55 protein-coding genes (1 of these 55 only partly in view) are annotated in these 52,683 nt (G+C 69.8%); 14 read left to right on the top strand and 41 right to left on the bottom strand.

Going from position 1 to position 52,683, the window contains the following annotated elements:
* The 7 genes in view from AC3WQY_RS12840 to AC3WQY_RS12810 are tightly spaced (at most 4 nt apart) and all read right to left on the bottom strand, a layout consistent with a single transcriptional unit that may run on beyond the window.
* Positions 1-1,091, bottom strand: partial view of a cytochrome D1 domain-containing protein gene (locus AC3WQY_RS12840; protein ID WP_492708865.1) — the 5' portion only. 523 nt of this gene lie to the left of the window's left edge; the window shows 1,091 of its 1,614 coding nt (coding positions 1-1,091); it begins with the start codon at positions 1,089-1,091; the stop codon falls past the left edge of the window.
* A gap of 2 nt (positions 1,092-1,093) precedes the next feature.
* On the bottom strand, positions 1,094-2,350 hold the full coding sequence (gene nirJ, locus AC3WQY_RS12835) for a heme d1 biosynthesis radical SAM protein NirJ (protein ID WP_492708864.1): 1,257 nt from the start codon (positions 2,348-2,350) through the stop codon (positions 1,094-1,096).
* Between the two features lie 4 nt (positions 2,351-2,354).
* Positions 2,355-2,843 carry a siroheme decarboxylase subunit beta gene (gene ahbB / locus AC3WQY_RS12830; RefSeq protein ID WP_285231703.1) on the bottom strand — a complete coding sequence of 163 codons (489 nt, stop codon included), beginning with the start codon at positions 2,841-2,843 and terminating at the stop codon, positions 2,355-2,357.
* Positions 2,836-3,342: an Lrp/AsnC family transcriptional regulator gene (locus AC3WQY_RS12825; protein WP_285231702.1), complete on the bottom strand. Its 507-nt coding sequence runs from the start codon at positions 3,340-3,342 to the stop codon at positions 2,836-2,838. Before AC3WQY_RS12825 ends, ahbB (AC3WQY_RS12830) begins: the two co-directional genes overlap by 8 nt.
* Positions 3,335-4,411 carry a siroheme decarboxylase subunit beta gene (gene ahbB, locus AC3WQY_RS12820; RefSeq protein ID WP_492708861.1) on the bottom strand — a complete coding sequence of 359 codons (1,077 nt, stop codon included), beginning with the start codon at positions 4,409-4,411 and terminating at the stop codon, positions 3,335-3,337. The genes AC3WQY_RS12825 and ahbB (AC3WQY_RS12820) overlap by 8 nt, the downstream gene beginning before the upstream one ends.
* Positions 4,408-5,583, bottom strand: a complete 1,176-nt coding sequence (locus AC3WQY_RS12815) for a cytochrome D1 domain-containing protein (RefSeq protein WP_492708860.1) — start codon at positions 5,581-5,583, stop codon at positions 4,408-4,410. Before AC3WQY_RS12815 ends, ahbB (AC3WQY_RS12820) begins: the two co-directional genes overlap by 4 nt.
* Positions 5,580-5,906 (bottom strand): c-type cytochrome, encoded by a 327-nt coding sequence (locus AC3WQY_RS12810; protein WP_492708858.1) that lies wholly within the window; start codon positions 5,904-5,906, stop codon positions 5,580-5,582. Before AC3WQY_RS12810 ends, AC3WQY_RS12815 begins: the two co-directional genes overlap by 4 nt.
* 157 nt (positions 5,907-6,063) lie before the next feature.
* Here AC3WQY_RS12810 and cobA point away from each other — a divergent pair, with 157 nt between their 5' ends.
* The gene (gene cobA, locus AC3WQY_RS12805) at positions 6,064-6,885 is read left to right on the top strand and encodes a uroporphyrinogen-III C-methyltransferase (protein WP_492708856.1); all 822 of its coding nucleotides are present in this window, start codon (positions 6,064-6,066) and stop codon (positions 6,883-6,885) included.
* On the opposite strand, the gene AC3WQY_RS12800 is transcribed toward cobA, so the two are convergent.
* The 3 genes from AC3WQY_RS12800 to legP are packed head-to-tail and all read right to left on the bottom strand — an operon-like array spanning position 6,880 to position 9,546.
* Positions 6,880-7,224: a YbaY family lipoprotein gene (locus AC3WQY_RS12800; RefSeq protein ID WP_492708854.1), complete on the bottom strand. Its 345-nt coding sequence runs from the start codon at positions 7,222-7,224 to the stop codon at positions 6,880-6,882. The genes cobA and AC3WQY_RS12800 overlap by 6 nt on opposite strands.
* On the bottom strand, positions 7,221-8,180 hold the full coding sequence (locus AC3WQY_RS12795; protein WP_492708853.1) for an MvdC/MvdD family ATP grasp protein: 960 nt from the start codon (positions 8,178-8,180) through the stop codon (positions 7,221-7,223). Before AC3WQY_RS12795 ends, AC3WQY_RS12800 begins: the two co-directional genes overlap by 4 nt.
* Before the next feature lie 25 nt (positions 8,181-8,205).
* A complete protein-coding gene (gene legP / locus AC3WQY_RS12790; protein WP_492708851.1) occupies positions 8,206-9,546 on the bottom strand; it encodes a Dot/Icm T4SS effector Zinc-dependent metalloprotease LegP in 1,341 nt (446 codons plus the stop codon).
* A 157-nt stretch (positions 9,547-9,703) separates the two neighbouring features.
* Here legP and AC3WQY_RS12785 point away from each other — a divergent pair, with 157 nt between their 5' ends.
* Positions 9,704-10,222, top strand: coding sequence for a hypothetical protein (locus tag AC3WQY_RS12785; RefSeq protein ID WP_492708849.1), 519 nt, complete (start codon positions 9,704-9,706; stop codon positions 10,220-10,222).
* 29 nt (positions 10,223-10,251) lie between these two features.
* Positions 10,252-11,832, top strand: a complete 1,581-nt coding sequence (locus tag AC3WQY_RS12780) for a S8 family serine peptidase (RefSeq protein WP_285231694.1) — start codon at positions 10,252-10,254, stop codon at positions 11,830-11,832.
* Between the two features lie 11 nt (positions 11,833-11,843).
* On the opposite strand, the gene AC3WQY_RS12775 is transcribed toward AC3WQY_RS12780, so the two are convergent.
* The 7 genes from AC3WQY_RS12775 to AC3WQY_RS12745 all read right to left on the bottom strand — a co-directional run bounded on the left by AC3WQY_RS12775 (position 11,844) and on the right by AC3WQY_RS12745 (position 18,992).
* On the bottom strand, positions 11,844-12,545 hold the full coding sequence (locus AC3WQY_RS12775; RefSeq protein WP_285231693.1) for a Crp/Fnr family transcriptional regulator: 702 nt from the start codon (positions 12,543-12,545) through the stop codon (positions 11,844-11,846).
* Positions 12,546-12,692: 147 nt separating this feature from the next.
* On the bottom strand, positions 12,693-13,397 hold the full coding sequence (locus AC3WQY_RS12770) for a Crp/Fnr family transcriptional regulator (protein ID WP_285231692.1): 705 nt from the start codon (positions 13,395-13,397) through the stop codon (positions 12,693-12,695).
* A 75-nt stretch (positions 13,398-13,472) separates the two neighbouring features.
* Positions 13,473-15,341 carry a nitric oxide reductase activation protein NorD gene (locus tag AC3WQY_RS12765; protein WP_492708846.1) on the bottom strand — a complete coding sequence of 623 codons (1,869 nt, stop codon included), beginning with the start codon at positions 15,339-15,341 and terminating at the stop codon, positions 13,473-13,475.
* 6 nt (positions 15,342-15,347) lie between these two features.
* Positions 15,348-16,313 (bottom strand): 4Fe-4S binding protein, encoded by a 966-nt coding sequence (locus tag AC3WQY_RS12760; RefSeq protein WP_492708844.1) that lies wholly within the window; start codon positions 16,311-16,313, stop codon positions 15,348-15,350.
* Positions 16,306-17,133, bottom strand: a complete 828-nt coding sequence (locus AC3WQY_RS12755; RefSeq protein ID WP_425334618.1) for a CbbQ/NirQ/NorQ/GpvN family protein — start codon at positions 17,131-17,133, stop codon at positions 16,306-16,308. Before AC3WQY_RS12755 ends, AC3WQY_RS12760 begins: the two co-directional genes overlap by 8 nt.
* The gene (locus AC3WQY_RS12750; RefSeq protein WP_285231689.1) at positions 17,130-18,554 is read right to left on the bottom strand and encodes a cbb3-type cytochrome c oxidase subunit I; all 1,425 of its coding nucleotides are present in this window, start codon (positions 18,552-18,554) and stop codon (positions 17,130-17,132) included. The genes AC3WQY_RS12755 and AC3WQY_RS12750 overlap by 4 nt, the downstream gene beginning before the upstream one ends.
* A gap of 12 nt (positions 18,555-18,566) precedes the next feature.
* The gene (locus AC3WQY_RS12745; RefSeq protein WP_285231688.1) at positions 18,567-18,992 is read right to left on the bottom strand and encodes a c-type cytochrome; all 426 of its coding nucleotides are present in this window, start codon (positions 18,990-18,992) and stop codon (positions 18,567-18,569) included.
* Between the two features lie 116 nt (positions 18,993-19,108).
* Between AC3WQY_RS12745 and AC3WQY_RS12740 the strand changes: the two genes are divergently transcribed.
* Complete coding sequence (locus AC3WQY_RS12740) at positions 19,109-19,501, top strand: ribonucleotide reductase subunit alpha (protein WP_492708841.1); 393 nt, start codon at positions 19,109-19,111, stop codon at positions 19,499-19,501.
* 24 nt (positions 19,502-19,525) lie between these two features.
* Here the strand turns inward: AC3WQY_RS12740 and AC3WQY_RS12735 are convergent, their stop codons facing one another.
* From AC3WQY_RS12735 to AC3WQY_RS12655, 17 genes are all read right to left on the bottom strand, one after another.
* The gene (locus AC3WQY_RS12735) at positions 19,526-20,236 is read right to left on the bottom strand and encodes an anaerobic ribonucleoside-triphosphate reductase activating protein (protein WP_492708839.1); all 711 of its coding nucleotides are present in this window, start codon (positions 20,234-20,236) and stop codon (positions 19,526-19,528) included.
* On the bottom strand, positions 20,233-20,415 hold the full coding sequence (gene nrdD, locus AC3WQY_RS12730) for an anaerobic ribonucleoside-triphosphate reductase (RefSeq protein WP_492708838.1): 183 nt from the start codon (positions 20,413-20,415) through the stop codon (positions 20,233-20,235). The genes AC3WQY_RS12735 and nrdD overlap by 4 nt, the downstream gene beginning before the upstream one ends.
* Before the next feature lie 37 nt (positions 20,416-20,452).
* A complete protein-coding gene (locus tag AC3WQY_RS12725) occupies positions 20,453-22,468 on the bottom strand; it encodes a ribonucleoside triphosphate reductase (RefSeq protein WP_492708836.1) in 2,016 nt (671 codons plus the stop codon).
* A 485-nt stretch (positions 22,469-22,953) separates the two neighbouring features.
* On the bottom strand, positions 22,954-24,498 hold the full coding sequence (locus tag AC3WQY_RS12720; protein WP_492708834.1) for a methyl-accepting chemotaxis protein: 1,545 nt from the start codon (positions 24,496-24,498) through the stop codon (positions 22,954-22,956).
* A 133-nt stretch (positions 24,499-24,631) separates the two neighbouring features.
* On the bottom strand, positions 24,632-26,260 hold the full coding sequence (gene ipdC, locus AC3WQY_RS12715; protein ID WP_492708832.1) for an indolepyruvate/phenylpyruvate decarboxylase: 1,629 nt from the start codon (positions 26,258-26,260) through the stop codon (positions 24,632-24,634).
* Positions 26,261-26,264: 4 nt separating this feature from the next.
* Entirely contained in the window at positions 26,265-26,684 is a 420-nt protein-coding gene (gene ubiT / locus AC3WQY_RS12710; RefSeq protein WP_285231680.1) for a ubiquinone anaerobic biosynthesis accessory factor UbiT, read from the bottom strand.
* Complete coding sequence (locus tag AC3WQY_RS12705) at positions 26,677-27,618, bottom strand: U32 family peptidase (RefSeq protein WP_492708830.1); 942 nt, start codon at positions 27,616-27,618, stop codon at positions 26,677-26,679. Before AC3WQY_RS12705 ends, ubiT begins: the two co-directional genes overlap by 8 nt.
* 11 nt (positions 27,619-27,629) lie before the next feature.
* Positions 27,630-28,649 carry a ubiquinone anaerobic biosynthesis protein UbiU gene (ubiU, locus tag AC3WQY_RS12700; protein ID WP_285231678.1) on the bottom strand — a complete coding sequence of 340 codons (1,020 nt, stop codon included), beginning with the start codon at positions 28,647-28,649 and terminating at the stop codon, positions 27,630-27,632.
* 111 nt (positions 28,650-28,760) lie between these two features.
* Positions 28,761-29,462 carry a response regulator gene (locus AC3WQY_RS12695; protein WP_285231677.1) on the bottom strand — a complete coding sequence of 234 codons (702 nt, stop codon included), beginning with the start codon at positions 29,460-29,462 and terminating at the stop codon, positions 28,761-28,763.
* Complete coding sequence (locus tag AC3WQY_RS12690; RefSeq protein ID WP_285231676.1) at positions 29,459-31,369, bottom strand: type IV pili methyl-accepting chemotaxis transducer N-terminal domain-containing protein; 1,911 nt, start codon at positions 31,367-31,369, stop codon at positions 29,459-29,461. Before AC3WQY_RS12690 ends, AC3WQY_RS12695 begins: the two co-directional genes overlap by 4 nt.
* Before the next feature lie 55 nt (positions 31,370-31,424).
* On the bottom strand, positions 31,425-31,622 hold the full coding sequence (locus AC3WQY_RS12685) for a hypothetical protein (protein ID WP_285231675.1): 198 nt from the start codon (positions 31,620-31,622) through the stop codon (positions 31,425-31,427).
* Positions 31,623-31,765: 143 nt separating this feature from the next.
* Positions 31,766-33,451: an MFS transporter gene (locus AC3WQY_RS12680; protein ID WP_492708828.1), complete on the bottom strand. Its 1,686-nt coding sequence runs from the start codon at positions 33,449-33,451 to the stop codon at positions 31,766-31,768.
* A 208-nt stretch (positions 33,452-33,659) separates the two neighbouring features.
* On the bottom strand, positions 33,660-35,285 hold the full coding sequence (locus AC3WQY_RS12675) for a hypothetical protein (RefSeq protein WP_492708826.1): 1,626 nt from the start codon (positions 35,283-35,285) through the stop codon (positions 33,660-33,662).
* Positions 35,282-36,217, bottom strand: a complete 936-nt coding sequence (locus AC3WQY_RS12670) for an ATP-binding cassette domain-containing protein (RefSeq protein WP_492708824.1) — start codon at positions 36,215-36,217, stop codon at positions 35,282-35,284. Before AC3WQY_RS12670 ends, AC3WQY_RS12675 begins: the two co-directional genes overlap by 4 nt.
* Before the next feature lie 108 nt (positions 36,218-36,325).
* Positions 36,326-36,970, bottom strand: a complete 645-nt coding sequence (locus AC3WQY_RS12665; RefSeq protein WP_492708822.1) for a 2-hydroxychromene-2-carboxylate isomerase — start codon at positions 36,968-36,970, stop codon at positions 36,326-36,328.
* Between the two features lie 7 nt (positions 36,971-36,977).
* On the bottom strand, positions 36,978-37,199 hold the full coding sequence (locus tag AC3WQY_RS12660) for a DUF1289 domain-containing protein (RefSeq protein WP_285231665.1): 222 nt from the start codon (positions 37,197-37,199) through the stop codon (positions 36,978-36,980).
* Positions 37,196-37,705 (bottom strand): YbaK/EbsC family protein, encoded by a 510-nt coding sequence (locus AC3WQY_RS12655; protein WP_492708820.1) that lies wholly within the window; start codon positions 37,703-37,705, stop codon positions 37,196-37,198. The genes AC3WQY_RS12660 and AC3WQY_RS12655 overlap by 4 nt, the downstream gene beginning before the upstream one ends.
* A gap of 62 nt (positions 37,706-37,767) precedes the next feature.
* Here AC3WQY_RS12655 and AC3WQY_RS12650 point away from each other — a divergent pair, with 62 nt between their 5' ends.
* On the top strand, positions 37,768-38,094 hold the full coding sequence (locus tag AC3WQY_RS12650) for a DnaJ family domain-containing protein (RefSeq protein ID WP_492708818.1): 327 nt from the start codon (positions 37,768-37,770) through the stop codon (positions 38,092-38,094).
* Here the strand turns inward: AC3WQY_RS12650 and AC3WQY_RS12645 are convergent.
* Positions 38,091-38,762 carry a TetR family transcriptional regulator C-terminal domain-containing protein gene (locus tag AC3WQY_RS12645; protein ID WP_492708816.1) on the bottom strand — a complete coding sequence of 224 codons (672 nt, stop codon included), beginning with the start codon at positions 38,760-38,762 and terminating at the stop codon, positions 38,091-38,093. The genes AC3WQY_RS12650 and AC3WQY_RS12645 overlap by 4 nt on opposite strands.
* Positions 38,763-38,897: 135 nt before the next feature.
* On the opposite strand from AC3WQY_RS12645, the gene AC3WQY_RS12640 reads away from it, so the two are divergent.
* The 5 genes from AC3WQY_RS12640 (at position 38,898) to AC3WQY_RS12620 (ending at position 45,902) form a co-directional block, all read left to right on the top strand.
* The gene (locus AC3WQY_RS12640; RefSeq protein WP_285231659.1) at positions 38,898-40,259 is read left to right on the top strand and encodes an NAD(P)-dependent oxidoreductase; all 1,362 of its coding nucleotides are present in this window, start codon (positions 38,898-38,900) and stop codon (positions 40,257-40,259) included.
* Between the two features lie 3 nt (positions 40,260-40,262).
* A complete protein-coding gene (gene preA, locus AC3WQY_RS12635; RefSeq protein WP_492708814.1) occupies positions 40,263-41,570 on the top strand; it encodes an NAD-dependent dihydropyrimidine dehydrogenase subunit PreA in 1,308 nt (435 codons plus the stop codon).
* Positions 41,571-41,652: 82 nt separating this feature from the next.
* Positions 41,653-43,149: an NCS1 family nucleobase:cation symporter-1 gene (locus tag AC3WQY_RS12630; protein WP_492708812.1), complete on the top strand. Its 1,497-nt coding sequence runs from the start codon at positions 41,653-41,655 to the stop codon at positions 43,147-43,149.
* A gap of 18 nt (positions 43,150-43,167) precedes the next feature.
* Entirely contained in the window at positions 43,168-44,637 is a 1,470-nt protein-coding gene (gene hydA, locus AC3WQY_RS12625; protein WP_492708810.1) for a dihydropyrimidinase, read from the top strand.
* An 11-nt stretch (positions 44,638-44,648) separates the two neighbouring features.
* Positions 44,649-45,902: a Zn-dependent hydrolase gene (locus tag AC3WQY_RS12620; RefSeq protein ID WP_285231655.1), complete on the top strand. Its 1,254-nt coding sequence runs from the start codon at positions 44,649-44,651 to the stop codon at positions 45,900-45,902.
* Positions 45,903-45,910: 8 nt separating this feature from the next.
* Here AC3WQY_RS12620 and AC3WQY_RS12615 read toward each other — a convergent pair whose 3' ends face one another.
* Complete coding sequence (locus tag AC3WQY_RS12615; RefSeq protein ID WP_285231654.1) at positions 45,911-46,300, bottom strand: hypothetical protein; 390 nt, start codon at positions 46,298-46,300, stop codon at positions 45,911-45,913.
* 153 nt (positions 46,301-46,453) lie between these two features.
* Between AC3WQY_RS12615 and AC3WQY_RS12610 the strand changes: the two genes are divergently transcribed.
* Positions 46,454-46,954, top strand: coding sequence for a thioesterase family protein (locus tag AC3WQY_RS12610; protein WP_285231653.1), 501 nt, complete (start codon positions 46,454-46,456; stop codon positions 46,952-46,954).
* Here the strand turns inward: AC3WQY_RS12610 and AC3WQY_RS12605 are convergent.
* Genes AC3WQY_RS12605 through AC3WQY_RS12590 form a run of 4 tightly spaced genes read right to left on the bottom strand, consistent with a single transcriptional unit; the run spans position 46,939 to position 49,776 of the window.
* Entirely contained in the window at positions 46,939-47,604 is a 666-nt protein-coding gene (locus AC3WQY_RS12605; protein ID WP_492708807.1) for a helix-turn-helix transcriptional regulator, read from the bottom strand. The genes AC3WQY_RS12610 and AC3WQY_RS12605 overlap by 16 nt on opposite strands.
* Entirely contained in the window at positions 47,601-48,893 is a 1,293-nt protein-coding gene (locus AC3WQY_RS12600; RefSeq protein WP_492708805.1) for an MFS transporter, read from the bottom strand. Before AC3WQY_RS12600 ends, AC3WQY_RS12605 begins: the two co-directional genes overlap by 4 nt.
* Before the next feature lie 13 nt (positions 48,894-48,906).
* On the bottom strand, positions 48,907-49,323 hold the full coding sequence (locus AC3WQY_RS12595) for a VOC family protein (RefSeq protein WP_492708803.1): 417 nt from the start codon (positions 49,321-49,323) through the stop codon (positions 48,907-48,909).
* Positions 49,324-49,350: 27 nt separating this feature from the next.
* A complete protein-coding gene (locus AC3WQY_RS12590; protein WP_285231649.1) occupies positions 49,351-49,776 on the bottom strand; it encodes a VOC family protein in 426 nt (141 codons plus the stop codon).
* Positions 49,777-49,917: 141 nt separating this feature from the next.
* Here AC3WQY_RS12590 and AC3WQY_RS12585 point away from each other — a divergent pair, with 141 nt between their 5' ends.
* Positions 49,918-50,394: a protein-tyrosine phosphatase family protein gene (locus AC3WQY_RS12585; protein WP_492708802.1), complete on the top strand. Its 477-nt coding sequence runs from the start codon at positions 49,918-49,920 to the stop codon at positions 50,392-50,394.
* Positions 50,394-51,005 (top strand): pseudouridine synthase, encoded by a 612-nt coding sequence (locus tag AC3WQY_RS12580; protein WP_492708800.1) that lies wholly within the window; start codon positions 50,394-50,396, stop codon positions 51,003-51,005. The genes AC3WQY_RS12585 and AC3WQY_RS12580 overlap by 1 nt, the downstream gene beginning before the upstream one ends.
* Here the strand turns inward: AC3WQY_RS12580 and AC3WQY_RS12575 are convergent.
* Positions 50,984-51,685: a hypothetical protein gene (locus tag AC3WQY_RS12575; protein WP_492708798.1), complete on the bottom strand. Its 702-nt coding sequence runs from the start codon at positions 51,683-51,685 to the stop codon at positions 50,984-50,986. The genes AC3WQY_RS12580 and AC3WQY_RS12575 overlap by 22 nt on opposite strands.
* A gap of 33 nt (positions 51,686-51,718) precedes the next feature.
* On the opposite strand from AC3WQY_RS12575, the gene AC3WQY_RS12570 reads away from it, so the two are divergent.
* Entirely contained in the window at positions 51,719-52,495 is a 777-nt protein-coding gene (locus AC3WQY_RS12570) for an SDR family NAD(P)-dependent oxidoreductase (RefSeq protein WP_492708796.1), read from the top strand.
* Positions 52,496-52,683 lie beyond the last annotated feature (188 nt).

The raw sequence follows: 52,683 nt of genomic DNA, 5'->3' as shown, positions 1-52,683 counted from the left end.
CCCAGCATCGCGCTGCCTTCGGCGCGCGGCCGCGCGGCACCCAGCACATGGGTGTAGGCATCGTCGAAGAAGAAGTCGTCCAGCGGTTCGTCCAGCGGCGTGCGGCGGGCGTTCTGGTAGCCGGGCTTGGCGATCGCCTCGGCCATGCGGTAGTCGTGCACCAGGCCGTCGTAGATGGGTGGGGCCTTGGGGTCGTAGGAGATCTCCCAGAGCTCGGCAACGTCCTTCAGCGCCACCACAAAGCTGCGCCGCGGCGCGGCATCGTAGACGGCCGAGACGCGCGAGCTCTGCTGGCCGTCCAGGCTCCTGGCATCGAAGCGCTTCACCAGTTGCAGGTCGGCGTCGAACAGCACCACCGTGTGCGGCAGGTAGTTGGCGGCCATCACCCAGCGGCCATCGCCGCTGACCGCGACATTGCGCATATTGATGCCGGCGCGCACCTCGGCCACCAGCTTGAGGTTCCAGAGGTCGTACTTGCTGATCCAGCCGTCGCGCGAACCGAAGTACACATAGCGCCCGTCCGGGCTGAACTTGGGCCCGCCATGCAGGGCAAAGCGGCTGGCAAAGCGGTGGATGGGCTCGAAGCTGTCGCCATCGACCAGGCTGACATGGTGGTCGCCGCCCTCCACCACCACGAAGAGATTCATCGGATCGGCGCGCCATTGCGGGCGCGCCGGCCAGTCGCGGCTGGCGGCATCAAAGCTGCGCGAGGCCTGGATGTCGGCATCGCGCCACTGCGGTGCGGGTTGCACCGGTTGGTAGATGTAGGCGGCCAGGGCCTGCAGCTCGGCCTCGCTCAGCTTGCCGGCAAAGCCCTGCATCTGGGTGGCTGGCCGCCCCGCCCCCATCACCTTCAAGGCCTCGGGCTTGCGCAGGCGTTCCAGGCTCTCGGGCAACAGCGCCGGGCCCATGCCGCCCAGGCGCTGCGCGCCATGGCAGGCCGCGCAATGCTGCTGGTAGAGAGCGGGTGCGTCGGGCGGTGACGACGTTGATGGCGACGGCAGTGGCTGGGCGCGGCCGTACTCCAGGCCCAGGCTGACCAGCGCCAGCGCCAGGCCCAGCTTGATGAGGATCTTCAGCAGGGTGCTCATGGTCAGGCCGCCGGGTGAAGCGCAACCGTCTTGGCGCGGTACTTGAAAGGCTCCAGCTGCACGCGCGCGCTGAGGCGCGCCGCCGCCTCGGCCGAGAGGCCGATCTCGGCGTCATCCAGGTAGCAGCCGGGGTCCTCGGCCCAGAGATCGCCGGTGATCTGCTGGGCGCGCACGCGCGTGTTGCCGCCGCACAGGGCGAAATGCTCGCATTCGGCGCAGCGACCCTGCACCGGGCGGGGTCGGGTCTTGAGGCCATCCATCAGCGGGTCGCTGCGGTCGCTCCAGATCTGCGAGAAGGGGCGCTGGCGCACATTGCCCAGCGGGTAATGCCACCACATGGTGTCGGGATGGACCTCGCCGAGGTTGTCGATATTGGCCACGCCCACGCCCGAGGCATTGCCGCCCCAGGCCACCAGGCGCTGGCGCAGCGGCGCCGCCCATTGCGGAAAACGTGCGCCCACCCAGCGCAGCAGGTAGGCGCCGTCGGCATCGTTGTTGCCGGTCACATAGTCCCGCGCCACGCCGGCCTGGGCGTCGCGCCAGGCGGTCTCGAAGAGCAGGTCCAGCGCATCGCGCGTGGCCTGGAAATGCGCGTCGCGGCCGCGGTGGATATTGCCGCGGCCGGCGTAGTTGAGGTGTGAGAAGTAGAACTTGTCGATCTGCTCGTCGCGCATCAGCTGCAGCAGGGCCGGGAAGTCCTGGCCGTTGAGGTCGGTGAAGGTGTAGCGCAGGCCGGTCTTGACGCCCTCTTCGCGCAGCAGCCGGATCGCGTTCAGCGAGGCGTCGTAAGCGCCCTCGAGGCGGCGGAACTTGTCGTGCGTGGCACGCGTGCCGTCGATGCTGATGCCCACATAGTCGAACCGTCGCGCGGCAATGCGCGCCGCCATCGGCGCATCGATCAAGGTGCCGTTGGTGGAGAGCGCGGTGTAGAAGCCCAGCGCCTGCGCGCGCGCGGCGATCTCGAACAGATCGGGGCGCAACAGCGGCTCGCCGCCGGAGAGGATGAGCACCGGCACGCCATGGGCGCGCAGGTCCTGCATCACCGTCTCGACCTCGGCAAAGCTGAGCTCGCCGGGGTAGTCGTGGTCGGCCGAGAGTGCATAGCAATGCTTGCAGGTGAGGTTACAGCGGCGCGTCAGGTTCCAGATCACGACCGGGCCGAGGGGCCCGGTCGAAGTTCCTTTCCTTGCGACCACTGGATACACGCCGTCGCGCTCGGCCTGGGCCACTTCACGCAGGTATTGGCTGATTCTTAGCATGAGGCTATTCCTTGATGCGCAGGCCGGTCTTCTTCAGGATCGCCGTGCTGTAGAGGATGTCGCTGCCGCGGCAGGCCGGGCCCAGCAGGGCGCGTAGCGCCTCGGCCTGCTGCGCCACCTCGGCGCGGCTGCGGCCGTGCAGCATGGCAAAGAGGTTGTAGGGCCAGGCCGGCAGATGGCGCGGGCGGCGGTAGCAATGGCTCACGCCGGGCTGGGCGGCGATGCGCGCCCCCAGCTCGTCCACCTGGGCATCGTCGACATCCCACACCGTCATGCCATTGGCCACATAGCCCAGGCGGTAATGGTTGGGCACGGCAGCGATGCGGCGTATCAGGCCGCGCGCGCGCATCTGCGCCAGCTGCGCGATCACCTCGTCCTCGCTCAGGCCCACCACCGCGCCCACCGCCTCGAAGGGGCGTTCCAGCAGGGGCAGGCCATGCTGGGTGGCGGCGATGAGCTGGCGCTCGATGCGGCTCAGCGGCTGTTCAGACATGCGAGCCCTCCTCGGCGCGGGCTTCCAGATAAAGGCCCACGTGGTACTCGCGCTCCTTGGGAAAGGCCAGCACCGGCAGGCCGGTGGCGGCCTCGATGCGCGCGCACACCGCGGCGATCTCGGCGGGGTTCTCGGTGGCCAGCACGAACCACATGTTCAGCGCATGCTCGCGCCGGTAGTTGTGCGCCACCTCGGGCATGGCATTCACCAGCGCGGCCACCTCCGCATAGCGCGCCTCGGGCACGGCGATGGCGGCCAGCACGAAGCGGCCGCCGGCGCGCTCGATCTGGAACATCGGGCCGAAGCGGCTCAGCGTGCCCTGCGCCAGCAGGCGCTGCAGGCGCGCGATCAGCTGCGTCTCGCCGCAGCCCAGCTCCTCGGCCAGCGCGGCAAAGGGCCGCGGCAGCAGCGGCAGATCGATCTGCAGGCGGTTGATCAGGGCCGCGTCCAGCGCATCCAGGTGCGTCGGCAGCGGCGGGGTGTCGTCGGGTTCATGCATGAGAAAAATTCGCCTCCAAGGTGCCGCTGCCCTGCCCGGCGGCGGCGGAGCGGAAATAGCGCGCGCCGCATTGCTTGAAGCGCCGGCGGCTGAACAGCACGGCCTGGCTGCAGTTCTCCAGGCCCGCGTTGGCGCGCGCGCTGGCCAGCCAGTGCAGCACCTCGTCACGCTCGCGGCCATGCAGCATGCAATACAGGTTGTAGGGCCAGCCGGGGCCGCGCGCGCGGCGGTAGCACAGCGTCACGCCGGGCTGGCGGGCCAGCAGGGCGGCGCGCTCGTCCACCGCCTCGTCGGCAACGTCGAACACGCACATGGCGTTGGCGGCAAAGCCCAGCTCGTGATGGCGCACCACCACGCCGAAGCGGCGCAAGCTGCCCTGCGCCAGCCATTGCGCCAGGCGCGCCAGCACCTCGTCCTCGCGCCAGCCCAGCGCCTCGGCCCAGGCCGCATAGGGGCGCTGCAGCAGCGGCAGGCCGTCTTCCACCAGGGCGGCCAGGCCCATGTCGGCACGCGCCACCGGCACGGCGCGGCTGCGCGTGACGCCCTCGGCGGCACGCTCCACAGGGCAAGCGCCTTCGGCGCGCCCGGCACAAGCGCCCCTGTCCGACCGCTGCAGGTCGAAGCCCAGATTGATGCGGTAGGCGCGCTGCATGGGCAGGCGCAGCACATGCAGGCCGCTGCGGCGCTCCAGGTCCTGCAGGGCCTGCTCCAGCGCCTCGCCGTCGTGGCCGGTGAGCACGAACCAGAGGTTGTAGGCATGCTCGCGCTCGTAGTTGTGGTTCACGCCCGGATGCGCGCTCACCAGCGCCGCCACCGCGTCCAGGCGCTGCGGCGGCACCGCCATCGCGCACAGCAGCGCGGCGCCGCCGGCACCGGGGTTCCAGATGCCGCCGATGCGCGAGATGCTGCCGCCCGCCTGCAGCCGCCGCAGCCTGGCCAGCACCTCGTCCTCGCCGCTGCAGCCCAGGCTCTGGGCCAGGGCCTGGTAGGGCCTGGGCTCGAGCGGGAAGCGCTGCTGCCAGTCGTTCAGCAGGCGGCTGTCCAGCGCGGTGTCGTCCAGGCTGCTCATAGTCCGATGCGCTGCGCGCGGCTGGTGAAGAAGATGCCGCTGGGCGCCTGCGCGGGCAGCGTGGCCAGGGTGGCGAAGCTGCGCGTGTCGATGACGCTGATCTGGTCGCTGTCGCGCGCCGAGATCCACACCGCCTCGCCGCGCGGCGTGAACTCCATGTGCAGCACCGCCTTGCCGGGCTTGAAGGCATGCACGACGCGCTGGCTCTGGGTATCGATGACCTGCACCTGGTCGTAATCGGGCACCGCGAAGTTGACCCAGACCTGGCGCCCGTCGGGCTGCGCCATCACGAACACCGGCTGGCCGGCCACCGGGATGCGCGCCACTTCGGCCCAGCTCTGCGTGTCCACCACCAGCACCTCGTGGCGGCCGATGGCAGGCAGATAGGCCAGACGCCCGGCCACCGCCCAGCCGCGCAGATGCGGCATCTTGAACACCGGCAGCGGCTGCTGGCCGCGCCCATAGCCCGGGAGGATGCGCTGCACCTTGGGCTCGGCGGCCCAGAGGTCGATCATGGCCAGGCCGTCCTCGCCGAACAGGCCGGCGATGTAGTGGCGGCCATCCGGGGTGACGAGCGCGTCATAGGGCTGGTGGCCCACGTGGCTGAACTTGCTGATGCGCGGCGCGCGCGGCTGGCTCAGGTCGGCCAGCCAGATCTCGTCGGCATCGAAGAGCGAGAAGATGAAACGCTGGCCGGGCAGATCGGCCAGGCCCACCACGCGCGAGAGCTTGCCGGGCGCGTACTCTGCCGGGATGTCGGCCACCAGGCTGAGGTCCTGCGCATCGAAGACCTTGATGCCGCCGGGCTGGTAGTTCTGCGCCACCACCCAGCGGCCGTCCTGCGAGATCGCGCCGCCGATCGAGTTGCCGCTCTGCTGCACCCGCGCCACCACGCGCTGGCTGGGCAGATGCAGCTTGCTGAGCGCGCCATCGCGCCCGAACACATAGGCGTAGGCGCCATCGCGCGAATACACCAGCGAGGCATGCGAGAGATCGCCCAGGCCCTGCACGCGGCCCAGCGCGCTGCGCGTGCTGGTGTTGAGCAGCTGCAGGCTGCCGCTGGCGCGCTCCACCACCAGGCCCAGATCGCCGGTGCCCTGGATGGGCGCTTGCGCGCAGGCCGCCAGCAGGAGCGTGGCGAGGCCGGCCCAGAACTTGGGTGTGTTGATCATGGTTTGACTTCCTCTCCCTGCAGCACGCCGGCCAGCCACTCGGCCTCCGCAGCGCTGAGCATGGATTTCCAGGGTGGCATGGGCGTGCCGGGGCGGCCGTGGTAGATCACCGCGGCGATGCTGTCGCGCGGCAGTTCGCGCATGGCCTGCGCATGGATCGGTGGCCCCAGGCCGCCGGTGAGGCGCATGCCATGGCAGGAGCCGCAGTCCTGCTGCAGCATGCGCAGCAGCTGCTGCTGGCGCTGAGGCGTGGGGGTGGGGGCCGGCGCCTGCGCCAGGGCCAGTCCCGGCAGCAGGCACAGCAGCGCCGGCAAGTATGCCAAGGCCCAGCACCAGCTCCGATTGCAACGCATCACTCAGCACCTCTCGATTCGATGTGCCAATGCTTGCTTGATGTAGCTCAGCTGTCCTTGAACCAGTTCAAGGACGGGGCAGGCCCGCTGTTTTCACAATCGGCCCATGCCCTTGGAGCAAGACATCATGAGTCGACTGGACGAGCCCCGCTTCTTCGCCAACAGCCCCAGCGTGACCCTGGTGGGCGCCGGCCCCGGCGACCCCGAGCTGCTGACGCTGAAGGCCGCGCGCGCGCTGGCCGAGGCCAGGCTGGTGCTGTATGACGCGCTGGTCTCGCCCGCGGTGCTGGCGCTGGCGCATCCCGAGGCCGAGCTGGTCTATGTCGGCAAGCAGAGCGGCCACCACCATCTCAGCCAGGAGGCCATCATCGCGCTGATGATCCGCCTGGTGCGCGACGAGGGCCGCGCGCTGCTGCGCCTGAAGGGCGGCGACCCTTACATCTTCGGCCGCGGCGGCGAGGAGGCCGAGGCCCTGGCCGCGGCCGGCATCCCCTTCCAGACCATCCCCGGCATCAGCGCCGCGCAGGCCGCCGCGGCCTGCACCGGCATCCCGCTGACGCACCGCGATCATGCCGATGCGGTGGTGTTCGCCACCGGCCATCTGCGTGCCAACACGTCTGCCAACACGCAAGCCGGCGCCGAGCACGATGTCGAGCTCGACTGGCCGATGCTGGCGCGGCCGCACCAGACCGTCGTGATCTATATGGGGCTGGCGGGTCTGGAGATCATCAGCGCGCGCTTGATCGCGCATGGCCTGCCGGCCGACACGCCGGCCGCCCTGATCGCCCATGCCAGCCGGCCCGGCCAGCGCTGCCTGCGCGCCAGCCTCAGCGAGCTGCCGGCGCTGGCGCGCGCCGAGGGCGTGCAATCGCCGGCGCTGCTGCTGATCGGCGGGGTGGCGGCGCTGCATGAGCGGCTGATGCCGCAGGCGGCGCAAGCCCTGTCATGAGGCCGGCGTCAGCGTCAGCTCGAGGCCGCTGAGCTCGCCCTTGGCCGGCAGCGGCTGCGCCACCGTGCTGAGCAGCAGCAGGCGGGCCGGCGCGCCGCCCTGCTCCACCCGCACCTGCAGCGCATGGCTGCGGCCCGGCGGCACCTCGGGGGCCATCAATTCGAACGCCAGGCCTTGGCCCGGCGCGATCGCGACGCCCTCCATCACCTGGGCGGCCACCAGCACCGAGGCGACGTCCTGCAGCGACACATCGCGCACCTCGACGCGCACGCGCAGGCCTTGCGCGGCCGGGGTCAGGGCCGGTAGCAACAGCTGCCCGCTGATGCGCCTGGTGGTCATGGCCCCGCGGCCGGCCCGTCCAGCTCGCACAGATGGTCGGCCACCGCCTGGGTGATGGGCAGGCCGCTGAGGCGCTCGGCAAACAGCCACTGTCCGGCCGGATTGACCTCCAGGAACAGGTATTGCCCGTCGTCGGTGCGGCGCATGTCGACGGCGCCGTAGCGCAGACCCAGGCGATCCTGCAGGGCCAGCAGCTTGGCCTCGATGTCGGCCGGCAGCTGGGCCGCGGCCGCCCGCCCCTCGCCCACCACCATGCGCATGTCCACCGGGTAGGAGGTGTGGCGCGCGTCGATCTCGGTGGTGAACAGGCGCCGGCCGACGATGGTGATGCGCAGGTCCACGCCTGGGATGTAGCGCTGGAAGATCACCGGCGCCAGCCGCAGCAGCTCGAGCCGGCCGAGGTCCTCGGCCGTCACCAGCCGGGTCTCGCGCCATTCCTCGATGGAGGCCAGAAAGGCCTTGAACACCACCTGACCCAAGCCCTGCTCGGCGACGAAGCGCTGCGCCTCCTCGGCCCGCGTGGTGACCAGGGTGGCCGGCACCTGCAGCCCGACCTGCTGGGCCAGCGTCCATTGCAGCGGCTTGTGGTGGGCGGCCTCGTCGGCCAGGCGCGGGTTCATCCAGGCGCAGCCCAAGGCGTCGAGCATGCCGTGCACGGCCTGGCCGGTCTCGCTGCTGGCAAAGGCGCGGTGCTGGCCGCGCAGGATGGCGGGATCGACATCGAAGCCGCGCACGCGCCGCCACCACACCACGCGGGCAGCGGCCAGATCCACTTCGCGCCCGGCGACCTCCAGCAGGTACTGCGGCGCCGCGCCATCGCGCCAGCGCAGCGCGATGCGGTTGCGCACCGGGAAGTCGGCCAGGTCGATGCGCAGCAGCTCCCGGCCGGCGCGCTGCAGGCAGGCACAGACCGCGTCGCTGTGATCCTCGCCCTCGTAGGAGACGACGACGATCATGCGCGCGCCGCCCTCATGCGCGCCCTCAAGCGCCGTCTCCGCCCTGCAGGCTGAGCCAATGCTGCAGCGCCTGCTCGTAGGCCTCGGCCAGCGCATCGGCCTCCTGCTGGGCCTGGGTATGCGCTTCGGCGAGCTGCTCCAGCTGCGCCGCGGCCTCGGCCAGCGCATCGCCGCTGTCGCCCGCATAGCGGCTGCCGGAGGCCAGCACATAGGGCGTGGCCGGGGGGTCGAAGGGGCCGCGCAGCGGCCCGGGCCGCGGGATCGGGATGGGGATGCGCGGGTTGTCCAACGCCACCTCCTTGCGCGTCGGGATGGGGTCGCGCACCGGATCCTTGCGCACCTCCTTGACGGTCGGGTCGCTGATCGGGTCCTTGCGCACCTCCTTGAGCGTCACGTCCGAGGTCGGGTCCTTGCGCACTTCCTTGATGGTGGGATCGGCCGCCACATCCTTGCGCACTTCCTTGATGGTGACGTCGCTGATCGGGTCCTTCTGCACCTCCTTGGTGGTGCTGCCGATGCCGGGGTACATGGCCTGCACCGCCGCGATGTCGCCGGCCGACAGGCCGCTGCGCTGCCCCATCACCACGCCGGCCGGCAGCGCGCTGCGCGGCACGATGGTGTTCTGCCCGTTCACCGAGAAGGCATTCGCCGGATAGTGCATCACCGAGCCGAAATCGTAGGCGCCGATATCGTCGCCATCGGCGATGTGCTGGTCGAAGTTGTGCGACATCGCCGGGTCGATATTGGCCCAGACGATCTGCACGCGCGCGTCGCGGTCCTCGCGGCTCTGCTCATGCCACAGGCCCACGGTGTGGCCGATCTCGTGGATGGCATTGCCGGTGGTGCAGCCGCTGCCCAGCGTGATGTTCTGCTGGCCGCCGCGTCGCCCCACCATGGACGAGCAGCCGCCGCCCGGCACGAAGCGGACGAAGTCCGGGAAGGAGGCGGCATTGCCGGCGGTGCGCAGCACAAAGCGGATCGCGGTGTTCGCCTCCCAATGCGCGATCGCGTCGGTGACGCGCGCCTGGTTGGGCAGCGCGGGATCGATTTCGTAGGGCAGGCGGCCATTCGGCCAGCGCACGTTGGCGCCGGTGATGCCGACGCCGAAGCGGCCCGTGACATCCTGGTTGGCGGCATCGGCGGCCAGCTCGGCCGCCCGGCCCAGCACGATGTCGCCCTCGAACATCGCGTCACCATCGACATCGGCATAGTGCAGCCAACGGTTCTTGAAGCTGAAGCCCTGCACCCGCGCGCTGCCGGCCAGTGGGCCTGAACGGCACTCGCAGGCATCCTGCGTGGTGGCCGGGCTGGTGGACGGCGTGGTGGCCGGAGTTTGACCGCGCCTTGCTGATCTCTTGGTCGCCATGATGCATCGCTCCCTGTTGACATCGCTCGCGCTGGCAGCGCGGGTCGATGGCAGGATAGGCAGCCAGGCCCCGCATGGCAATGTCGCGACCCTGCGAAGTTAGGGGTCCGGCGGCCAGCAGGCCCTAGACTGACCCCAGCAAGCATATGGTCAGCATGTGAACAAACCACCCAAGATCGATACGCAGTGCCTGCTGCTGCGCCCGCTCGCCGCATCGGCCGCATCGGCCGCATCGGCCGCATCGCCCGAATTGCCGGCGGCCGTGGCGGCGTTCGGGCGGGCCGAGCGCCTCGCCAGCGCCAGGGGCGGCTGGCTGCTGCATCTGCACGAGCCCATGCGCGGCGCACAAGCGCCGGCGGGCCTGCGCGCCGCGGCCGGCCAGGCCTACCAGCTGCTGCCGGTGCTGCTGGACGAGGCCGGCCTGTGCAGCTATCCGAGCGGCGATCTGGTGCTGCGCTTTGATGGCGCGCAGAGCGACGCTCAGCTGGCCGAGTTCGCCCGCTCATTCGGCTTGCGGATGCAGCGCCGCAGCAGCTTCACCCAGAATCAGGCCCTGTTCGCCCCGCTCGATGCGGCCGAAGCCGACCTGCCGGCGCTGCTGGCCAGGCTGGCCGGCGCCAGCGGCGTGGCGGCGGCCTGGCTCGACACCGAAAGCGCCTACCAGCGTTCCCCCTGAACATCAGCGCGCCCGCGCAGGAGCTTGCCATGACACTGGGCTACAGGACCACCGACGGCAGCATCGTCACGCTCAAGCCGATTGCGGCGCAGAGCACGCCCCTGGGTGACGCCCCCGCGCTCAAGCTCTCGGGGCGCGAGTACGCGGCCATGAGCACCGGCCGCGTGCTGCGCGCCGCGCAAGCGCATTTCGACTACCCGGCGCCGGACGGCGACGGCGCGGTGCGCGCGGGCGCCAAGACCGTCGCGGCCGACGAACTCGGCGCGCTGATGGCGCGCAAACGCTTCGCGGTCTTCGAGGATGGCGAGAGCGGCCTGCTGCGCCTGGCCTACCGCGAGCTGGTGCTGCGCTTTCGCGCCGATTCGACGCGCGTCCAGCAGGCCCAGCTACTGAAGAAGTTAGGCCTCTCCAAGCGCAGCGGCAACGCCTTCCACGCGCAGCAGTTCGTCGTCGTCGACGCCGCGCGGCGCTACAGCGTCGAGGCGCTGATCGAGCTGGCGCTGCAGCTGGGCGAGCAGGCGCTGGTGGAATTCGCCACGCCCAATTTCATCTCGCAATACACGCGCTGCGCCAGCAGTGCGCCACCGAGCCCCGCCAAGGCGCAATGGCATCTGGCGATGGTGCATGCCAGGCAGGCCTGGGCGCTCAGCCAGGGCAGGAAGAGCATCACGGTGGCGGTGCTGGACGATGGCGTGGATGTGGACCATCCCGAGTTGAAGGCGCGCCTCAAGCGCAAGCCCGACCCGCAGGAGCCACGCGACCTGCTGGGGCGCGACTTCTACGTGCCCGACAGCGCGGCCGACCATTTCGATCCGCGGCCCAAGCGCTTTCGCATGCCCTTCGACCAGATGAATGGCAACGACATCCACGGCAGCTGCTGCGCCGGCGTGGCCGTGGGCAGCGGCCCGCGCGGCTTTGGCATGGCGCCGCGCTGCAGCCTGCTGCCGGTGAAGATCTTCCATGCCGACGACCTCGCCTCCGATGCGCGCGTGGCCGACGCGGTGCGCTACGCGGCGCAGTTCGCCGATGTGATTTCCTGCTCCTGGGGCGGCCCGCGCAGCCCCGACCTGCAGGCCGCCATCGCCGACGCCAGCACCCAGGGCCGCGCCGGCCGCGGTGCGGTGATCGTGTGCGCGGCCGGCAACGATGCGGCGCCGCGCGTCTCCTACCCGGCCGCCGATGCGCATTGCATCGCGGTGGGTGCCAGCACCGATGCCAGGCTGCAGGCCGACTATTCCAACAGCGGCGCGCAGCTGGCGGTGGTGGCGCCGTCCAGCGGCGGCGCCAAGGGCATCTTCTGCACCGATGTCGCGCTGCCGGGCCGTGGTTTCAATATCGGCAGCGTGGCCGCCGGTGGCGCGGACGGCCTGTTCACGAACGACTTCGGCGGCACCTCCTCCGCCACCCCGCTGGTGGCGGGCCTGGCGGCGCTGATGCTGTCGCTCAAGCCGCAGCTGAGCCCGGCCCAGGTCGCGGCGCTGCTCAAGCGCAGCGCGGTGAAGATCGGCCCGCCGGGCAGCTACGACGCCAACGGCCACTCCAAGGCCTATGGCCATGGCATGGTGGACGCGCTGAAGACACTGCAGGCGGTCAAGGCGCTGAAGCCCTGAGCCGCTGGCGCTTACTGCAGGCTGTAACGCGCCAGGCGGCGCGGCTGCATGATGCGGATGTCGCGCCGGCAGATCTGGATCAGGCCCTCGTCCTCCAGCTCACGCAGCACGCGCGAGAAGTATTCCGGCGTGAGCGACAGCCGCGCCGCCACATTGGCCTTGCTGACCGGCAGCGAGACGGTGATGGGTTCGGCCGAGCCCTGGCCGGCGGTGCCGCCCTGCTCGAGCAGATAGCCCACCACGCGATGGGCGCCGCTGTGCAGGCAGTAGGACTCGACATCGCGCAGCAGGCCCTCGATGCGCTGCGAGGCGCCGGCCAGCAGCCGCAGCGCGAACGCCGGGTCGCGCCGCACCTGCGCCGTCAGCAGCGCCGCCGGCACGCGCAGCACCAGCGCCTCGGTGAGCGCCTGGGCACTGAAGCTGTAGGGCTGCTGGTTGAAGATCAGGGTGTCACCGATGCTCTGGCCCGCCCCCACCAGCTCGAACACCTTCTCGGCGCCATGGCTGGCCACCGTGTAGAGCTTGACATGGCCGGTCACCACCAGGTGCACGGCGTCGCAGGCGTCGCCGGCATGCAGCAGCATGGCGCCGCGCTCCAGCCGCAGCGCCGTCACGCCCTCGCGGACCATACCTTGCAAGTCAGCGTCCGGCAGGCCGGCAAACAGCGGCAGCACGGCCAGATAACGCGGCACATCGAATACAGCAGCAGACATGGTGGGCTCCCCGGAGGATGGCGTGTTCTATGGCCGCGATTCTTGCCATCCCCGCCCCCGCCGACTTGATCCGCATCAAATGCGGCCGGCCACTAGTTCTTCAGAACTAGGCGCCTCATCCGAACAGACGATGGCGCCGGGCCCGGCTCAGCCACCCACCGAGGAGTGGCTGGCAAGGCGCTGCGCATCGAGGATGCGGATGTCGCGCTTGTCCACCTCGATCAGGCCCGCCGCCTCCAGCTCGTGCAGCACGCGCGAGAAATACTCGGGCGTGAGCGAGAGCCGCGAGGCCACCGTGGCCTTGCTGACCGGCAGCGAGACGGTGATGACCTCACCGCTGGCGCAGTCTTCCACCAGCTGATCGCGCAGCAGATAGCCGATCACGCGCTGCACGCCGCTGTGCAGGGCATAGGCCTGCACATCGTGCACCAGGCCATGCAGACGGCGCGAGATGCCGGCCAGCATGCGCAGCGCAAAGCGCGAGTCGGCCTCGATCTCGCGCAGCACCGCCTCCTTGCTGACGCTCAGCACCAGGCTGTCGGTGAGCGCCTGCGCATTGATGATGTAGGGCTTGCCGGTGAACATCAGCGCCTCGGCAAAGCTGTGGCCGGGACCCAGCAGCTCGATCACCTTCTCCTGCCCGGCCGGCGAGATCGCGAACAGCTTGACCTGGCCGGTGACGGTGACGTGGAACTCCTCGCAGGCCTGGCCCACATGGAACACCGCCTCGCCGCGCTGGTAGCGACGCAGCTGGCAGCCGCCGGCCAGGCGCAGCAGCTCGGGCGCGCTGAGATCGCTGAACAGCGGCAGGTTGGCGAGGTATCGCGGCAGGTCGAAGGCGCGCATGTCCATGGCAAGACTCCAGAAGCACGCGCATTGTCTGCCCGCCGGGCCGCCGGCGGGCTTGATACGTATCAAACCAGGGGCTTAACTGCGCCGCGTCAGCCGCGCATAGACGGCCGCCAGCCGCAGCGGCAGCTCGGCCGGCCGGCTCACCTGCGCCCAGCCCTGGTTGCCGAACAGATGAGGCAGATAGTCCTGCGCCTCCTCGTCGATGCTCAGGCAGAAGGGCGTGAGGCCGGCCTCGCGCGCCTCCTGCACCGCATGGCGGGTGTCCTCGATGCCCCAGCGCCCTTCGTAGACGTCGAGGTCATTGGGCTTGCCGTCGGTGAGTATCAGCAGCAGGCGCTGGCGCTCGGGGCGCTCCTGCAGGCGCTTGGATGCCAGGCGTATGGCTGCGCCCATGCGGGTGTAGTAGCCGGGCTTGATGGCGCCCACGCGCGCCTGCACCGCCGGCTTCCAGGCCTCGTCGAAGCCCTTCAGGTGCTGCATGCGCACATGCGCGCGCCGCACCGAGCTGAACCCCAGCATCGCATAGGCATCGCCCAGGCCATGCAAGGCCTCGCCAAACACATAGAGGCTGTCGCGTATCACGTCGATCACGCGCGCCTCGTTGTTGACATGGGCATCGGTGGAGAGCGAGAGATCGGCCAGCAGCAGCGTCGCCAGGCTGCGCTCGCCGCGCTGGCGGCGCGCGTACACGGCCGGGTCGCTGAGGCTGGGGCCGCCATCGCTGGCCTGGCTGGCGTGGCGCACCCAGGCGTCCAGGTCGATGGCATCGCCATCCGCGCAGCCGCGCTGCCAGCGCGGCGCGGCGCGCAGCAGCTCGAGGCCGCGGCGCACGCGGCGCGCGGTGGCGCGCAGCGCCGGCGGCGGCACGAACAGGCCCGCGGCCGGCGTGGCCACCAGGGTCTGCACGGCGCAATGCGCGGGCAGCAGGCGGCGCTGCTTCCAGTCCCATTCCGGCAGCTGCTCGCCGGGGCCCAGCGGGCGATCGTCAGCGCTGGCGCTGGGCAGGTCGAGGTCGAACTTGATGCGCGAGGCCGAGGTCTGCTGGCCGCGCGCCAGCGTCAGTTTTTCCATGTCGTCGGCGGCGGCCGCCGACTGGTCGTCGTCTTCATCGTCGGTGCCGCGGTCCACCGGTACATGCTCGCTCCAGGTCAGGATGGACTCGATCTTGGAGGGCAGCAGCAGCGGCGGGCGGTCGGAGCTCTGGGCTTGCTGGCGGGTACGCCGGCGCGTGTTGTTGTTGGTGCTGCGCGGGCGCGGCTTGGCGCCGTCGTCACCCGCCCTGCCCTCGCCGGTGTCGGCGCGCGGCGCCGTGGCCGCGGCCTCCGACCAGGGCTCCAGCCACAGCCACACCGGCGCCAGCTGCATGCCGTCCAGCTCGATGCCGCTGAGCTTGCCCTCGGGCGAGCCGTCCAGGCCATGGCGCAGCACCGCCTGCAGCGCCTGTTCGGCGCCTGCGGCCATGCCGTTCAGGCGCGCCGGATCGGGGCGCTGGGCCAGGTGCGCGGCAAGCAGGCGCTGGTAGCGTGGCGCCAGGCCCGGGCAGCGCTCGAGCGCGCGCGCGGTGGCGGCGCGGTTGGCGATCACCCAGGTGGCGCCGGGTTCGAAGGCTGCGGCCAGCGCCGCCAGCCAGAGATAGAGGTCGCGGTTGAGGCCGGCATCGTCGAACACATCGATCTGCGGCGGCAGCGCCAGCGTCTCGGCATCCAGGCGCGGGCGCGCAGCGCGCTGGCCCGCCCCAGCGATGCGCTGCAGCCAGCCGCGCGGCCCGCCCACGCGGGCCTGGCCGGCCGGCACGATGCGCACCGCGCTGGCGCCGCCGGCGGCGCGGTAAAGCACCGCCGCGGCGCGCTGCACCGAGGCCAGCGCCACCGCCTGCTCGGGATAGCCGCGGTAGGCCGCCCGGCTGATGAGGCGGTGCCATTGCTCGCCGACCCACTCTTCCATGATCGATCAGCCCTGCCTGCGTTGCTTGAGCGTCTCGCGCAGCGCATCCACGCCCACGGTCCACTCCAGATTAGGATTCGCGCCGCGCGGCGCATGCGAGCTCTCGCACTCGGTGACGCATTGCCCGCATTGCACGCAGGAGAACATCAGGCGCTTGATATTGCGCGGCTTCAGCCGCATCGGGCAGGCCACGTCGCAAGCCGCGCCCTCGGGGGCCTTGGCGGTGCTGCAATCGCGGCAGTCGCGTGCGCGTTCGCGCGTGAAGGCCACCACCAGGGCACGCGGGTTGGCCATCCAGGCCAGGCTCTGGAACAGGCCTACCGCGCAGCCGAAGCGGCAGAACAGATGGCGCGCCAGCAGCATCTCGGTGCTGAAGACCGCGCCGCCGATGAGGATGAAGCGCGCCTGGTTGGGCGTCAGCGTGCCATGCACGAGGCCGCTCCAGATCTGCGCCGGCGGCAGCAGATAGGTGAGCAGCGTGATGGACCAGGCAAAGCCGAAGAAGAGGCCGCTGAGCACGAACAGCGGCCACCAGCCGGCATGGGCCTGGCCGCTGCGCTCGCGCTCCCACAGGCTGTATTTGCCGGTGGCGCGGTGCAGCAGCTCGTTGAGGGTCTCGACCAGCGAGAAATGCGGGCACAGCCAGCCGCAGTAGACGCGACCGTAGCGCCAGGCCAGGGTCATGAAGCCCACCACGAAAAGCACCGCCGGCAGGATGCCGCGCAACAGGATGGCCAGCGCCGCCTCGTTGGCGCTGATCTCGCCGCGCGTGAAGGCATCGATGCCCAGGCTCCAGCGGAAGCCCAGGAACCAGAGCTGGGTCTCCTGCAGGTCGAAGCGCAGCAGGTTCAGTGCCGGTGCGAACAGGAACAGGGCGAAGAAGCCCAGCTGGGTGGCGCGCCGCAGGCGCTGCAGGCGGGCCATGCGGCCCGTGTGCGCCTGTGGCGATGCCGCCAGCACGATCTCAGGCATCGCCGACCACCGCCAGCACCACCTCCGCCAGCGCGGCCGCGGTCTCGGCATCGTCGGTGAGCGCATCCACCACCGCGGCCCGGCAGGCCTCGCCCAGCGTCAGGCCGGCCACTGTCAGGCGTGCCGCCATCACCAGCAAGCGGGTGCTGGCGGTCTCTTCCAGGTCATGCTCGGTGAGGCGGCGCAGCGCCTGCGCCAGCCGTACCAGGCGCGCGGCCTGTTCGGCCGTGCAGCCGCTCTCGGCGCGCACGATGCGCTGCTCCACCTCGGGGGCGGGATAGTCCAGGCTCAGCGCCACGAAGCGCTGGCGCGTGCTCGGCTTGAGCCCCTTGAGCAGGTTCTGGTAGCCGGGGTTGTAGCTGATCACCAGCATGAAGCCGGGCGCGGCGTCCAGCAGCTCGCCGGTGCGCTCGATGGGCAGTTGGCGGCGATCATCGGCGAGCGGATGCAGCACCACCGTGGTGTCCTTGCGCGCCTCCACCACCTCGTCGAGGTAGCAGATCGCGCCCTGACGCACCGCACGGGTGAGCGGGCCGTCGCACCAGCGCGTGTCGCCGCCCGCGATCAGGTGGCGGCCCACCAGGTCGGCGGCGCTGAGGTCGTCGTGGCAGCTCACCGTCACCAGCGGGCGGCCCAGGCGCGCGGCCATATGCTCCACCAGCCGGGTCTTGCCGCAGCCGGTGGGCCCCTTGATCAAGAGGGGCAGACGGCTGGCATGGGCCTGCTCGAAGAGCCGGCATTCCTGGCCCTGCGAGGCGTAGAAAGGCAGCCCTTCCGGCAGTTCCCGGCTGAGCTGGCGCGCGCTCAGCATTTCCATCATGCGGCCCTCAGTCGACCATTCGCCACCGGCTCATCCTCGTCGGCGCCGGCGCCGATGAAGAAGCTGGCCAGATAGGTGAGCAGCCCGCACAGGAACAGCACGCCACCGGCGACACGCACCCAGTAGAAGAAGCGCAGCTGGTCTTGCGTGGCCATGAAGCCCATCGCACCCTCGGTGGGCATGCGCTGCAGCCAGATCTGCAGGATGCCGGCGCCGGTCAGGGCCAGCACCATCACCGCCATACCGATGGTCATGATCCAGAAGCTCCACATCTCGACGGCCTGGGCGCGGCGCGGATTGGCCTCGCGGCCGCGCAGGATCGGCATGGCATAGCTGATCATCGCGATCACCACCAGCACATAGGCGCCGTAGAAGGCCAGGTGGCCGTGCGCCGCGGTGATCTGGCTGCCATGGGTGTAGTAGTTGACCGGGCTGAGCGTGTGGATGAAGCCCCACAGGCCGGCACCCAGGAAACCCATCACCGCGCAACCGACGGCCCACAGCACCGCTGCCTGGTTGGGATGCTCGCGCTTGCGCCGCTGCACCATATTGAAGGCGAACAGGGTCATCATGAAGAAGGGGATCGGCTCCATCGCGCTGAACACGCTGCCCACCCATTGCCAGTAACCCGGCAGGCCGATGAAGAAGAAGTGGTGGCCGGTGCCCAGGATGCCAGTGACGAGGGCCATCGTGATGATCAGGTACAGCCACTTGTCGATCACCTCACGGTCCACGCCGGTGGTCTTGATCAGCACGAAGGCCAGCAGCGCGCCCAGGATCAGCTCCCAGGTGCCTTCCACCCAGAGGTGGACGACGAACCACCAGTACATCTTGTCGCGCACCAGGTTGCTGGGGTTGACGAAGCTGAACAGGAACATCAGCGCCAGGCCCCACAAGCCCATCAGCAGCACCAGGGTGATGGCGGTCTTGCGGCCCTTCAACACCGTCATGCTGATGTTGAAGAGGAAGGCCAGCGCCACCACCACGATGCCCAGCTTGGTCGGCAGGGGCTGCTCGAGGAACTCGCGCCCCATCGTGGCCAAGAGGTTGTTGCCGGTCATCTCGGCCAGCGTGGCGTAAGGCACCAGCAGATAGCCGAGGATGGTCGCGGCGCCCGCGGCCAGGAAGACCCAGAACAGGATCTTGGCCAGCAGGGGGCTGTAGAGCTCGGTCTCGGCTTCCTCGGGCACCAGGTAGTAGGCCGAGCCCATGAAGCCCATCAGCAGCCACACGATGAGCAGATTCGTGTGCACCATGCGGGCGATGTTGAAGGGGATGGCCGGGAACATCAGGTCCCCGATCAGGTACTGCAGGCCCAGCGTCAGGCCGAACACGATCTGACCCACGAAGAGTGCGATCGCGCCCATGAAGTAGAGCTTGGCGACCGACTGGGATTTGAACTTGAGAGTGGCTGTTTTCATGTCTGTCTCTCCTCAACCTTCAATGTTCGGCGGCCACTTCTCGGTGTCCACGCCATTGGTCCATTTGAGGAACTCGACCAGGTCGTCGAGCTGCTTGTCGTCCAGATGGAAGTTGGGCATCTGGCGGCGGCCCGGCGCGCCGGTGGGCTGGGCCTTGATCCAGGCCTTGATGAAATCGGGCCCGCGGCGGGTGTAGACATTGCCCAGCTCGGGCGCGAAGTAGGCGCCCTCGCCCAGCAGGGTGTGGCAACCGATGCAGTTGCGGGTTTCCCAGATATGCTTGCCGCGCACCACGGCGGGCGTGATTTCAGCGGATTTGGAGCGCTGCGGGATGCGTTGCTCGGTATCGAAGATCAGCACGGCAAACAGCAGCACGAAGAACAGCGAGCCACCGTAGAAGATATTGCGTGCCATCTGGCTGGTGAAGCCTCGGCTCATGGAATGCCTCCGACGAATAGAAAAAAGGAATGTGGGTAGCCTAGGGATTTGCTCGGGAATTTCCTTGAACCGGGATAAGGAAATGCCAACAGGCCTCGCGTCCAATCACATCCATCATGAATATCTCGACCTTTGAAGACCTGCTGCTGGCCGCGCGCCAGCAGCCCGAGCCCCAGCGCCTGCTGCTGGTGTTTGCCGGCGCCAGCCTCAGCCCCGAGGCCACGCCGGCCGAGCGCGCCGCCTTCGAGGCCGGCCATGGTGGCGAGCTGGAGCCGCTGATGTGCGTGGACAAAGACCCGGCGGAACTGCAGGGCTTTGCCGCCCTGGCCGCCGAGGCTGAAGGCATGGGCCAGCCCTGGGTGCTGGTGTTCGCCGCCGCGCTCTCCGGCCACGCCGATGCCGCGCGCGTGGACGCGGCCCTGCAGCGCATGGTGGAAACGGTGCGCAGCGGTCAGCTGGGCGGCTTCATCCCCTTCGACCGGCAGGGGCAGGCAGTGCAACTGGGTTGAGGAGGGGCTGAGGCCGGGGCCTCGTCAGCCGCGCCGCAGCTCCAGCCCCGGCACGCGGCCGCGCAGCCGCGCCAGCAGCGCGGCATCGGGATAGTCGGGCGGCACCGGCGCCAATGCGCCGGCCCCGCCCGCCGTGCCGTCCGGGCGCGCGATCTGCAGGGCCCAGCGCGTCACGCCGGCGCCGGCCAGTTGCTCGGCCAGCTGCTGCAGGGCCGCGCCATCGTGCAGCGCCGGATGGATGGTGCTGCGGCATTCATAGCCGAGGCCCGAGGCGGCCAGCAGGGCCAGGCTCTGCGCCACCTCGCGTTCAGCGCCGGGCACGCCGGTGATGCGCCGGTGCAGCGCCGCATCCGTGAGCGGCGCCTTGATGTCCAGCCCTACCCAGTCCAGCAAGGGCAGCAGCGTGGCCAGGCGCTCGGGATAGAGGCCGGCGGTATGCAGGCCGACCTTGAAGCCGCGCGCCCGCACCTGCGCGGCGGCGCGCGGCAGGGCCGCGTCCAGCGTGGGTTCGCCGCCGCTGAACACCAGCGCGTCGAGCAGGCCGCGGCGCCGCTCCAGCCAGGCCAGCAGCTCGGCCCAGCCAAGCCGGCCCGGCCCGCGCGGCTGCAGCCCGGGGTTGTGGCAGTAGACGCAGCGCCAGGGGCAGCCCTGCAGGAACACCACCGCGGCCAGCTGGCCGGGATAGTCCAGGCTGCTGAAGGGCGTCAGCCCGGCCACCGCGGGCGCCGCACTCAAGCCGCGGCCGCGCCCTGGCACAGCGGCCGTTCCTGGAAGCACAGCCGCTCCTCGAATTCACCCTGCTTGCCGGTGTTGAAGGATGCCACCGGCCGGTGGTAGCCCATCACGCGGGTCCAGATCTCGCAGCGCTGGCGCTCGTGCTCCTGCAGCTCGGTCTGTGCTTGGTTTGGGGTCATGTCTTGCCTCCTTGGCTTTGGTTGGGAATCGACGTCATCAGGCCGCCACCGCGGCCTGTTGCTTGCGCGCCAGCGCCTCGGCATCGCAGTGCGGGCAGAACTCGTGGCGCCCGCTCAGATAGCCATGCGTGGGGCAGATCGAGAAGGTGGGCGTCACGGTGATGTAGGGCAATTTGAAACGCGACAGCGAGCGCCGCACCAGCTCGCGGCAGGCCGCGCTGCTGGAGAGCGCCTCGTTCATGTAGAGATGCAGCACGGTGCCGCCGGTGTATTTGCGCTGCAGCTCGTCCTGGCGCTCGAGCGCCTCGAAGGGATCGTCGGTGAAGCCCACCGGCAGCTGCGAGCTGTTGGTGTAGTAAGGCTGCTCGGCCGTGCCGGCCTGCAGGATGGCAGGGAAGCGCCGTTTGTCTTCCTTGGCAAAGCGGTAGGTCGTGCCCTCGGCCGGCGTGGCCTCGAGGTTGTAGAGGTGGCCAGTCTGTTCCTGGAACTCGACCATGCGGCCGCGCACATGGTCCAGCAGGCGCAGCGCCAGCGCATGGCCGGCGGGCGTGCTGATGTCCTGCGCATCGGCCGTGAAGTTGCGGATCATCTCGTTGATGCCGTTCACGCCCAGGGTCGAGAAATGGTTGCGCAGCGTGCCCAGGTAGCGCTTGGTGTAGGGGAACAGGCCGGCATCGATGAGGCGCTGGATCAGCTTGCGCTTGATCTCCAGGCTGTCGCGGCCCAGCGCCAGCAGCTCGTCCAGGCGGCGCAACAGGCCGGCCTCGTCGCCGGCGTGCAGATGGCCCAAGCGCGCGCAGTTGATCGTCACCACGCCCAGCGAGCCGGTCTGCTCGGCCGAGCCGAACAGGCCGTTGCCGCGCTTGAGCAGCTCGCGCAGATCCAGCTGCAGGCGGCAGCACATCGAGCGCACCATGTTCGGCTGCAGCTCGGAATTGAGGAAGTTCTGGAAATACGGCAGGCCGTAGCGCGCCGTCATCTCGAACAGCGCGGTCGCGTTGGGGCTGTCCCAGTCGAAATCGGGCGTGATGTTGTAGGTGGGGATGGGGAAGGTGAAGGCGCGGCCGCGCGCATCGCCGGCCATCATCACCTCGATATAGGCGCGGTTGATCAGGTCCATCTCGGCCTGCAGATCGCCATAGCAGAACGGCATCTCGCGGCCCGCGATCACCGGCACCTGCTCGCGCAGATCCTCGGGGCAGGTCCAGTCGAAGGTCAGGTTGGTGAACGGCGTCTGCGTGCCCCAGCGCGAGGGCACGTTGAGGTTGTAGACCAGCTCCTGCATGCACTGGCGCACCTGCTCGTAGCCCAGCCCGTCCTGGCGCACATAGGGCGCCAGATAGGTGTCGAAGCTGGAGAAGGCCTGGGCCCCGGCCCATTCGTTCTGCAGCGTGCCCAGGAAGTTGACGATCTGGCCTACCGCGCTGGAGAGATGGCGCGGCGGTGCCGATTCGACCTTGCCCGCCACGCCGTTGAGCCCCTCGTTGAGCAGGGTGCGCAGCGACCAGCCGGCGCAGTAGCCGCTCAGCATGTCGAGGTCGTGGATGTGCAGATCGGCCTCGCGATGCGCGCGCCCCACCTCGGGCGGATAGACCTGGTCCAGCCAGTAGTTGGCCACCACCTTGCCGGAGACGTTCAGGATCAGCCCGCCCAGGCTCCAGCCCTGGTTGGCATTGGCCTTGATGCGCCAGTCGCGCTGCTGCAGGTATTCGTCCATGGTGGCCTGCACATCCACCAGGGTCTGGCGCGCGCCGCGCAGCTGGCGGTGCTGCTCGCGATACACCACGTAGGCGCGCAGCGTGTGACGCAGGCCGGCATCGAACAGCGCGGCCTCGACGGCATCCTGGACCTGCTCGATCTGCGGGCAGTGAACCCCTTGCAGGCGCGGCAGCACCGCCGCCCGCGTCAGCTGCTGCGCGCGCTGCGCATCCAGCTCGCCGGTGGCGGCGCCGGCCCGCGCCAGCGCGCTGGCAATCTTGGCCGCGTCGAAGGCGACGACGCGCCCGTCTCGTTTCATCAGCGCCGTAGGCTGCTGGGCCGCTTGAGTGGACATGAAAAACCTATATCTAGTGTCAGGCCGGCAGGATAGACACTAGATATGTGGTCAACAAGACCTGACCCCGGCGATCTGCGCGGGCTTTGCGCCAGCGCAAAAAGGGCCGAGCCGAGCTTGCCGGGCCTGCGCGTGGTGTTGGCAACAAAGCGCAGATCGCGCACCACGGCATCAAGGCCGTGCACTGCCCGAGCAGCGCAGGTCGGCAGGTGCGAGGCCCCATTTGCGATGCCGAGGCGCGCAGCAGAACCGGGTTGCGCATCGCTCCAGGCGATGCGTCGAGCGCGCCTTGTTTGAGCTGGAGCACAGGCGGGTGCCACTGGCACACGCCGGCCCGCAGGGGTGCAACGGCGAGTTGTGCGCGAGTCCCGGTTCGGCGAGCACCGAGGAAAGCCTGAGCGTTCTACGCGAAGGCCACCGCATCTGGGGCCGAGTGCCTGCCGGCCTGGGCTGCGGCGCGGATCCGTCGATCCGAGACGGCTGCGTCACCTCAACCTGAAACTCGCCACCAGTTCCGACAGCTGCTGCGCCTGGTTGCGCAGGCTCTCGGCCGCGGCGGCGCTTTCTTCCACCAGGGCGGCGTTCTGCTGCGTCACCTGGTCGAGCTGGCCCACCGCCTCGCCCACCTGGGAGATGCCGCGCGACTGCTCGCCGCTGGCGCTGGCGATCTCGGCGATCAGGGTGCTGACGCGGCCCACCTCCTGCACGATGTCCTGCATCGCGCCGCCGGCCTGCTCGGCCAGGCGGTTGCCGTTCTCGACCTTGGTCTGGCTGTCGCCGATCAGCGACTTGATCTCGCGCGCCGCCTCGGCGCTGCGCTGCGCCAGGCTGCGCACCTCGCCCGCCACCACCGCGAAGCCCCTGCCCTGCTCGCCCGCGCGCGCCGCTTCCACCGCGGCATTCAGCGCCAGGATATTGGTCTGGAAGGCGATGCCGTCGATCACGCCGATGATCTCCGAAATGCGGTTGGAGCTCTGCGAGATCGCAGCCATATTGCTGACCAGATCGCCCACCACGGCGCCGCCACGGCCGGCCGCGGCGCTGGCGCTGTGCGCCAGCTCGTTGGCCTGGGCGGCGGTCTGGGCGTTGTTGCGCACCGTGCTGGAGAGCTCCTCCATGGTGGCCGCGGTCTCCTCCAGATTGCTGGCCTGGGTCTCGGTGCGCTGGCTCAGATCGGCATTGCCGGTGGCGATCTCGGCCGAGCCGGTGCTGATGCTCTCGCTGCTGTCGCGCACCTGGCCGACGATGGCGCGCAGGCTTTCCGTCATGCGGCCGAGCGCCTGCAGCAGCTGCGCCATCTCGTTGCGGCCCCTGGCCTGCAGCGTGGCGCTGAGGTCCCCCGCGGCGACGCGCTCGGCCAGGTCCAGGGCCTCACGTACCGGCGCGGTGATGGAGCGGCTCACAACCCAGGCCAGCCAGACCGACAGTGCAATCGCCAGCGCCGTGCCCAGCAGGCTCACCCACATCACTTGGCTGCTGCCGCTCTGCGCCGCGGCATAGTCCTTGGCGCCCTCGCTGACTTGCAGCCCGATCAGGGCGTCCATGGCCTCCTGGGTCTGCTTGCCGAGCGGCAGGATCTGGCCCGTGTAGATCTGCGTCGACTGTTCGGCCGCACCGGACTTGATGGCATCGCGGGCGGCCAGCAGCCCGTCCTTGACGTAGCGGCCGCGCAGCTCGATGAACTTGGCGGCCAGGCGCGCCTCCTCGGGCGTCATCTGGCTGGCCGCATAGGCCTTCCAGGCCTTGGTGACCTGCTCGATATTGCCCTGCATCACCGCGTTCAGCTCGTCCAGCTTGCCCGGCGCCTGCATCATCTCGGTGACCAGCACGCGGTTCTGCAGCATCAGCGAGTTGACCCGGGCCAGCTGCTGCAGCGGCACGGTGCGGTCTTCGTAGATCTGGCTGGTGCTGGCGGCGATCTGGCGCGCGCCCAGGGTACCCAGCACCGAAATGATGATGAGCAGCACCATCACGGTGCCAAAGCCCACGGCGAGCCGGGTTCCGACTCTCAGGTTCTCGAACGTAAGCATCTCGACCTCCGGACACCATCCTCAAACCATGCCCCTGGGCGCAGGGGTGATGGGCCAGTATAGGGATGGAGCTCCACACCGGCCAGGGTTTCCGATCCTGCTAGCAAGATCTGACCCTAGCCTGTCGGGCTGCTCAGCCGGGCATCGAAAGCCGCTTCACCGCGCCGACGAAGCGCTGCAGGGTGGGCGACAGCACGCCGGGGGCCAGCCGCAGGTCCAGCAGCTGGAAGCGGCCGCGCTCGGCCTGGGCGCAGGCCAGCGCCTCCACCAGCTGGCCCACCGTGTGGACCTCGTAGCCGCGCCCGCCCATGCCGGCGGCCATGGCCGCGAAGTCCCAGGCGCCGCGGTCGTTGTAGCGGCCCTCGGGCTCGAAGGTGCGCAACATCTCCCAGCTGGCGTTGTTGAGCAGCAGCACGATCGGGTCGCAGCCCATCGCGCGGGCGTTGCCCAGCTCCCAGCCGGTCATCTGGAAGGCGCCATCGCCCACCAGCACCAGGGGGCGGCGGCCGGTGGCCACCTGCAGGCCCAGCGCCGCCGGCACGCCATAGCCCATGGTGGCGTAGTAGCCGGGGGCAATCAGGTCGGTGGGCGTGAGGTCCATGGCGGTGAACAGGCAGTCGCCCATGTCGCAGGCCACCGGCAGCGCGCCATGCTTTTGCATCAGGGCATTGGCCGCCGCGGCAATCGCCGCCGGGGTGAGCGGCGCATCCGGCGCGGGCAGCTCGGGCGTCGTGCGCGCGGTCTCGATGAAGGGCTGGGGCGGCCGCGTCATCACGCGCAGCAGCAGCGCCTCCACCAGCTCCTTGATGGGCAGCTCGCGGTAGACATGGTGGCCCATCTCCACCTCGCCCTGCCAGACGCGGATGGCGTGGCGGAAATCGATGCGCTTGCGCGAGACGGCGAAATTGCTGTCACAGATGATGGCGCCCAGCAGCAGCAGGGCGTCGGAGCCCTCCACCGCCTCGGTGAGTTCCGGATCGCCGGCCAGGCCCAGGTAGGTGCCCAGATGCTGCACGCCGGAATCCACCAGCAGGCCGCGCCCCATCAGCGTGGTGGCGACCGGGATGTTGAGGCGGCGCGCCAGCTCGGCCACCTGGGCCTCGATGCCATAACGGCGGATCTCCACGCCCACCAGCAGCAGCGGATGGCGCGCCGCGCGCAGGCGCGCCAGCAGCTCGTCGGCGCAGGCGGCCAGGCGCTCGCGGTCCAGCGGCGGGGGCGGCAGCTCGGGCGGCGCGGCGCAGGCGCGCTCGGGCATGTCGCGCGGGATCTCCAGGTAGACCGGGCCGGCGCGGCGCAGCGCGCTGTCGAGCACGCGCGCGATCAGGGCCGGCGCGGTGACGGGGTCGTCGAGCCGGGCGCGGTCCACCGTCAGCTCCTCGAAGATGCGCCATTGCGAATCCAGCGCCTTCACCTGGTGGTGTAGCAGCAGGCCGCTGGCCACCTCGTGCGCGGCCGGCGCGCCCGACAGCACCACCAGCGGCACGCGCTCGGCATAGGCGTTGGCCACCGGGTTCACCATATTGAGCGCACCCGCGCCATAGGTGACGGCGGCCACGCCCAGGCCGCCGCGCACGCGCGCCGCGGCGTCGGCCGCGAAGCCCAGGCCGGGCTCATGCGAGAGCGTGTACAGCGGCAGGATGGCGGCGCGCTCGATGGCGCGGAACAGCGGCAGGGCAAAGTCGCCCGGGATGCCGAAGATCTCGGTGGCGCCGCGCGCCTTCAGCGCATGCAGCAGCTGTTCGGTGAGGTTGCTCCACATGGCTTCAAGCCTTGCCCAGCATCGACGCCGGCAGCAGCGGGCCGATCGCGTCCAGCGTGTTCTTCAGCATCAGGCCGAACTCGGTGTCGCCCTCCATCACCAGCGCGCGTTCGAAGAACAGGCGGTCGGCGTCCTCCTCGCCGCGCAGCAGGCGCCACAGCGCGAGGCTGCGCGCACGCACGGTGACGGCCGGTTGCGCGCCACCGGCGGCGGGCATGAAGCCCTTGGGTCCCAGCAGCAGGCGCACGCGCAGGCCGGGCTCCAGCAGCTCCAGCTCCACCACGCGGCCGGCCAGCAGGCGGCGCTGCTCGGCGTCCAGGCGCGGCAGCAGCAGGCGGTCGAGCGCGCGCGCCGCCACGAAGGATGGCGGTTGCAGCGGCAGGCGGCGCAGCAGGGCCTTGAGGCCGGGGGGCAGTTCAAACATGGGCAAGCTCCTCCACCATGCCCGCCTGGCGGTGGGCGAATCCGTTCACCAGCGCGCCCGGCAGCGGCATTGCCTGCAGCTCGGCACGCGCCTCGTCAGCCGGCAGGCCGGCATGCAGCACCTCGTCGAACAGGCTCACCACGCGGGCAAAGCCCTGGCTGCAGGGCGAGAGCCGCAGCCGATCGACGCCGGCGGCGCGCAGCGCCGCGCCCTCGCCGATCAGGCAATGCAGGGCCGCGGACTGGGTGGAGATGCCGTTCAGCACCAGGAAAGGCTGGCCCTCGGTGGTGGAGAGCAGCAGGCCGTCGGCATCGTCGCGGCAGCGGAACTCGCACTCGTCCTTGCTGAGGCGGTGATGGCGGGCCGTGAAGCAGCGCGCCGAGAAGGCCAGCGGCATGCGGCCGAAGCCGAACACCTCGGTCTGGATCGCACCGGCCGGCCCATGCACCCGGGCCGTGGGCGGGTTGACGCGGGCCACCGCGTCCAGCGCCAGTTCCAGCGGCGCCACCCAGGTGTCGGCGCCCAGGCCGGCATGCTCGACCAGGGCCGCACGGCTGTAGATGTTGAGGTGCGGGCCCAGCGTGAAGGGCAGGCGCTCAGACTGTTGCGCGAGGCGCTGCTGGGCCGCGGCATCGCCGGCCTCGACCGCGAACTCGCCCTGCTCCGCAATGCGGCGCAGCTGCCGCAGCTCGGCCTCCGACATCAGGAGCGGCAGCGTGGCCAGGCGCACGCGCTTGCCGGCGCTGACGAGGTCGCGCGCCAGCGCCAGCCAGTCCAGCAGGGTGAACTCGTTGCGCCGCGAGCAGGTCACCTCGCCCAGCACAAAGGTATCGGCCGGCCCCTCGGCCAGCTCGGCATAGGCCTGCACCAGGCTCGTGCGCGGCCACCAGTATTGCAGCGGGCCAATGGTCAGGCCCAGTCGTTTCTTTTCCATGATGGATTCCCTCAGCGCCATGGCCGCTCATACGCACCCAGGGTGCTTTGCTGGCCCTCGGCCCAGCGCGCCAGCTCGGCGCTCCAGGCGGGCGCCACGGCATAACGCGCATCCGACGCGGCCATGTCGATGGCCTGGCGCCAGACCTTGGTGACGCCCGCCACATAGCTGGGGCTGCGCTGGCGGCCCTCGATCTTGATGGCCTTGACGCCCGCCTCGATCAGCTGCGGCAGCAGCGCCAGCGTATTCAGGCTGGTGGGCTCTTCCAGCGCGTAGTCGCGCTCGCCCTCCACCAGGAAGCGGCCCTTGCACAGGGTCGGGTAGCCGCGCGGCTCCTGCGGGGCATAGCGGTCGATCAGCACGCCGGACAGGCGCGCATCCACGCCCTGCGGCCCCTCCAGCCATTGCACCGCCGCGGGTGGCGAGCACACGCCGGCGGTGTTGGGCGACTGGCCGGTGACGTAGGACGAGAGCGCGCAGCGCCCCTCCACCATCACGCACAGGCTGCCGAAGCCGAACACCTCGATCTCCACCCCGGTGTGGCGTATCACATGCTGAACCTGGCTGAGCGTGAGCACGCGCGGCAGCACGGCGCGCTGGATGCCGTAGCGCTCGCGGTAGAACTCGATCGCCTCGTAGCTGGTGGCCGAGGCCTGCACCGAGAGATGCAGGCGCAGCTCGGGATGGTGCGCGCGCGCATAGGCCAGCACCGCGCTGTCGGCCACGATCAGGGCATCTGCGCCGAGTTCGGCGGCGCGGTCGACGGCGCGGCGCCAGGGCCCGTCATCGCGCGCATCGGCATAGGTGTTGAGCGCCATCAGCACCTGGCGGCCGCGCGCATGGGCATAGCTCACGCCCTCGCGCACCTGGGCGTCGTCGAAGTTCAGGCCGGCGAAATTGCGCGCGTTGGTGGCGTCCTTCAGCCCGAGGTAGACGGCGTCGGCCCCGGCATCGATGGCCAGGGTGAGGGCACGCAGCGAGCCGGCGGGGCAGACGAGGTCGGGCTTGGGGTGGGGTGCGGGCGAGGCCATGAATCACAGATAGTCGCCGCGGGGCGGCAAGGCTGTGAAATCTAGGCGCATGCCCGCGGCATGGTTTTGTGCTGTCTCAACAGCCCGACTTGCTCGCGATCAAGCGCGCCGTCACTGCCCGCTGAACAGGCCCCGTTCGCTGGCCCACACCGCCACCTGCACACGCGAGCTGAGGTCCAGCTTGCGCAGGATGTGCTGCACATGGATCTTCACGGTGGTCTCGGCGATGTCGAGGGTGCGCGCGATCTCCTTGTTGCTGGCGCCGCGCGCGATCTCGCGCAGGATGTCCTGCTCGCGCGGCGAGAGCGTACCGAGGGCGGCGTCGCGCTCGGCCTGGCTGGTGGCCGCCGCACCCGCCGTCGGCGCCGCCACGCTGGCCTTGAAGGCGCGCACCAGCTTGTGCGTCATCTCGGGGCTGACCACCGATTCGCCGCGCACCGCGCGCCGTATCGCCGCGGCGAGCTCCTGGCCGTCGATGGTCTTGAGCAGATAGCCCACCGCACCGGCGCGCAGCGCGGCGGCCAGGTCTTCCTCGTCCTCGCTGACGGTCAACATGATGAAGCGCGTCTCGGGTGCGGCCTCCAGCAGGCCCGGCAGCAGATCGACGCCGCGCACGCCCGGCATGTGGTTGTCCAGCAGCATCACGTCGGGCCTGAGCGTGGCCACATGGCGCAGCGCCTCGCTGCCGTCGCTGGCCTCGCCCACCACGTCCAAGCCCTCCTCATGGGCCAGCAGGGCGGTGAGGCCGCGGCGGAACAGGCTGTGGTCGTCGACCACCATGACGCGGATCTTCTCCTCGGGCAGCTTGCTCATGCGCTTTCTCGTTGCGGTTCATGCGTGTCGGCCTGGCGCTCCTGGCGCGGCGGCAACAGCAGGGTGACCTGGGTGCCCTGGCCGGCCGAACTGCGGATCTCCAGGCGCGCGCCGATGCGGGCGGCGCGCTCGCGCATGATATGCAGGCCCACATGGGTTTCATCGGCGGCGTCGCCGCTCTGGTCGAAGCCGGCGCCATCGTCCCAGACCTCGAAGCGCCATTGCGGCCCCTGCAGCACGCGCAGCTCGACGCTGCGCGCACCGGCATGCTTGCGCACGTTCGAGAGCGCTTCCTGCACGATGTGCAGCACCTGGATCTGCTCGTCGGGCGGCAAGGGCACGCCCTGGCCGGTGACCACCAGGCGCGCCGTCAGCCCGCTCTGCAGCTCGAACTTGGAGAGCGTGGTGCGCAGCGCATGCTCGATGTCCTCATGGCCGGCGCGGGTGCGGAAGTGCAGCAGCAGCTCGCGCACATCGGCATAGCTCTCGCGCACGCCGGCATCGATCTCGCCCAGGGTGCGCTCCACCTCCTCGGCGCGCTGCTTGGCCAGCGCGCTGCGCAGCAGCTGCACCTGGATCTTCAGAAAGGCGAGCGACTGCGCGATCGAATCGTGCAGCTCCTGGGCCAGCAGATTGCGCTCCTCGCTGATCGCCATCTCGCGGTCGCGCGCCGCCAGCCGCAGGTTCTCCAGCTGCGAGGCCACCTGGCCCACCAGGGCATCGAGCAGATGCCGCTCGGCCTCGGGGATGGGGCGCTCGCCGTAGAAGAACAGCTCCACCTCGCCATGGGTGCGCTGCTGGGTGCGCATGGGGATGGCGACCACGGTCTGGTAGCCGGCCGCCTCGCAATGCCGCAGCGTGCGCGGGCCCAGCTGACGGATCGGGATGACGCGCGCACCGGGCGCCGTTTCGAGATGCTCGCCGCAGGCGCATTCGCCCACGCGCACGCAATGCTCGGCATCGCGCATCTGCTGCGGCAGGCGCACCTGGCCCAGCAGCAGCAGGCGCTCGCCGTCCTCGGTGGCCAGGCGCACGGCGGCGGCGTCGGCACCGGCGATGCGGCAGATCTTCTGCGCAAAGCTCTGCGCCAGCTCTTCCATGCTGTCGTGGTTCTGCGCCGCCAGCAGGGCCACGTCGTAGAGCGCGGCCAGGCGCTCGTTCTGCTGCGCCAGATTGGCGGTCTTGGCCGCCACCTTGGCCTCCAGGCCCGCATAGGAGCGCTGCAGGGCGTCGGCCATCTGGTTGAAGCCCTGGGCCAGGCTGGAAAACTCCTCGACCGAATTACGCTCGTCGATGCGCTGCGAGAAGTCGCGCGCCGCCATGGTGGCCAGGCCGTCGCGCAGGCGCTGCAGCGGCCGCACGATCCACATCAGCGTGCCCGAGACGAACACCACCGAGGCCGCCGCCACCAACACGACGAGGCCGAAGCACAGCCCGCCCAGCAGCGCGGTGCGGGTGGCGATGGCATGCTCGATGGCCGAGACGAAGCTGTCCACCGTGGTGACGAACCGGTCGGCCTGCTGGCGCAGCGCCGGCCCGCCCTGCTCCGCCAGCAGCTTGGCACGCAGCGGCTGCCAGGCGCGTTCGACCTCGGCAAAGCGCTCGATGCAGGCCTGGTTGTCGGGGATGAAGAGCGGGCGCGAGGGGTCGCCCTCGCGCAGATTGCGCACCATCGCGTCGAAGGCCGCGACGCCATCGGGCAACTCGGCCTGGCCGCCGGTCTCATGCGCCAGCGTCAGCCGGTAGGTCATCATGCGCATGCGCCCGGCCTCGTTGATCGCGCCGGCGCCGCCCTCCAACTGCCAGGAAACCCATAGCGTGAAGGCGATCGAGGCCAGAGCCACCGTCAGAAAGGTGGTCTGGATCAGGGCGAGCTTACCCGCCAGGCTGCGTAGGAGCTTGCGCATGGCGACACCCTAAGGTGCCGCCCCGGGTCAGAGCTTGATGAAGATCAAGCCGGCCTCAGTTGGAGGCGGCAGATGCCGGTGCCGCGGCGCTGGCGGCATCCGCGGCCGGGGTGGCGGCCGGGGCCGAAGCCTCGGCGTGCGGCGCCGAGACATCATGCTTCTCGCCACCCATGTCGATATTGCCGCCACTCTTGGTCAGCACGAAGAGCGCCAGGGCGGCAAAGATCACGAAGGCGACGAGCAATTTCCACATGGTGTCTGTCTCAGGAAGAGGTGAATGCCGACATTCTTGCCCTGCAAGCTGACAGCAGTCTGAGTGCAGCGCGCGCGCAAGAAAAAAGGCAGCCTGGGCTGCCCTTTTGGGTTGGCTGCAGGCGCGCTGCAGTCAGGTCGACATCAGTCGTGCGCGTAGATGTCCACGTCCTTGGTCTCGCGCACAAACAGCAGGCCGATCACCAGGGTCATGGCGGCCACGCCGATGGGGTACCAGAGGCCGTGGTAGATGTTGCCGTTCTGCGCCACCATCGCGAAGGTGATGGAGGGCAGCAGGCCACCGAACCAGCCATTGCCGATGTGGTAAGGCAGGCTCATCGAGGTGTAGCGGATGCGGGTCGGGAACAGCTCCACCAGCATCGCCGCGATCGGGCCGTAGACCATCGTCACGTACAACACCAGCACGAACAGGATCGCGATCACCATCGGCTGGTTCACCTTGGCCGGATCGGCCTTGGCGGGGTAGCCGGCAGCCTTCATCGCGTCGCCCAGTTCCTTCTTGAAGGCGGCGATGCCCTTGGCGCTGGCCTCGTCGAACTTGTGACCACCCGCGGCAACGCTGGCGTTCAAGCCGTTGATGACCTTGTCGCCGACCTTGATCACCGCGACGGAACCGGCCGGGCCGGGCAGCGTCTCGTAGCTGGCAGAGGACTGCGCCAGCGCGCGCTTGGCGATGTCGCAGGAGCTGGTGAAGTCCACCTCACGGGCAATCGGGCTGCCCTGGAAGGAGCAGGTGCTCATGTCCACCGTCAGCGAGATCTGGGCGGAGGCTTGCGCCTTGGCCAGGTCCGGGTTGGCGGCGTTGGTGAGTGCCTTGAACAGCGGGAAGTAGGTCACGCAGGCCAGCAGCAGGCCGGCCATGATGATGGGCTTGCGGCCGATCTTGTCGGACAGCGTGCCGAACACCACGAAGAAGGGCGTGCCCAGCAGCAGCGAGACCGCCACCATGATGTTGGCCGTGGACGAATCCACCTTCAACACGCTGGTCAGGAAGAACAGCGCATAGAACTGGCCCGAATACCAGACCACGCCCTGGCCGGCCACCAGGCCGAACAGCGCCAGCGCCACGATCTTCAGGTTCTTCCACTGGCCGAAGGACTCGGACAGCGGTGCCTTGGAGGTCTTGCCCTCGCTCTTCATCTTCTGGAAGGCGGGCGATTCGTTCATCGACAGACGAATCCAGACGCTGATGGCCAGCAGCAGGATCGAGACGATGAAGGGCACGCGCCAGCCCCACTCGCCGAAGGCCTGCTCACCGATCATGGTGCGGGTGCCCAGAATCACCATCAGCGACAGGAACAGACCCAGCGTCGCGGTGGTCTGGATCCAGGAGGTGTAGGCACCGCGCTTGCCCTGCGGGGCATGCTCGGCCACATAGGTGGCGGCGCCACCGTACTCACCGCCCAGCGCCAGGCCCTGCAGCATGCGCAGGCCGATCAGGATCACCGGGGCGGCCGATCCGATGGTGGCATAGGACGGCAGCACACCCACGATAAAGGTCGACAGACCCATGATCAGGATGGTCACCAGGAAGGTGTACTTGCGACCGATCATGTCGCCCAGGCGGCCGAACACCAGCGCGCCGAAGGGGCGCACGATGAAGCCCGCGGCAAAGGCCAGCAGCGAGGCGATGAAGGCCGCCTGCGGGTCCAGACCCGAGAAGAACTGCTTGGCGATGATCGGAGCCAGCGAACCGTAGAGGTAGAAGTCGTACCACTCGAACACCGTGCCGAGGGAAGAGGCGAAGATGACCTTCTTCTCTTCCGCCGTCATCGGCGTGTTGGTCGACACTGCAGTTGCAGTTGCCATGTGAGAAGTCTCCAGTAGAAGCGTCGTGGAGAACCACCGCCCGGTGATCCTTGGGGGCGACTGTGAGCCCCTCCTCTGACCCGTCTCTGACGCGAGACTGAACGCTGGCTGACGAAACCCGCAGCAACCCTAGGCCACTGTTTCTCCATGCGAAATTTGAGCCCCATCAAGGGTAAGCACCGAGCGCACCACACTGCGCCGCGGCGGCTCAGGCCCAAGCTTGCTCGAGGCGGCGCCGCGGCATCAGCTCGCCCGCAGCCCAGGCCAGCAGGGCCAGGCCGGCGTAGACCGGCGCGCCGCTCAGCAGCGGGTCCAGCGGGGTCAGGCCTTGCCAGCCCAGCAGCAGCCACAGCATGGCCACGCTCTCGCCCAGGTGCGGGCCACCACTCCATGCGCCCAGGCTGATCAGCAGGGCCGGCAGGAACAGGCAGGCGGCCGCGGTGGCCAGCAGCAGCTCCCAGCGCCCCGCCGCCAGCATTGCCAGGCCGGCACCGCCGCACAGCGCGAGGCACAGCAGCACGCCCGCAGCGAACAGCGCCAGCCGCTGGCTGCGGCCACCGCAGGCGCTGCTGCCCAGCAGCGCGCCGGCGTCATGGGCGGGCGCACGGCCACCCGCCGGTGCCAGCATCAGCGCCGCCCAGGCCAGGCTGGCCAGCAGCAGATCATGCTGGGCGCGCGCGCCCGTCAGCAAGGCGCCGGCCACCATCAGCGCGAGCGCGCCGGCCTGCCACCAGCGCGGCTGGCGCAGCAGCAGGCGAAGCTCCGCCCACAGCAGCGGCCCGAAGCGCCGCAAGCCCGGCGGCAGGCGCAGCACCTGGCGCAGGCGGCCGGCACCGCGCGGCTCGGCCTCGGCCAGCTCCGCCAGCGTGGCGGCGGCCGGCACGCCGCGCTGTTTGCGGCGCGCCAGCGGTTCGGCCGCCGGCATGCGCCGGCCACGCGCGACATAGGCGGCATGAAAGCAGGCCGCCAGCCCCAGCAAGCCGGCCGCGGGCAGCACGAAGGCCCATTGCGTCAGCACCTGGCGAGCGGTCCAGGCCATGCCGTTCCATTGGAAGACGCCCTGTTGGCGCAGCTGCGTGGCGCTGGTGAAGCCCGAGCCCAGGGTGTAGCCGGGCAGCTTCTCCTGCGGCACCTGGCTCAGCAGCGCGGCGCGCATATCCGGCACCAGCACCGAGATGCCCAAGGGCTCGGCCGCGCCGCGCTCGCTGCGCAGCACCGCCTGGCTCATCAGCACGCCCAGCAGCAGGACGACCACGCCATTGCCCAGCGCGCCGCGCATCCAGGGCAGGCTCTCGAACACCAGGCTGAGCGCCGCCAGCAGCATCAGCAGCGGCAGGCTCAGCACCAGGAAGGGGCCCAGCAGGGCCGTGGCCGCCTGCCAGGGGCCGGCCATCGCCACCTGCGCCAGCCCCGCCGGCGGCAGGAACTGTTGCAGCACCGCCATCGCCAGCATCACCAGGAGCATGCTCAGCAGCAACAGCAGATGGCTGAGCCATTTGCCCAGCATGTAGCGCAGCACGCCGAGGCCGGTGCTGCCGAGGATCTGATCCAGGCCCGAACGCGCGTCGCGCTGCACGCCGCCCTTGATCAGGAAGTAGCCGAACAAGCTCATCATGGTGTTGAACACCAGCGCCATCTGCGCGCCCACCCAGGCCGCGTTGTGGGCGCCGCGGTAGCCGCCCACGGCCAGCATCATGTCGCCGCGCAGCACCAGGCCGGCCAGCGCGCCGCACAGCAGCAGCGCCAGCACAAAGCCGCGGCCGCGGCTGCGCTCGCGCAAGTCCGCCAAGGCCACCGGCCAGATCGGCGCCAGCCAGCGCAGCGCCCCGCTCATGCGGCCTCCGCCTGGGCAGCACGCGGGCGCGTGGCCCACAGATAGGCGTCTTCGAGATTCGGCTCGGCGGCGCGCGCATCGATGTGCGGCGCCACCGGGCTCAGCACGCGCAGCTGCATGCCCTGCGGGCGCTTGAGCATGCCCGCCACCAGCCAGCGCTGGCGCAGCGCTTCCACGTCCTTGAAGGGCACGGTCCACAGCCACACCTGGCCCTGCAGCGCAAAGGCCAGCGACTCGGCCGAGTCGCGCGCGATCAGGCGGCCGCCGGCCATCATCAGGATGTCTTCGGCGGTGGCCTCAAGGTCGGAGACGATGTGGGTGGAGAGCAGGATGATGCGGTCCTGTGCCAGCTCGGCCAGCAAGTGGCGGAAGGCTGCCCGCTCGGCCAGATCGAGCCCGATGGTGGGCTCGTCCAGGATCAGCAGCTCGGGGTCGTTCAACAGGGCCTGGGCAATGCCGACACGCTGGCGCATGCCGCCCGAATAGCCGCCCAAGGCCTGCTTGGCGCAATGCTGCAGATTCAGCAGCGCGATCAGGTCGTCGATGCGCGCCCTGGCGCTGCGCGGCGACAGGCCCTTGGCCGCGGCCAGATAGCCGAGGAACTCGATCGCATTGAGCTGCGGGTAGACGCCGAAGTCCTGCGGCAGATAGCCCAGCCGCTCGCGCAAGACCTGACCCCAGTGCAGGCCGCCGGTGGGCACGCGCTCGCCCTTCCAGCAGATCTCGCCGGCGCTGGGCGTGCTGAGCGTGGCCAGCATGCGCAGCAGCGTCGACTTGCCGGCGCCGTTGGGCCCCAGGATGCCGGTGATGCCCGGCTGCAGCAAGGCGCTGAATTCGCGCAGCCCCCAGAAGCCGCCGGCGTACTGCTTGCCGAGGCCCTTCAGCTCCAGGCTGGGTGGGCATTGTTGCGATGGTGTTGGCGTAGCCGACATGATGGCTCCCGAACGATGTGGAAGCCATGCTAGGAACTCGGCGCCGGGGCGTCGCGCGCCTTGCGACCAATTGCGCAGCGCCCGGCATGCGCTGCAGAGAGCCCCGCTTCAGCCGCGCTGCACCCCGGGCGGCGCCGCGCCGGCCGCCTCCCAGGCGCCGCCGTCGAACCAGGCATCCCCCCGCAGGCAGGCCGCCACCATGGGCAGCGCGTCCAGCCCCCAGAACAGCCGGCCCTCGAGCTCCAGCGTGGGCACGCCGAACACGCCCGCCGCCAGCGCCGCATCGGTGGCGCTGCGCAGCGCCTGCTTGACCGGCTCGCCCTCGGGGTCCTGCACCAGGGCCAGGTCTTGCCTCAGGTCGGCCAGGCGCTGCGGCTCATTGGGGTCGGCGCCGGCGCCGCGCCAGACATGGCGGAAGATGCGCTCCACCGCCAGCCGGCTCGGCGTGCGGCCCGGCTCGGCGCTGGCCCAGGCGAGGCGCAGCAGGGCCAGCGGATTGAATGGATGCGGGGTCGGCAGCTGCATCGGAATCTGCAGCTGGTGCGCGTGCCAGGCGATCTGGCGATAGGTCCAGGCGCGCTTGGCCGGGATCTCCGCCGGCCCCTTCTGGCCCCCGGCCTTGAGCAGCGCGGCGAACAGGATGGGCACGTAATCGACGCTGTAACTCTGGCCCGCCAGCGCCTCGGGCAGGCGCTCGAAGGCCAGCGCCGCATAGGGCGAGATCGGGTCGAAATAGAAACGGATGTGCTTCATAGGCTGCTCAGATGCTGGGTTCGGCGGCGGTGTAGATGCCCTGCTCCACCAGCAGCGCGCGGCGCGGCGGCAGCGCGGCGAGGATGGCCAGGCGGCTGGCGTCGTCGGCGCGCGACCAGGCGGCGATCTCGGCGATGGTGCGCGCGCAGCCCTCGCAAAAGCCGCTCGCCTCGTGCATGCGGCAGACATTGGTGCAGGGCGAGGCGACGCGTGCGGGCGTATCGCTCATGCCTGTACCACATCGATGACGGGCGCGCCGGTGAGCTGCACCAGCTCGTCCGGGCGCATGCGGAACACGCCATTCGGATGACCGGCGGCGGCCCAGATCAGCTCGAAGCGGAACAGCTCGCGGTCGATGAACAGCAGCGGCGGCGCGGCATCGCCCGTCGGCGCAAAGCCCAGCGGCGAGACGCCGCCGATCGAGAAACCGGTGCGCGCCTTCACATAGTCGGCATCGGCGCGGCCCAGCGGGCCGGTCAGCTCCTTGAGCTTCTTCTCGTCCACGCGCCTGTCACCCGAGGCGATCACCAGCACCGCCTGCTCGTCGACCTTGCGGCGGAACACCACGCTCTTGGCAATCTGGCCCAGGCTCACGCCCAGCGCGTCGGCGGCCTCCTGCGAGGTGCGCGCCGCCACCTCCAGCCAAAGCGGTGCATGGCCATGCTGGCGATCACGCAGCGCCGCGCTGACGCGTTGAAAACCTTCGGGACGGGTACTGATATTCGGATCTTGCATGGACGGCATTCTGGCAGGCCTGGGCGACCCCTGCCGGCGTCGGGCCAAGGCAGAATCGGCCCATGCAAGACGACGAGATCGCCCGGCACCTGGAACATGCGCGCAAGTCCGGCGAACTGCGCCAGGCGGAGCACTTTGGCAAGCCGCTGGACGAGGACGCTGGCTATCTGGCCACACCGGATGGCCTGCGCATGCCCTTCAAGATCCTCAAGAACGCCGGCTTCGTGCCGCCCGAGGTCGAGCGCATGCGCGAGCGCGCCACGCTGGCGGCGGCCCTGCAGGCCTGCGCGGACCCGGTGGAACGCCAAGCGCTGCAGCAGCGCTTGAGCGAACTCGAACAGGCGATCGCGCTGCGACTGGAAGCGCTGCGCCTCAGCGGGAGGCTCTAGGGCTTGAGCGCCCCCCACACCATGCTGAAGATGACGCCTTCGGCAGCGGCAAAGTCGCCCCCCTCCAGCGCCGGCTTGCCGAGCAGCATGGCGTACTGCGGCCCCAGATCGGCATAGGCCTGGGTGCACGACCAGATGCTGAACATCAGGTGGCGGAAGTCCAGCCGCGCCACGCGCTGCTCGCGCGCCCAGCGCTCGAAGGTCTGCACATCCGCGTTCAGCGCCGGCAAGACCTGACCCTCGATCGCATCGCGAAAGCGCGGCGCGCCGGCCATCACCTCGCGCGCAAACACCTGCGAGCCGGCCGCGCGCTCGCGCGAGAAGCGCAGCTTGGCGGCGATGTAGTCGCGCAGCGCGGCCTCGGGGTCGGTGCCGCCGACGATGCCGGCCATGCGCTCCAGCCACTCCTTCAGCACCTCGTCGAGCACCACGCGGTAGAGCGCCTCCTTGCTGGGGTAGTAGTAAAGCAGGTTGTGGCGCGAGAGGCCCAGGGCCGCCGCGATGTTCTCGAGCGAGGCGCCTTCGAAGCCGTATTGCGCAAACTGGCGCTCGGCCTCGGCACGGATCTGGGACTCTTTTTGCAGACGCGCGGCGCGCGGTGCGGCCGGGTTCTTGGCGATGGGCTTGAGCTCGGGCTTGGGAGGGGTGGCGGGCGCGTTTCTGGGCATGGCGCGGATTATCAGAGTGCATGCCCGCCCCGGCGTGGTGCTACGGGAATCTACCAGCTGGTTAGTTTTTACCAGTTGGTAAATCATTCCTCACGGCTGCCGCGATTGGCGGCCCGCCACGACCAGGGAGAACCCATGGACCAGCGATCCGCCAGCGCCGATGGCATCCAGGCCGCGCGCCTCAGCGAGGCCGAATACGCGCACAACTTCGCCGACGCGCACCCGCCGCTGACGCGCCACCAGGCCCTCATCGAGGCCGAGCGCTGCTACTACTGCTTTGATGCGCCCTGCACCACCGCCTGCCCCACCGGCATCGACATTCCCAGCTTCATCGCCCGCATCGCACAGGGCAACGAGCGCGGCGCGGCCGAGGCGATCCTGAGCGCGAATCCGCTCGGCGGCATGTGCGCCCGCGTCTGCCCCACCGAGGTCCTGTGCGAGCAGGGCTGCGTGCGCCATGGCAACGAGAGCAAGCCGGTGGAGATCGGCCTGCTGCAGCGCTATGCCACCGATGCCTTCTTCGCCAAACCCGTTTCTGCGCAAAACCCACCACTCTTTACCCGCGCCGCTGCCACCGGCAAGCGCGTGGCGGTGGTGGGCGCCGGGCCCGCCGGCCTGGCCGCCGCCCATGGCCTGGCGCGCGCCGGCCATGAGGTGACGCTGCTGGAGGCGCGGCCCAAGCTGGGTGGCCTGAACGAATACGGCCTGGCCAGCTACAAGACCACCGATGGCTTCGCACAGAAGGAAGTGGAGTGGCTGCTGTCCATCGGCGGCATCGGCGTGCAGTGCGGCCAGGCCCTGGGCCGGGACTTCAGCCTGCAAGACCTGACCCTGCAGTACGACGCGGTGTTCCTGGGCCTGGGCCTCGCGGGCGTGAATGCGCTGGGCGTGGCCGAGCCGGCCCTGCATGGCCTGCGCGACGCGGTCGAGTTCATTGCCGAACTGCGACAGGCGGCCCGCCCCAGCGAGGTGGCGGTGGGCCAGCGCGTGCTCGTCATCGGCGGCGGCATGACGGCGGTGGACGCCGCGGTGCAGAGCCGGCTGCTGGGCGCGCGCGAGGTCAGCATCGTGTACCGCCGCGGCCAGCCGCAGATGGGGGCCTCGGCGCATGAGCAGCAATGGGCGCAGACCAATGGCGTGGCGCTGCGCACCTGGGCGCGGCCGCTGCAGGTGCTGGGCAGCGAGGGGCGCGTCACCGGCATGCGCTTCGCCGTCACCGCCGAGCGCGACGGCCAGCTGGTGGACACGGGCGAACAGTTCGAACTGCAGGCCGATATGGTGCTCAAGGCCATCGGGCAGAAGCTCATTGGTGATCCGCTCTCGCCCACCATCGAAGTGCAGAACGGCCGCGTCAAGACCGATGAGGCCGGCCGCACCAGCCATCCCAAGGTCTGGGCCGGCGGCGATTGCCGCCTGGGCGGGCGCGATCTCACGGTCGAAGCCGTGGAGCACGGCAAGCTGGCCGCGATCTCCATCGATCAATTCCTGAGGGCTTGAGCCATGGCTGACATCCGCAGCAATTTCCTGGGCATCCAGAGCCCCAATCCCTTCTGGCTGGCCTCGGCCCCGCCCACCGACAAGGAGATCAACGTCACGCGCGCCTTCGAGGCGGGCTGGGGCGGCGTGGTCTGGAAGACCCTGGGCGAGGATCCACCGGTGGTGAACGTCAGTGGCCCGCGCTATGCCACGCTGATGAGCCAGGACCGGCGCGTCATCGGCCTCAACAACATCGAGCTCATCACCGACCGGCCGCTGCGCACCAATCTGGAGGAGATCCGGCGCGTCAAGCGCGCCTGGCCGGACCGCGCCATGATCGTCTCGCTGATGGTGCCCTGCACCGAGGCCAGCTGGAAAGCCATCCTGCCGCTGGTGGAAGACACCGGCGCCGACGGCATCGAACTCAACTTCGGTTGCCCGCATGGCATGAGCGAGCGCGGCATGGGCTCGGCGGTGGGCCAGGTGCCCGAGTACATCCAGATGGTCACGGCCTGGTGCAAGCAGTACACAAAGCTGCCGGTGATCGTCAAGCTCACCCCGAACATCACCGACGTGCGCCAGCCGGCGCGCGCGGCCAGGGCCGGCGGCGCGGATGCGGTCTCGCTCATCAACACCATCAACTCGGTGATGGGCGTGGACCTGGACCGCATGCTGATGAACCCCAGCACCGACGGCTGGGGTTCGCACGGCGGCTATTGCGGCCCGGCCGTGAAGCCGATCGCGCAGAACATGGTGGCCGAGATCGCGCGCGACCCCGCCACCGCCGGGCTGCCGATCTCGGGTATCGGCGGCATCAGCAACTGGCGCGATGCGGCCGAGTTCATCGCGCTGGGCTGCGGCACGGTGCAGGTCTGCACCGCCGCCATGGTCTACGGCTTCAAGATCGTGCAGGACATGTGCTCGGGCCTCTCCAACTTCATGGACGAGAAGGGCTACCGCAATCTCGACGCGATGATGGGGCTGGCCGTGCCCTCGGTGAAGAACTGGAACCAGCTCAACCTCAACCACGTGGAAAAGGCCGTCATCAACCAGGACAGCTGCATCCAGTGCGGGCGTTGCCATGTGGTGTGCGAGGACACCTCGCACCAGGCCATCACGGCGATGGATAAAGAGGGCCGGCGCTACTTCGAAGTGATGGAAGACGAGTGCGTGGGCTGCAATCTCTGCGTCTCGATCTGCCCGGTGCCCGACACCATCACGATGCGCGCGCTGCAAGCCGGTGAGATCGATGCGCGCACCGGCGAGCCGGTACGCGCGGGCTATGCCAACTGGACCACGCACCCCAACAACCCCATGCGAGCGCCGGCCTGACAGGGTTATCCACGTGGCGCCCCCTGGCGCCTGGGCACAGAGTTTGCTCACCCTGAATACCATCAAACACGGAGTCAGCAGCATGGTTGAACCAAGAGCAAGCAGCAGCACCGGTAGCAGCGACTTGTGGAACGAGGACCTGGCGCCCACCAGCACCGCCCAGCGCACCTGGCGCTGGTACCACTTCGCCGCCCTGTGGGTGGGCATGGTGATGTGCATCCCCGCCTACACCCTGGCGGCCAGCCTGATCGAGTCCGGCATGAGCTGGAACCAGGCGGTGCTGACGGTGTTCCTCGGCAACCTGATCGTGCTGGTGCCCATGCTCTTGATCGGCCATGCGGGCGCCAAGTACGGCATCCCCTATGCGGTGCTGGCACGCGCCTCCTTTGGCACCAGTGGTGCCAAGCTGCCTGCCCTGTTGCGCGCGCTCGTCGCCTGCGGCTGGTACGGCATCCAGACCTGGTTTGGCGGCATGATGATCTACACCCTGGCGGGTGTGCTGATCGGTCATCCGCTGGAGGGCGACAAGCTGCCCGGCCTGGGCATCAACCTGGCGCAGTTCGGCTGCTTCCTGGCCTTCTGGGCGATCCAGTTCTACTACGTGGTGCATGGCATCGACGCGATCCGCAAGCTCGAGACCTATACCGCGCCGGTCAAGATCATCATCTGCTTCGTGCTGCTCTACTGGGCCTATGACAAAGCTGGAGGCTTCGGCCCCATCCTCGACCAGCCCTCGGCCTTTGTGGAAGGCGGCAAGAAGGCCGGCCAGTTCTCGGCCGTGTTCTGGCCCTCGCTGACCGCCATGGTGGGTTTCTGGGCCACGCTGGCGCTCAACATCCCCGACTTCACGCGCTTCGCCAAGTCGCAGCAGGACCAGATCGTCGGCCAGGCCATCGGCCTGCCAGCGCCCATGGGCCTGCTGGCCGCGCTGGCGGTGTTCGTGACCTCGGCCACGGTGGTGATCTACGGCAAGGCGATCTGGGACCCGGTGGACCTGGCCAGCCGCATGACCGGAGCCGCGGTGCTGATCGCGCTGATCGTGCTGCTGATCGACACGGTGAGCGTCAACCTGGCCGCCAATCTGGTCGGCCCGGCCTACGACTTCTCGGCGCTGGCGCCCAAGGCCATCAGCTACAAGACCGGCGGCTATATCACCGCCAGCCTGGCCATCCTGATGATGCCCTGGAAGATCCTGGAATCCACCCAGGGCTATATCTTCACCTGGCTGATCGGCTACTCGGCCCTGCTGGGGCCGGTGGCGGGCATCCTCATCGTCGACTACTACCTGCTGCGCAAGACCCGGCTGGACGTGGCCCAGCTCTACCAGGAGCGCGGCGCCTACAGCTATGCCGGCGGCTGGAACTGGGCCGCGGTGGCCGCCTTCGTGCTGGGCGTGCTGCCCAATGTGCCGGGCTTTCTGAACGCCGCCTTCCCGGCCGCCTTCCCCGAGGTGGCGGACATCTTCAAACAGGTCTATACCTATGCCTGGTTCATCGGCCTGGGCATCGCGGCGCTGGTGTATCGCGTGGCGATGGCGGGCAAGGTCAACGAACAGGGCTTGGCGCTCAAGCGCGCCTGAGCTATCAAAGGACTCCTCATGGCTTCTTCTTCAGCACTGCTGATACGTGGCAGCACCGTTGTCAACGCCGACCGCGAATGCCAGGCCGATGTGCTGTGCGTGGGTGGGCAGATCGCGGCCGTGGGCGCGAGCGCACAGGCGCAGGCCCCGGCCGGCACGCCGACCCTGGACGCCAGCGGCCAGTACCTGCTGCCCGGCGGCATCGACCCGCATACCCATATGCAGCTGCCCTTCATGGGCACGGTGACGATGGACGACTTCTTCACCGGCACCGCGGCGGGCCTGGCCGGTGGCACGACCTCCATCATCGACTTCGTGATCCCGAATCCGCAGCAGCCGCTGATGGAGGCCTATCGGCAGTGGCGCGGCTGGGCCGAGAAGTCGGCCGGCGACTACGGTTTCCACGTCGCCGTCACCTGGTGGGGCGAGAGCGTGCATGCCGACATGGCCACCCTGGTGCAGCAGGAGGGCGTGAACAGCTTCAAGCACTTCATGGCCTACAAGAACGCCATCATGTGCGACGACGAAACCCTGGTGAACAGCTTCAAGCGCGCGCTGGAGCTGGGCGCCATGCCCACCGTGCATGCCGAGAACGGCGAGCTGGTCTATCTGCTGCAACAGGAAGTGGCCAAGATGGGCATCACCGGCCCCGAGGGCCATCCGCTCTCGCGCCCGCCCATGGTCGAGGGCGAGGCCGCGAACCGCGCCATCGCGATCGCCGACGTGCTGGGCGTGCCGATCTACATCGTGCATGTCTCCTGCATCGAGGCGGCCGAGGCGATTGCCCGGGCGCGGGCGCGCGGCCAGCGCGTCTACGGCGAGGTGCTGGCCGGCCATCTTTTGATCGACGACAGCGTCTACCGCCACCCCGATTTCGCCACGGCCGCGGCCCATGTGATGAGCCCGCCCTTCCGCCCCAAGATCCACCAGGAGTTTCTGTGGCGCGGCCTGCAATCGGGCCAGCTGCACACCACCGCCACCGACCATTGCACCTTCTGCGCCCAGCAAAAGGCCGCCGGCCTGGAGAACTTCGCCAAGATCCCGAACGGCTGCGGGGGCATCGAGGAACGCATGGCGGTGATCTGGGATGCCGGCGTCAACAGCGGCCGGCTCACGCCTGCTGAGTTCGTGGCCATCACCTCGGCCAACACGGCCAAGCTCTTCAACCTCTACCCGCAGAAGGGCTGCATCGCCGCGGGCGCCGACGCCGATCTGGTGCTGTGGGACCCGCAGGGCACCAAGACCATCTCGGCACGGACGCAGCACTCCAAGGGCGACTTCAATATCTTCGAGGGCCGCACGGTACGCGGCATTCCCAGCCATACCATCAGCCAGGGCCGCGTGGTCTACGCCCAGGGCGACTTGCGTGCCGAAGCCGGCGCCGGCCGCTATCTGAAGCGCCCCGCCTTCGGCCCAAATTTCCAGGCCGCCAAGGCCCGCGCGCAAGACCTGGCACCCACGCCGGTCGATCGCTCGGCCAAGCGCTGAGGAGCAATCACATGGACACCATCGCCCGCCCCGACATCGGCACCCTGCGCGTCAACGGTGAGCGCCTCTGGGCCTCGCTGATGGAGCTGGCCCAGATCGGCAAGACCGACAAGGGCGGCGTCTGCCGCCTCGCCCTCACCGAACTCGACCGCCAGGGCCGCGACCTGGTGCTGCGCTGGGCGCGCGAGGCCGGCATGACGGTGACGGTGGACAAGATCGGCAACGGCTTCATGCGCCGGCCGGGGCGCAACAACGCCCTGCCCCCGGTGGTGACCGGCAGCCATATCGACACCCAACCCACCGGCGGCAAGTTCGACGGCAATTACGGCGTGCTGGCCGGGCTGGAGGTGGTGCGCACCCTCAACGACCATGGCATAGCAACCGAAGCCCCGATCGAGGTGGCGTTCTGGACCAACGAGGAAGGCTCGCGCTTCGTGCCGGTGATGATGGGCTCGGGCGTGTTCGCCAAGGCCTTCACGCTGGAGCATGCCTATGCCGCCACCGATACCGAGGGCAAGAGCGTCAAGGCGGAGCTGGAGCGCATCGGCTATATCGGGCCCGAGGAACCCGGCGCCCATCCGATCGGCAGCTATTTCGAGACCCATATCGAGCAGGGTCCGGTGCTGGAGGATCACGACGTCACCATCGGCGTGGTGACCGGCGTGCTGGGCATCAAATGGTATGACTGCACCGTCACCGGCATGGAGGCCCATGCCGGCCCGACCCCGATGGCGCTGCGCAAGGATGCGCTGCAGGTGGCCACGCGCCTGATGCAGGACGTGGTGGCGGTGGCGCATCGGCATCCGCCGCATGGTCGTGGCACGGTCGGCATGGTGCAGGTGCACCCCAACAGCCGCAACGTCATCCCGGGCCGCGTGAAGTTCAGCATCGACCTGCGCAATGCCAGCGACGCGCTGGTGGAGGCGATGGACGCCGACATCCGCGCCTGCGCCGCCCGGCACAGCGCCGAAAGCGGCCTGCCCATCCAGATCGAGCTGGTCTCGCATTACCCCGCCCAGCCCTTCCACGCGGACTGCGTGCAGGCGGTGGCGCGTGCGGCCGAGAAGCTGGGTTATTCGAACATGCCGGCCGTCTCGGGCGCCGGGCACGATGCCGTCTACATGGCGCGCCTGGCGCCGGCGGGCATGATCTTCATCCCCTGCAAGGACGGCATCAGCCACAACGAGATCGAGGATGCCAAGCCCGAGCACATCACGGCGGGCTGCAACGTGCTGCTGCACGCGATGCTGGAGCGCGCCGGCTGATCGTTCAGTCAGTCATGGCCATGGCCGTGACCATGGCCACGCCCGTGGCGGTGCTCGTGGCGATAGTTCTCGCGCACCCACTCGTCGCGCACAAAGTACACCGGGCGGTCGCAAGCGCCGTACTGGCGGCAGTAGTCGCGCCAATGCCGCACATGGGGTTCCGGCGCATAGATGTACATGGGCCGGTAGGCCACGGCGGCCGGCTGTACCAGCACCGTCTGCGGATAGTAGACACGCGGGATCTGCTGCGGCCCGATATCGATGCGGCCATACACGCCGGGCTGGGCCACCGAGAGGCTGAAGCCGATCTCGGGCGAGCGGTCGTAGGCGAAGGCGGCGCCCGAGGCCAGCGCGGCCGAGCACAGCAACAGGCGAGGCAACAAGGCGGTCAGTTTCATGGTGATCTCCGGTCAATGCGTCATCAACGCCCAGCGCAACCATCCTGCCGACCGGCCACACATTCTTTTACAGCTGCGAGCTGTCGCCAAGGCGCCAGCGGCCGAGGGTCAGCCCTCAGTGCCAGGGAGGCGACGCTGGGCTAAGTTCGAGGCATGACCAGCGACCAAGCCACTGCCCCGCAGCCGCCCCGGCAAAGCATCTTCGAGCCCGAGTTCACGCAGCGGCTGTGCGAGATCTTTGAAGAACATATTGCCTTCAACCGCGTGCTGGGCCTGCAGATCGACGCGCTGGAGGCCGAGCAGGTGCTGGCCCATATCAGCATGCGGCCCGAGCTGATCGGCCATTTCACCCACCAGCGCCTGCACGGCGGCGTGATCAGCGCCACCCTGGACGCGATGGGCGGGCTGGCGGTGATGGCCGCCATCGGCGCGCGCCACCTGGACGAGCCGCCGCTGCAGCGCCTGCAGCGCTTCGGCAAGCTGGGCACCATCGACCTGCGCATCGACTATCTGCGCCCCGCCACCGGGCCGCTGTTCCGCGCCCGCGCCCAGGTGCTGCGCCTGGGCAGCCGGGTGGCCAGCACGCGCATGGAATTCCTGGACGCTCAGGGCCGGCTGCTGAGCACCGGCGCGGCCGCCTACATCGTCTCCTGAACCGCGGCGCGCGGCCGGGCCGCGCGGATGCGGTAGGCGCAACGCCTGGCACCGGCCTGCAGCAGGTGCTCGCAGCGCTCCACGCTCGCCGCCTGCGCACCCAGCAGGGCACGGAACAGGGCCAACTCGGAGCGGCAGAAGCCCTGGCAGCTGCTGGCCGCGGCGCAGATCGGGCAATGGTCCTCGATCAGCAGCCAGTCGCTGCCATCGCGCTCCACGCGCGCCAGATAGCCCTCCTCGGCACGGATCTCGGCCAGGCGTCTGAGCCTGGCGGGCAGGCTGCGCGCACCCTGCAGGCGCTGCTGGTAGCTGGCCAGCATGTCGCGTTCGCGCGCCGCGATCAGCTGCTCCAGCGCGGCCGGCCCGAACAGCTCGGCGGTCTGCCGGATCAGCTGCACCGCCAGCTCGCCATGGCGATCGGGAAAGCGGCCATGGCCCATCGCGCTGAGGCGCCAGATGCGCTTGGGGCGGCCCGCCGTGCCGCCGGTCCTGACCTCGTCCTCGGCCTCCACCAGGCCCTGCGCCAGCAGGCCCTGCAACTGCTTGTGCGCCCCCATCGGCGTGATGGCGCAGGCCGCCGCCAGCGTGGCGGCGCTCTGCGCCCCGCGGCTCTTGAGCTGGTAGAGCAGGCGCTCGCTGGTGGCGTTCATGGCGCGCGCCCCCCAACCTGCTGATGCTGCTGCAGTTCGCGCGCCGCCAGGCGCAGGAGTTGCAACGCGGCCGCGCCGCACATCAAGCCGCCCAGGGCCATGATCCAGCGCACCGAGAGCAGGGCCAGCGCGCCGCCCACCAGGGCGATCGCCACGTTGGCGATGCAGAACACCGTGGACAGCAAGCCCATCACCCGCCCCTGGCCATGGGCGGCAAAACGCTCCGACATCCAGGCCGGCAGCAGCGCGTTGTAGAGCGCCAGCGGCAGCCCCGAGAGCATGATCACCGCCAGCCCGACGGGGCCCGGCACCAGGGCCAGCGCGCCGATCAGCAGCGCGGCGCCCAGCGCCGCCTGCGCCGCCGCCCGCAGCGGGTGCCCGCCCTGGGTGAACCGGCGCAAGGGCCAGCGCCCGGAAAACACGCTGGCCAGCGTCATCACCGCGCATTGCCCCGCCGTCACCCAGGCGATGCCGCGGCCGTCCAGGCCCAATTGCTCCAGCAGCCAGAGCGGCGAAAACTCATACAGGGCGTTGACCCCCAGGGTCAGGCACAGCTGCATCGCAAACAGGGCGGCCAGCAGCGGGTCGCGCGCCAGCAGGCCCAGGGCCTGTTGCTCGCGCATGGCGCGCAGCAGCTGCAAGGGGCCGCTGGCCGCGGGCGAGGCCGGCACGCCCAGGCCCAGCACCAGCAGGCAGGGCAGCATGGCCAGCCCCGCCAGCACGAAGGGCACGGGCTCACCCCAGCCGAGCGTCAGCCCGCCCACCAGCGGCCCCAGCAGCCAGCCCATGTAGAGCGCGGCATTCAGCAGCGCAAAGGCGCGCGTGCGGTCGATCTGCCCATGCATGTCGGCAAGCAGGGCGCGCGCCACCGCCACATTGCCCTCGGTGAGCCCGGTGACGAAGCGCGCCGCGACGAACAGCAGATACCAGCGCTGCTGCAACGCATAGGCGGTGAGCAGATAGCCGCCCAGGGTGGCCAGCAGGGTCACCGCCAGCACGGCACGGCGGCCATAGCGATCCGACAGCGGCCCGATGAACAGGCTGCCGATCAGGATGCCCAGCGGATTGGCGGCCAGCGCGAGGCCCATCAGCAGCTTGGGATCCAGGCCCGCAAAGCGCGTGAAGGCATCGGCCGGCCCGTGCACGAAGATGGGCGCCAGGATGGGGTATGGCATCGCCACCCCCATGGTGCTCAGCAGGCCCAGCAGGCAGACGGCCCACAGCACCAGCTGCGGATGCTTGATGGCGGGCGGCGGCTCGGCCGCGAGGCTGGCAAGGCTGGCGCTCATGCGAGGTCCCGGCTCATGAGGCCGGCTCATTGCGCCAGGCCGCGCATTGCAGCACCAGCCGGTAGCCGTCCGGGTCCTCGAAGCTGCGGCCACGCTCGTCCCAATAGGGATTGAAGGCCGCCACCCGGCGGAAGCCCGCCGCCAGCAGGCGCGCGCAGGCGGCCTCCCAGGCGGCCGGCTCGGGCAGGTAGAGCACCAGCAGATCCTCGGGCGTCGGCCGCGGCGCCACCGGGTGCTGGCGGCACTGCGTGAACTCCAGGTGATAGGCCGCGCCGGGCTGGCCGAGCATGCAACCGTCGAAGCCCGCGTGGTCGGCGAACTCGCCCAGGCGGCTCAGGCCCAGGCCGTCGATATAGAGCGCGACGCTGCGCCGCAGATCGGCGACCGGGCGCGCAATGCGCAGATGGGGATGCGCTGCTTGCGAAGCCATCATGGCGGGTTCCGTACGCACAAGCGCTTATGCCGAGGCCTGGGCCGGGCCCTTCAGCTCCACGCCGTTGCCGTCGGGGTCGCGCAGATAGAGCGAGGGGCCCTCGCCCTCCGCACCATAACGTTGACCATACTCGCCCACCTCGACACCGGCAGCCTCGAGCGCGAGACGCAGCCGGGCCTCGTCGAAGCTCGCCACGCGCAGCGCGAAGTGATCCATATTGCGCCCCTCGGCGCCTGGCCCGCTACCGCCGGCACGGCCCAGCTTGCCGTCCAGGGGCAGCAGGTCGATGAGGGCGGCGCCGGCGCGCAGCTGCACCAGGCCGATCTCGTCCTGGCGACGCTCCAGGCTGCAGCCCAGCACGCCGACGTAGAAGGCCAGCGCGGCGTCCAGATCGCGCACCCGCAAGACCACATGGTCCAGGCCCAGCAACTGCAGATTCACCACACCCATCGCGTCCTCCAAGGCTTAGCGCCGATGGCCGGCATCATGCCTGCGCCGTCGAATTAAATAAACGTTTGGTTTATAAACCATGAAGCAGCCAGGCCCATGCCGCGGCTGACAGAGCGGGCCGGCGCAAGTGACAATCCGGCCATGCCATTCCGCTCTCTGCCCCTGCCCTCTGCCATCAGCGGCCGCCTCTGGCTGCAGTCCATGCCCGGCCGCCTCGAGTCATGGGGCGCTTTTCTCGACGAGGCGCGCCTGCGCCAGCTGCACCTGGTGGTGTGCCTGAACCCGCTGGACGAGGTGGCGCAGCTCTCGCCCGCCTACCACAAGGCCATCGCCGAGGGCCGCCTGCCGTTTCGCTGGCAGCATCTACCGATGCGCGATTTCGGCCTGGGCGCCGACCCGGCGGCCTTCCGCCAGGGGGTGGAGCAGCTGACGCACAGCCTGGTGCTGGGCGAGCAGGTGCTGCTGCATTGCGCCGCCGGCATCGGCCGCACCGGCACGGTGGCGGCCTGCGTGCTCAAGGGCCTGGGGCTGGAACGCGAGGTGGCGCTGGCGGCGGTGCGCGCGGTGGGCTCGAATCCGCAGTCGGCCGCGCAGTCCGGCTGGGTCGACCAGTTCTGATGAACCTGACGCTGCTGCACGCCGATGCGCGCCTGATCGTCGTCAACAAGCCCAGCGGCCTGCTCTCGGTGCCCGGCCGCGGCCCCGACAAGCAGGATTGCGCCAGCGCGCGCGTGCAGCAGCAGTGCGCGGATGCGCTGATCGTGCATCGGCTGGATCAGGCGACCTCGGGCCTGCTGCTGCTGGCGCGTGGGGCCGCGGCGCAGCGCGAGCTGAGCCAGGCCTTCGCCACGCGCCGCGTCGGCAAGCGCTATGTGGCGGTGGTGGCGGGCCGGCTGGCGCAGGACGAGCTGGAGATCGACCTGCCCCTGCTCACCGACTGGCCCAACCGGCCGCGCCAGATGGTGGATGCGCAGCGCGGCAAACCCTCGCAGACGCGGTTGCGTGTGCTGGCGCGCACGGCCGACAGCACGCGCGTGGAGCTCGTGCCCCTCACCGGCCGCACCCACCAGCTGCGCGTGCACCTGATGGCGATCGGCCACGCCATCCTGGGCGATGCGCTCTACGCCAGCCCCGCGGACGCGGCGCGCGCACCGCGCCTGCTGCTGCATGCCAGCGAGCTGGTGCTGGAAGACAGCGGCCAGCGCTTCTACTGCGCGCCGGACTTCTGAAGCGCCAGCAGGGGTTCGCGCAGGCGCGCCGAAAAATCGGCCGGCGCGACATACTGCAGCAGCTCCTTGCCCTTGGGGTCCAGGCTGATGGCCAGGCCCAGCGCGGGATAGAGCCAATGCTCCAGCCCCTGCAGCTGCAGGCGCTCGGCGGGGGCGCCGAAGCGCTGCTGCACCAGCGCCGCGTCCAGCTGCAGCGCCGGGATCAGGCTGATGCCCCGCAAGCTGGCGCCATCGGCCAGGGCCAGGTCTTGCGCGGCCAGGGTGTAGCGGTGCGCCCCGCTGGCCAGCGGCTCGATCTTGCTGGCGCGTTCGCGCAAGCCCTGCATCTGCGGCGCCGGCAGCGTGGCGCTGAAGATCAGGCGCCCGCTGACGAAACCGAGCTGGACGTTATCCACATAGGCTTCCAGCGTCGCGGCGTCGGTGCCGTCGACGAGCAGCGCGAGCTGGAAGTTGTCGGGCCAGCGCGCCCGCGCGTCCGCCAGCCGGCCAGGCCCCAGCGCCAGGCCGAACACGCGGCTGCTGCCATCGGGCAAGGCCTGCACCTGCCAGGGCAGGTCGTGCTCCGGCACGGCCCCGGGCACAGGGCCCCTCACCATCTGCCACAGGGCCGGTGCAAAGGCCAGCGCGAATATCGCCGCGACCGCGAGGCCCAGCCAGACAAACATCTTCTTCTGCGTCATGGCCGCCACTGTAGCTTGCCCTACCATGCGCCCATGAACACCCTCACCGATCTCACCATCGTCACCGGCGCCTCGCGCGGCATGGGCGAGGCGATAGCCCGCCAGCTGCTGGCGCCGTCGCGGCAGCTCATCGGCATCGCGCGCCAGCGCAGCGAGGCCTTGCAGGCCGAGGCCGCGCGGCTGGGCGCGCCGCTGCAGCAATGGACGGCCGATCTGTCCGATCCCCTGCCCGCCGCCGAACAGCTGCGCAGCTGGCTGAGCCAGCAGGACGGCCAGGGCTACCGCAGCCTCACCCTCGTCAACAACGCGGCCGCGGTGAGCCCGCCCGGCCCGGTGGACGAATTGCCGCTGGCCGAGCTCTCGCGCACCCTGCGCGTCAGCCTGGAGGCGACGCTGCTGCTGAGTGCCGCCTTCCTCGACGCCACGCGCGCCTGGCCGGGCAACCGGCGCATCCTCAACATCTCCTCGGGCCTGGGGCGCCGCGCCATGGCGGCCAGCGCCGGCTACTGCGCCGCCAAGGCCGGCATGGACAACCTGTCCGCCGCGATGGCACTGGACGAGGCCCACAAGCGCTGCCAGGGCTTGAACGGCGCGCAGATCGTCTCGCTGGCGCCCGGCATCATCGACACCGACATGCAGACCCAGCTGCGCAGCGGCGACCCCAGCAAGTTCCCCGACCAGGCACAGTTCGCCAATTTCAAGCGCGAGGGCCTGCTGGCCAGCCCCGACGAGGCGGCCGCGCGCATCCTCAAGATCCTGGCGCGCCCCGATTTCGGCAGCAAGGTGCTGGCCGATGTGCGCGACGCTTGAATTGCCCCCACCCGACCCCATATGCCCGCCACGGCCGTCGATGGCCGCAAGGAGATGAAGACGTGAAACATGGATTGCTGATCGCCACCCTGGTGGCCGCCCTGAGCCTGAGCATGCTGAGCCCGGACGCCGAGGCCAAGCGCATCGGCGGCGGCGGCTCCGCTGGCATGAAGCGCACGGTGCCGACC

The sequence above is a fragment of the Roseateles sp. FW301-B2 genome (genome assembly GCF_058788955.1).
The sequence above is the reverse complement of the archived record's forward strand: the minus strand, read 5'-3'. Positions and strand labels throughout refer to the sequence as shown.

What these genes read in the sequence shown, in the direction of transcription:
- preA (WP_492708814.1), top strand. Translation starts at nt 40,263, where the DNA reads ATGGCTGACATCCGCAGCAATTTCCTGGGCATCCAGAGCCCCAATCCC.
- AC3WQY_RS12680 (WP_492708828.1), bottom strand. Translation starts at nt 33,451, where the DNA reads ATGGCAACTGCAACTGCAGTGTCGACCAACACGCCGATGACGGCGGAA.
- AC3WQY_RS12795 (WP_492708853.1), bottom strand. Translation starts at nt 8,180, where the DNA reads ATGATCGTCGTCGTCTCCTACGAGGGCGAGGATCACAGCGACGCGGTC.
- AC3WQY_RS12695 (WP_285231677.1), bottom strand. Translation starts at nt 29,462, where the DNA reads ATGAGCAAGCTGCCCGAGGAGAAGATCCGCGTCATGGTGGTCGACGAC.
- AC3WQY_RS12640 (WP_285231659.1), top strand. Translation starts at nt 38,898, where the DNA reads ATGGACCAGCGATCCGCCAGCGCCGATGGCATCCAGGCCGCGCGCCTC.
- nrdD (WP_492708838.1), bottom strand. Translation starts at nt 20,415, where the DNA reads ATGACCCCAAACCAAGCACAGACCGAGCTGCAGGAGCACGAGCGCCAG.
- AC3WQY_RS12585 (WP_492708802.1), top strand. Translation starts at nt 49,918, where the DNA reads ATGCCATTCCGCTCTCTGCCCCTGCCCTCTGCCATCAGCGGCCGCCTC.
- AC3WQY_RS12740 (WP_492708841.1), top strand. Translation starts at nt 19,109, where the DNA reads ATGAATATCTCGACCTTTGAAGACCTGCTGCTGGCCGCGCGCCAGCAG.
- ipdC (WP_492708832.1), bottom strand. Translation starts at nt 26,260, where the DNA reads ATGTGGAGCAACCTCACCGAACAGCTGCTGCATGCGCTGAAGGCGCGC.
- AC3WQY_RS12630 (WP_492708812.1), top strand. Translation starts at nt 41,653, where the DNA reads ATGGTTGAACCAAGAGCAAGCAGCAGCACCGGTAGCAGCGACTTGTGG.
- AC3WQY_RS12650 (WP_492708818.1), top strand. Translation starts at nt 37,768, where the DNA reads ATGCAAGACGACGAGATCGCCCGGCACCTGGAACATGCGCGCAAGTCC.
- AC3WQY_RS12690 (WP_285231676.1), bottom strand. Translation starts at nt 31,369, where the DNA reads ATGCGCAAGCTCCTACGCAGCCTGGCGGGTAAGCTCGCCCTGATCCAG.
- AC3WQY_RS12670 (WP_492708824.1), bottom strand. Translation starts at nt 36,217, where the DNA reads ATGTCGGCTACGCCAACACCATCGCAACAATGCCCACCCAGCCTGGAG.
- AC3WQY_RS12815 (WP_492708860.1), bottom strand. Translation starts at nt 5,583, where the DNA reads ATGATCAACACACCCAAGTTCTGGGCCGGCCTCGCCACGCTCCTGCTG.
- AC3WQY_RS12570 (WP_492708796.1), top strand. Translation starts at nt 51,719, where the DNA reads ATGAACACCCTCACCGATCTCACCATCGTCACCGGCGCCTCGCGCGGC.
- AC3WQY_RS12775 (WP_285231693.1), bottom strand. Translation starts at nt 12,545, where the DNA reads ATGTCTGCTGCTGTATTCGATGTGCCGCGTTATCTGGCCGTGCTGCCG.
- AC3WQY_RS12685 (WP_285231675.1), bottom strand. Translation starts at nt 31,622, where the DNA reads ATGTGGAAATTGCTCGTCGCCTTCGTGATCTTTGCCGCCCTGGCGCTC.
- AC3WQY_RS12770 (WP_285231692.1), bottom strand. Translation starts at nt 13,397, where the DNA reads ATGGACATGCGCGCCTTCGACCTGCCGCGATACCTCGCCAACCTGCCG.
- AC3WQY_RS12765 (WP_492708846.1), bottom strand. Translation starts at nt 15,341, where the DNA reads ATGGAAGAGTGGGTCGGCGAGCAATGGCACCGCCTCATCAGCCGGGCG.
- AC3WQY_RS12660 (WP_285231665.1), bottom strand. Translation starts at nt 37,199, where the DNA reads ATGAGCGATACGCCCGCACGCGTCGCCTCGCCCTGCACCAATGTCTGC.
- legP (WP_492708851.1), bottom strand. Translation starts at nt 9,546, where the DNA reads ATGGCGACCAAGAGATCAGCAAGGCGCGGTCAAACTCCGGCCACCACG.
- AC3WQY_RS12645 (WP_492708816.1), bottom strand. Translation starts at nt 38,762, where the DNA reads ATGCCCAGAAACGCGCCCGCCACCCCTCCCAAGCCCGAGCTCAAGCCC.
- ahbB (WP_285231703.1), bottom strand. Translation starts at nt 2,843, where the DNA reads ATGTCTGAACAGCCGCTGAGCCGCATCGAGCGCCAGCTCATCGCCGCC.
- nirJ (WP_492708864.1), bottom strand. Translation starts at nt 2,350, where the DNA reads ATGCTAAGAATCAGCCAATACCTGCGTGAAGTGGCCCAGGCCGAGCGC.
- AC3WQY_RS12780 (WP_285231694.1), top strand. Translation starts at nt 10,252, where the DNA reads ATGACACTGGGCTACAGGACCACCGACGGCAGCATCGTCACGCTCAAG.
- AC3WQY_RS12615 (WP_285231654.1), bottom strand. Translation starts at nt 46,300, where the DNA reads ATGAAACTGACCGCCTTGTTGCCTCGCCTGTTGCTGTGCTCGGCCGCG.
- ubiU (WP_285231678.1), bottom strand. Translation starts at nt 28,649, where the DNA reads ATGGCCTCGCCCGCACCCCACCCCAAGCCCGACCTCGTCTGCCCCGCC.
- AC3WQY_RS12705 (WP_492708830.1), bottom strand. Translation starts at nt 27,618, where the DNA reads ATGGAAAAGAAACGACTGGGCCTGACCATTGGCCCGCTGCAATACTGG.
- AC3WQY_RS12590 (WP_285231649.1), bottom strand. Translation starts at nt 49,776, where the DNA reads ATGGGTGTGGTGAATCTGCAGTTGCTGGGCCTGGACCATGTGGTCTTG.
- AC3WQY_RS12725 (WP_492708836.1), bottom strand. Translation starts at nt 22,468, where the DNA reads ATGTCCACTCAAGCGGCCCAGCAGCCTACGGCGCTGATGAAACGAGAC.
- AC3WQY_RS12750 (WP_285231689.1), bottom strand. Translation starts at nt 18,554, where the DNA reads ATGAAAACAGCCACTCTCAAGTTCAAATCCCAGTCGGTCGCCAAGCTC.
- AC3WQY_RS12665 (WP_492708822.1), bottom strand. Translation starts at nt 36,970, where the DNA reads ATGAAGCACATCCGTTTCTATTTCGACCCGATCTCGCCCTATGCGGCG.
- AC3WQY_RS12595 (WP_492708803.1), bottom strand. Translation starts at nt 49,323, where the DNA reads ATGGCTTCGCAAGCAGCGCATCCCCATCTGCGCATTGCGCGCCCGGTC.
- hydA (WP_492708810.1), top strand. Translation starts at nt 43,168, where the DNA reads ATGGCTTCTTCTTCAGCACTGCTGATACGTGGCAGCACCGTTGTCAAC.
- AC3WQY_RS12755 (WP_425334618.1), bottom strand. Translation starts at nt 17,133, where the DNA reads ATGATGGAAATGCTGAGCGCGCGCCAGCTCAGCCGGGAACTGCCGGAA.
- AC3WQY_RS12675 (WP_492708826.1), bottom strand. Translation starts at nt 35,285, where the DNA reads ATGAGCGGGGCGCTGCGCTGGCTGGCGCCGATCTGGCCGGTGGCCTTG.
- AC3WQY_RS12600 (WP_492708805.1), bottom strand. Translation starts at nt 48,893, where the DNA reads ATGAGCGCCAGCCTTGCCAGCCTCGCGGCCGAGCCGCCGCCCGCCATC.
- AC3WQY_RS12800 (WP_492708854.1), bottom strand. Translation starts at nt 7,224, where the DNA reads ATGACCACCAGGCGCATCAGCGGGCAGCTGTTGCTACCGGCCCTGACC.
- cobA (WP_492708856.1), top strand. Translation starts at nt 6,064, where the DNA reads ATGAGTCGACTGGACGAGCCCCGCTTCTTCGCCAACAGCCCCAGCGTG.
- AC3WQY_RS12825 (WP_285231702.1), bottom strand. Translation starts at nt 3,342, where the DNA reads ATGCATGAACCCGACGACACCCCGCCGCTGCCGACGCACCTGGATGCG.
- ahbB (WP_492708861.1), bottom strand. Translation starts at nt 4,411, where the DNA reads ATGAGCAGCCTGGACGACACCGCGCTGGACAGCCGCCTGCTGAACGAC.
- AC3WQY_RS12720 (WP_492708834.1), bottom strand. Translation starts at nt 24,498, where the DNA reads ATGCTTACGTTCGAGAACCTGAGAGTCGGAACCCGGCTCGCCGTGGGC.
- AC3WQY_RS12580 (WP_492708800.1), top strand. Translation starts at nt 50,394, where the DNA reads ATGAACCTGACGCTGCTGCACGCCGATGCGCGCCTGATCGTCGTCAAC.
- ubiT (WP_285231680.1), bottom strand. Translation starts at nt 26,684, where the DNA reads ATGTTTGAACTGCCCCCCGGCCTCAAGGCCCTGCTGCGCCGCCTGCCG.
- AC3WQY_RS12605 (WP_492708807.1), bottom strand. Translation starts at nt 47,604, where the DNA reads ATGAACGCCACCAGCGAGCGCCTGCTCTACCAGCTCAAGAGCCGCGGG.
- AC3WQY_RS12575 (WP_492708798.1), bottom strand. Translation starts at nt 51,685, where the DNA reads ATGACGCAGAAGAAGATGTTTGTCTGGCTGGGCCTCGCGGTCGCGGCG.
- AC3WQY_RS12745 (WP_285231688.1), bottom strand. Translation starts at nt 18,992, where the DNA reads ATGAGCCGAGGCTTCACCAGCCAGATGGCACGCAATATCTTCTACGGT.
- AC3WQY_RS12610 (WP_285231653.1), top strand. Translation starts at nt 46,454, where the DNA reads ATGACCAGCGACCAAGCCACTGCCCCGCAGCCGCCCCGGCAAAGCATC.
- AC3WQY_RS12655 (WP_492708820.1), bottom strand. Translation starts at nt 37,705, where the DNA reads ATGCAAGATCCGAATATCAGTACCCGTCCCGAAGGTTTTCAACGCGTC.
- AC3WQY_RS12760 (WP_492708844.1), bottom strand. Translation starts at nt 16,313, where the DNA reads ATGCCTGAGATCGTGCTGGCGGCATCGCCACAGGCGCACACGGGCCGC.
- AC3WQY_RS12620 (WP_285231655.1), top strand. Translation starts at nt 44,649, where the DNA reads ATGGACACCATCGCCCGCCCCGACATCGGCACCCTGCGCGTCAACGGT.